Source organism: Mesobacillus thioparans (genome assembly GCF_965138835.1).
GTDB classification, from domain to species: domain Bacteria; phylum Bacillota; class Bacilli; order Bacillales; family Cytobacillaceae; genus Mesobacillus; species Mesobacillus thioparans.
In genome coordinates this window covers 1-57,671 of the sequence record NZ_CBCSFH010000003.1, presented here as the reverse complement: position 1 = coordinate 57,671, position 57,671 = coordinate 1, and the positions used below count along the sequence as shown (strand labels likewise).

General features: G+C 40.8%; 51 protein-coding genes and 3 pseudogenes (1 of these 54 running past the window's edge). 39 read left to right on the top strand and 15 right to left on the bottom strand.

Features of this window, described 5'->3' with window-relative positions:
• The 3 genes from ACNAZ4_RS07390 to ACNAZ4_RS07380 form a co-directional block, all read right to left on the bottom strand.
• Positions 1-88, bottom strand: partial view of a hypothetical protein gene (locus ACNAZ4_RS07390; protein ID WP_415813586.1) — the beginning only. The gene continues 695 nt to the left of window position 1, outside the view; only the first 88 of its 783 coding nucleotides appear in the window; its start codon is at positions 86-88; its stop codon lies off the left edge, out of view.
• Positions 89-228: 140 nt separating this feature from the next.
• Positions 229-3,054, bottom strand: a complete 2,826-nt coding sequence (locus ACNAZ4_RS07385) for a DEAD/DEAH box helicase (RefSeq protein ID WP_415813585.1) — start codon at positions 3,052-3,054, stop codon at positions 229-231.
• 81 nt (positions 3,055-3,135) lie between these two features.
• The gene (locus ACNAZ4_RS07380; protein ID WP_415813584.1) at positions 3,136-4,818 is read right to left on the bottom strand and encodes an SWIM zinc finger family protein; all 1,683 of its coding nucleotides are present in this window, start codon (positions 4,816-4,818) and stop codon (positions 3,136-3,138) included.
• A gap of 228 nt (positions 4,819-5,046) precedes the next feature.
• On the opposite strand from ACNAZ4_RS07380, the gene ACNAZ4_RS07375 reads away from it, so the two are divergent.
• From ACNAZ4_RS07375 to ACNAZ4_RS07365, 3 genes are all read left to right on the top strand, one after another.
• Positions 5,047-5,709 (top strand): hypothetical protein, encoded by a 663-nt coding sequence (locus tag ACNAZ4_RS07375; protein WP_415813583.1) that lies wholly within the window; start codon positions 5,047-5,049, stop codon positions 5,707-5,709.
• 15 nt (positions 5,710-5,724) lie between these two features.
• Positions 5,725-6,954, top strand: a complete 1,230-nt coding sequence (locus tag ACNAZ4_RS07370; RefSeq protein ID WP_415813582.1) for an efflux RND transporter periplasmic adaptor subunit — start codon at positions 5,725-5,727, stop codon at positions 6,952-6,954.
• A gap of 405 nt (positions 6,955-7,359) precedes the next feature.
• Positions 7,360-7,497 (top strand): hypothetical protein, encoded by a 138-nt coding sequence (locus tag ACNAZ4_RS07365; RefSeq protein ID WP_415813581.1) that lies wholly within the window; start codon positions 7,360-7,362, stop codon positions 7,495-7,497.
• Between the two features lie 74 nt (positions 7,498-7,571).
• Here ACNAZ4_RS07365 and ACNAZ4_RS07360 read toward each other — a convergent pair whose 3' ends face one another.
• A complete protein-coding gene (locus ACNAZ4_RS07360; protein ID WP_415813580.1) occupies positions 7,572-8,639 on the bottom strand; it encodes a C40 family peptidase in 1,068 nt (355 codons plus the stop codon).
• A gap of 193 nt (positions 8,640-8,832) precedes the next feature.
• Here ACNAZ4_RS07360 and ACNAZ4_RS07355 point away from each other — a divergent pair, with 193 nt between their 5' ends.
• Positions 8,833-8,985: a hypothetical protein gene (locus ACNAZ4_RS07355; protein WP_415813579.1), complete on the top strand. Its 153-nt coding sequence runs from the start codon at positions 8,833-8,835 to the stop codon at positions 8,983-8,985.
• 119 nt (positions 8,986-9,104) lie between these two features.
• Positions 9,105-9,980, top strand: a complete 876-nt coding sequence (gene galU, locus ACNAZ4_RS07350; protein WP_415813578.1) for a UTP--glucose-1-phosphate uridylyltransferase GalU — start codon at positions 9,105-9,107, stop codon at positions 9,978-9,980.
• A gap of 33 nt (positions 9,981-10,013) precedes the next feature.
• Here galU and ACNAZ4_RS07345 read toward each other — a convergent pair whose 3' ends face one another.
• On the bottom strand, positions 10,014-10,796 hold the full coding sequence (locus tag ACNAZ4_RS07345; RefSeq protein ID WP_415813577.1) for an SGNH/GDSL hydrolase family protein: 783 nt from the start codon (positions 10,794-10,796) through the stop codon (positions 10,014-10,016).
• 210 nt (positions 10,797-11,006) lie between these two features.
• Here ACNAZ4_RS07345 and ACNAZ4_RS07340 point away from each other — a divergent pair, with 210 nt between their 5' ends.
• From ACNAZ4_RS07340 to ACNAZ4_RS07265, 16 genes and pseudogenes are all read left to right on the top strand, one after another.
• The gene (locus ACNAZ4_RS07340; protein WP_415813576.1) at positions 11,007-11,750 is read left to right on the top strand and encodes a YveK family protein; all 744 of its coding nucleotides are present in this window, start codon (positions 11,007-11,009) and stop codon (positions 11,748-11,750) included.
• Positions 11,740-12,441: a CpsD/CapB family tyrosine-protein kinase gene (locus ACNAZ4_RS07335; protein WP_415813575.1), complete on the top strand. Its 702-nt coding sequence runs from the start codon at positions 11,740-11,742 to the stop codon at positions 12,439-12,441. The genes ACNAZ4_RS07340 and ACNAZ4_RS07335 overlap by 11 nt, the downstream gene beginning before the upstream one ends.
• A gap of 113 nt (positions 12,442-12,554) precedes the next feature.
• Positions 12,555-13,319, top strand: a complete 765-nt coding sequence (locus ACNAZ4_RS07330) for a tyrosine-protein phosphatase (RefSeq protein ID WP_415813574.1) — start codon at positions 12,555-12,557, stop codon at positions 13,317-13,319.
• A gap of 304 nt (positions 13,320-13,623) precedes the next feature.
• Positions 13,624-15,444: a polysaccharide biosynthesis protein gene (locus tag ACNAZ4_RS07325; protein ID WP_415813573.1), complete on the top strand. Its 1,821-nt coding sequence runs from the start codon at positions 13,624-13,626 to the stop codon at positions 15,442-15,444.
• Positions 15,445-15,760: 316 nt separating this feature from the next.
• Positions 15,761-16,876 (top strand): DegT/DnrJ/EryC1/StrS family aminotransferase, encoded by a 1,116-nt coding sequence (locus tag ACNAZ4_RS07320; protein ID WP_415813822.1) that lies wholly within the window; start codon positions 15,761-15,763, stop codon positions 16,874-16,876.
• Positions 16,876-17,514 carry a sugar transferase gene (locus ACNAZ4_RS07315; RefSeq protein WP_415813572.1) on the top strand — a complete coding sequence of 213 codons (639 nt, stop codon included), beginning with the start codon at positions 16,876-16,878 and terminating at the stop codon, positions 17,512-17,514. The genes ACNAZ4_RS07320 and ACNAZ4_RS07315 overlap by 1 nt, the downstream gene beginning before the upstream one ends.
• 3 nt (positions 17,515-17,517) lie before the next feature.
• Positions 17,518-18,162: an acetyltransferase gene (locus ACNAZ4_RS07310; protein WP_415813571.1), complete on the top strand. Its 645-nt coding sequence runs from the start codon at positions 17,518-17,520 to the stop codon at positions 18,160-18,162.
• A gap of 60 nt (positions 18,163-18,222) precedes the next feature.
• A complete protein-coding gene (locus ACNAZ4_RS07305; protein WP_415813570.1) occupies positions 18,223-19,320 on the top strand; it encodes a glycosyltransferase family 4 protein in 1,098 nt (365 codons plus the stop codon).
• Positions 19,321-19,323: 3 nt separating this feature from the next.
• Positions 19,324-20,709 (top strand): nucleotide sugar dehydrogenase, encoded by a 1,386-nt coding sequence (locus ACNAZ4_RS07300; protein WP_415813569.1) that lies wholly within the window; start codon positions 19,324-19,326, stop codon positions 20,707-20,709.
• Between the two features lie 4 nt (positions 20,710-20,713).
• Positions 20,714-21,688 carry an SDR family oxidoreductase gene (locus ACNAZ4_RS07295; protein ID WP_415813568.1) on the top strand — a complete coding sequence of 325 codons (975 nt, stop codon included), beginning with the start codon at positions 20,714-20,716 and terminating at the stop codon, positions 21,686-21,688.
• Between the two features lie 19 nt (positions 21,689-21,707).
• On the top strand, positions 21,708-22,814 hold the full coding sequence (locus tag ACNAZ4_RS07290; protein WP_415813567.1) for a glycosyltransferase: 1,107 nt from the start codon (positions 21,708-21,710) through the stop codon (positions 22,812-22,814).
• 140 nt (positions 22,815-22,954) lie between these two features.
• The gene (locus ACNAZ4_RS07285) at positions 22,955-23,968 is read left to right on the top strand and encodes an EpsG family protein (protein ID WP_415813566.1); all 1,014 of its coding nucleotides are present in this window, start codon (positions 22,955-22,957) and stop codon (positions 23,966-23,968) included.
• Positions 23,969-24,027: 59 nt separating this feature from the next.
• Positions 24,028-24,906, top strand: a complete 879-nt coding sequence (locus ACNAZ4_RS07280) for a glycosyltransferase family 2 protein (protein ID WP_415813564.1) — start codon at positions 24,028-24,030, stop codon at positions 24,904-24,906.
• Positions 24,907-24,967: 61 nt separating this feature from the next.
• Positions 24,968-25,410, top strand: a pseudogene (locus ACNAZ4_RS07275) (hypothetical protein); the annotation flags it as partial.
• A 1-nt stretch (position 25,411) separates the two neighbouring features.
• A partial coding sequence (locus ACNAZ4_RS07270) for a hypothetical protein (protein ID WP_415813562.1) occupies positions 25,412-26,260 on the top strand: 849 nt, incomplete at its 5' end.
• A gap of 824 nt (positions 26,261-27,084) precedes the next feature.
• Positions 27,085-27,840 carry an IS3 family transposase gene (locus ACNAZ4_RS07265; protein ID WP_415813561.1) on the top strand — a complete coding sequence of 252 codons (756 nt, stop codon included), beginning with the start codon at positions 27,085-27,087 and terminating at the stop codon, positions 27,838-27,840.
• 369 nt (positions 27,841-28,209) lie between these two features.
• On the opposite strand, the gene ACNAZ4_RS07260 is transcribed toward ACNAZ4_RS07265, so the two are convergent.
• Both ACNAZ4_RS07260 and ACNAZ4_RS07255 read right to left on the bottom strand, forming a co-directional pair.
• Complete coding sequence (locus tag ACNAZ4_RS07260; protein WP_415813560.1) at positions 28,210-28,848, bottom strand: RloB family protein; 639 nt, start codon at positions 28,846-28,848, stop codon at positions 28,210-28,212.
• Positions 28,838-30,136: an AAA family ATPase gene (locus ACNAZ4_RS07255; RefSeq protein WP_415813559.1), complete on the bottom strand. Its 1,299-nt coding sequence runs from the start codon at positions 30,134-30,136 to the stop codon at positions 28,838-28,840. The genes ACNAZ4_RS07260 and ACNAZ4_RS07255 overlap by 11 nt, the downstream gene beginning before the upstream one ends.
• 250 nt (positions 30,137-30,386) lie before the next feature.
• Between ACNAZ4_RS07255 and ACNAZ4_RS07250 the strand changes: the two genes are divergently transcribed.
• Positions 30,387-30,806: a hypothetical protein gene (locus tag ACNAZ4_RS07250; RefSeq protein WP_415813558.1), complete on the top strand. Its 420-nt coding sequence runs from the start codon at positions 30,387-30,389 to the stop codon at positions 30,804-30,806.
• 582 nt (positions 30,807-31,388) lie between these two features.
• Positions 31,389-33,329, top strand: coding sequence for a TcaA NTF2-like domain-containing protein (locus ACNAZ4_RS07245; RefSeq protein WP_415813557.1), 1,941 nt, complete (start codon positions 31,389-31,391; stop codon positions 33,327-33,329).
• Between the two features lie 374 nt (positions 33,330-33,703).
• Here the strand turns inward: ACNAZ4_RS07245 and ACNAZ4_RS07240 are convergent.
• Positions 33,704-34,394: pseudogene (locus ACNAZ4_RS07240) on the bottom strand (IS3 family transposase).
• A 116-nt stretch (positions 34,395-34,510) separates the two neighbouring features.
• Complete coding sequence (locus tag ACNAZ4_RS07235) at positions 34,511-34,780, bottom strand: excalibur calcium-binding domain-containing protein (RefSeq protein WP_415813556.1); 270 nt, start codon at positions 34,778-34,780, stop codon at positions 34,511-34,513.
• A gap of 412 nt (positions 34,781-35,192) precedes the next feature.
• Between ACNAZ4_RS07235 and ACNAZ4_RS07230 the strand changes: the two genes are divergently transcribed.
• Together ACNAZ4_RS07230 and ACNAZ4_RS07225 are read left to right on the top strand one after the other, a co-directional pair.
• Positions 35,193-35,774: a hypothetical protein gene (locus tag ACNAZ4_RS07230; protein WP_415813555.1), complete on the top strand. Its 582-nt coding sequence runs from the start codon at positions 35,193-35,195 to the stop codon at positions 35,772-35,774.
• A 377-nt stretch (positions 35,775-36,151) separates the two neighbouring features.
• Positions 36,152-37,249: a M20 family metallopeptidase gene (locus ACNAZ4_RS07225; protein ID WP_462937934.1), complete on the top strand. Its 1,098-nt coding sequence runs from the start codon at positions 36,152-36,154 to the stop codon at positions 37,247-37,249.
• 96 nt (positions 37,250-37,345) lie between these two features.
• On the opposite strand, the gene ACNAZ4_RS07220 is transcribed toward ACNAZ4_RS07225, so the two are convergent.
• The 3 genes from ACNAZ4_RS07220 to ACNAZ4_RS07210 all read right to left on the bottom strand — a co-directional run bounded on the left by ACNAZ4_RS07220 (position 37,346) and on the right by ACNAZ4_RS07210 (position 39,571).
• Positions 37,346-38,074, bottom strand: a complete 729-nt coding sequence (locus ACNAZ4_RS07220; protein ID WP_415813553.1) for an amino acid ABC transporter ATP-binding protein — start codon at positions 38,072-38,074, stop codon at positions 37,346-37,348.
• Positions 38,071-38,715: an amino acid ABC transporter permease gene (locus ACNAZ4_RS07215; RefSeq protein ID WP_415813552.1), complete on the bottom strand. Its 645-nt coding sequence runs from the start codon at positions 38,713-38,715 to the stop codon at positions 38,071-38,073. The genes ACNAZ4_RS07220 and ACNAZ4_RS07215 overlap by 4 nt, the downstream gene beginning before the upstream one ends.
• A gap of 64 nt (positions 38,716-38,779) precedes the next feature.
• Positions 38,780-39,571, bottom strand: coding sequence for a transporter substrate-binding domain-containing protein (locus tag ACNAZ4_RS07210; RefSeq protein ID WP_415813551.1), 792 nt, complete (start codon positions 39,569-39,571; stop codon positions 38,780-38,782).
• Between the two features lie 241 nt (positions 39,572-39,812).
• Between ACNAZ4_RS07210 and ACNAZ4_RS07205 the strand changes: the two are divergent.
• The 12 genes and pseudogenes from ACNAZ4_RS07205 to ACNAZ4_RS07150 all read left to right on the top strand — a co-directional run bounded on the left by ACNAZ4_RS07205 (position 39,813) and on the right by ACNAZ4_RS07150 (position 51,854).
• A pseudogene (locus ACNAZ4_RS07205) lies at positions 39,813-40,537 on the top strand (MOSC domain-containing protein).
• 364 nt (positions 40,538-40,901) lie between these two features.
• A complete protein-coding gene (locus ACNAZ4_RS07200) occupies positions 40,902-41,882 on the top strand; it encodes a LacI family DNA-binding transcriptional regulator (RefSeq protein ID WP_415813550.1) in 981 nt (326 codons plus the stop codon).
• 15 nt (positions 41,883-41,897) lie between these two features.
• The gene (gene rbsK / locus ACNAZ4_RS07195; protein ID WP_415813549.1) at positions 41,898-42,794 is read left to right on the top strand and encodes a ribokinase; all 897 of its coding nucleotides are present in this window, start codon (positions 41,898-41,900) and stop codon (positions 42,792-42,794) included.
• Entirely contained in the window at positions 42,791-43,186 is a 396-nt protein-coding gene (gene rbsD / locus ACNAZ4_RS07190) for a D-ribose pyranase (protein WP_415813548.1), read from the top strand. Before rbsK ends, rbsD begins: the two co-directional genes overlap by 4 nt.
• Entirely contained in the window at positions 43,186-44,688 is a 1,503-nt protein-coding gene (locus ACNAZ4_RS07185) for a sugar ABC transporter ATP-binding protein (RefSeq protein WP_415813547.1), read from the top strand. The genes rbsD and ACNAZ4_RS07185 overlap by 1 nt, the downstream gene beginning before the upstream one ends.
• Entirely contained in the window at positions 44,675-45,607 is a 933-nt protein-coding gene (locus tag ACNAZ4_RS07180; protein WP_415813545.1) for an ABC transporter permease subunit, read from the top strand. Before ACNAZ4_RS07185 ends, ACNAZ4_RS07180 begins: the two co-directional genes overlap by 14 nt.
• A gap of 30 nt (positions 45,608-45,637) precedes the next feature.
• Positions 45,638-46,579, top strand: coding sequence for a ribose ABC transporter substrate-binding protein RbsB (gene rbsB / locus ACNAZ4_RS07175; RefSeq protein WP_415813544.1), 942 nt, complete (start codon positions 45,638-45,640; stop codon positions 46,577-46,579).
• Positions 46,580-47,112: 533 nt separating this feature from the next.
• Entirely contained in the window at positions 47,113-48,387 is a 1,275-nt protein-coding gene (locus tag ACNAZ4_RS07170; protein WP_415813543.1) for an ABC transporter substrate-binding protein, read from the top strand.
• 94 nt (positions 48,388-48,481) lie between these two features.
• Positions 48,482-49,372, top strand: coding sequence for a carbohydrate ABC transporter permease (locus ACNAZ4_RS07165; RefSeq protein ID WP_415813541.1), 891 nt, complete (start codon positions 48,482-48,484; stop codon positions 49,370-49,372).
• A gap of 15 nt (positions 49,373-49,387) precedes the next feature.
• Positions 49,388-50,197, top strand: coding sequence for a carbohydrate ABC transporter permease (locus tag ACNAZ4_RS07160; RefSeq protein WP_415813539.1), 810 nt, complete (start codon positions 49,388-49,390; stop codon positions 50,195-50,197).
• A gap of 11 nt (positions 50,198-50,208) precedes the next feature.
• Positions 50,209-50,949, top strand: a complete 741-nt coding sequence (locus tag ACNAZ4_RS07155; protein ID WP_415813538.1) for an MBL fold metallo-hydrolase — start codon at positions 50,209-50,211, stop codon at positions 50,947-50,949.
• A gap of 113 nt (positions 50,950-51,062) precedes the next feature.
• Positions 51,063-51,854 carry an HAD-IIA family hydrolase gene (locus tag ACNAZ4_RS07150; protein WP_415813536.1) on the top strand — a complete coding sequence of 264 codons (792 nt, stop codon included), beginning with the start codon at positions 51,063-51,065 and terminating at the stop codon, positions 51,852-51,854.
• 234 nt (positions 51,855-52,088) lie between these two features.
• On the opposite strand, the gene ACNAZ4_RS07145 is transcribed toward ACNAZ4_RS07150, so the two are convergent.
• The gene (locus tag ACNAZ4_RS07145) at positions 52,089-55,073 is read right to left on the bottom strand and encodes a lamin tail domain-containing protein (RefSeq protein ID WP_415813535.1); all 2,985 of its coding nucleotides are present in this window, start codon (positions 55,071-55,073) and stop codon (positions 52,089-52,091) included.
• Between the two features lie 366 nt (positions 55,074-55,439).
• Between ACNAZ4_RS07145 and ACNAZ4_RS07140 the strand changes: the two genes are divergently transcribed.
• The gene (locus ACNAZ4_RS07140) at positions 55,440-55,970 is read left to right on the top strand and encodes an MgtC/SapB family protein (RefSeq protein WP_415813534.1); all 531 of its coding nucleotides are present in this window, start codon (positions 55,440-55,442) and stop codon (positions 55,968-55,970) included.
• A gap of 44 nt (positions 55,971-56,014) precedes the next feature.
• Here ACNAZ4_RS07140 and ACNAZ4_RS07135 read toward each other — a convergent pair whose 3' ends face one another.
• The gene (locus ACNAZ4_RS07135; RefSeq protein WP_415813532.1) at positions 56,015-56,584 is read right to left on the bottom strand and encodes a glycerol-3-phosphate responsive antiterminator; all 570 of its coding nucleotides are present in this window, start codon (positions 56,582-56,584) and stop codon (positions 56,015-56,017) included.
• Positions 56,585-56,984: 400 nt separating this feature from the next.
• Between ACNAZ4_RS07135 and ACNAZ4_RS07130 the strand changes: the two genes are divergently transcribed.
• Complete coding sequence (locus ACNAZ4_RS07130; protein WP_415813530.1) at positions 56,985-57,536, top strand: DUF6241 domain-containing protein; 552 nt, start codon at positions 56,985-56,987, stop codon at positions 57,534-57,536.
• Between the two features lie 59 nt (positions 57,537-57,595).
• On the opposite strand, the gene ACNAZ4_RS07125 is transcribed toward ACNAZ4_RS07130, so the two are convergent.
• Positions 57,596-57,671: IS3 family transposase (locus tag ACNAZ4_RS07125; RefSeq protein ID WP_415813528.1), on the bottom strand; the 76-nt coding region annotated here is incomplete at its 5' end.

Here is a 57,671-nt window from a genome sequence, read left to right as displayed (position 1 = left end):
CGAAAGATGTGAGCGTTATGTCCGACCTAAGATAAAAATAAAATAAAGCTCCTGTTAGTACAAGAAGTGACAATATTATTTTTCTCAATTTTAGTATTCCCCCGGAACTTAATTGGTTAAATCTATCCAATATAAATATAACATGGGGAAAAGTAACAAAATTAAAATAATATTCGACAAAAAATATGGGGACGTATCCTTGTTCTTAAGGAACGTCCCCTTCTTAATTTATGACAAAAACACCAACTCATGCAATTCATCGGTCGACAGCTCTGTAATCCAGCTGTCGCTCTGGATGATCTGATCGTTTAATGACTGCTTCTTCTCAAGCATCGCATCGATTTTCTCCTCAAGCGTGCCGGTGCTGATCAGCTTGTGCACATGCACGAAGCGGCTCTGGCCGATGCGGTAGGCGCGGTCGGTTGCCTGGTTTTCGACGGCCGGGTTCCACCAGCGGTCATAATGGACAACATGGTTCGCTGCGGTCAGGTTGAGTCCGGTGCCACCGGCCTTCAGGGACAGCAGGAACACTGGGAACTCGCGGTTCTGGAATTTCGTGATCAGCTCATCACGCTTCGTCTTCGGCAGGCTGCCGTTCAGGAATGGTACATCAATGCCGAATTTCTTTTTCAGCGCAGTCTGGATCATCTCGCCCATGCCGATATACTGGGTAAAAATGATGCAGCTTTCCTCCTGTTCGAGGACGGCGCTCACGAGATCGATCATCTTCTCCATCTTCGCGGAACGATCGATCAGCTGCTTTGGATTTTCTTCCTTCAAGTACAAAGCAGGGTGGTTACAAAGTTGCTTTAGCCTGCTCAACAGCTGCAGGATGAGGCCCTTGCGCTCGAAGCTGGACAATGTTTCGATCTGCGCGAACGTGTCCTTCACAAGCTGTTCATATAAGGATGCCTGCTCTGCAGTCAGCGGGCAGTATTCCTTCTGCTCCACTTTATCTGGCAGGTTCAGCGCAACGTCTTCATCCTTCTTCGTCCGTCTCAGCAGGAACGGCTTGATCAATGACTGCAGCTTGGTGATTTTTTCTTTTTTATCTTCCTTTTCAATCGGCAAAATGAACTCTTTCTGGAATTGCCCCGCACTGCCAAGGTAGCTCCGGTTCGTGAAGTCGAAGATCGACCACAGCTCTGACAACCGGTTTTCCATTGGCGTCCCGGTCAAGGCGATATGATGCTTGCCCTTCAGCTTTCGTACTGCACGCGACTGCTTCGTATCGGCGTTCTTGATATTCTGCGCCTCGTCAATCGCGATGCTGCTCCATTCCACGCTCTCGAGATCTTCAAAATCAAGATGCGTTAATCCATAAGAAGTCAGCACAATATCCGATGCCATTGCTTCTTCGTTAAAAAGAGTGCCCTTCAGGCGGTTAGGTCCGTAATGAAGATGGACGCGCAAATCCGGGGCGAATCGCTCGATTTCTTTTTGCCAGTTGCCAAGCACGGAAGTAGGGCAGATGATCAATGACGGATGGTCGTCGTTTTCCTGTTCTTTTACCGAGAGGATATAAGAAATCAGCTGGATCGTCTTCCCGAGGCCCATATCATCGGCAAGCAGAGCGCCGAATCCATATTTCCTCAGGAACAGCAGCCAGTTCATGCCGAGCTTCTGGTACGGGCGCAGCTCACCGTGCAAACCAGCCGGAACCGGTGTATCCGGGATTTCCTTCGTTTCCGACAACTGCTTCATCATCTGTTTCCAGTGGCGGTTCAGCTCAATCTGGATTTTCGCGAACGCCCGCGGATCATCGAGTGCTTCACCATCTTCTTCCTCATCGGACAGCTCCTGCTGCAGCAGGTCGCGGATGTGCAAGCCTTCTTTATCTGCCTTTTTCATCATTTCCTGGATCTGGCGGATGAAGCCATGGTCAAGCTTGATCCAGCGGCCCTTCAGGTAGACGAGCCGGCGCTTTTCATTCACCAGGCGCTGGAAGTCATCCTCGCTCAGGTCCACTCCATTCATCGAGAAACGCCAGTCATAGTCGAGCATCGCGTTCAGGCCGACAAACGAACGGCGGTAGCCTGTCTGGCCCTTCAATCTCGCCTTCACCTTCAGGTTCGCGTTCTTGATCGCTTCCCACCATGAAGGGAGGAGGATTTCGATGCCGAGCGCAATCAGCGTCTCGCTCGCCTCGGTTAAAAACATCCAGGCTTCATCCTCGGAAAGGGTCGACTTCAAACGGCCATCTTCCTCAATCCATGGGAAAATCGCAGCCAGTCTTTTTTCTTCATCCTCAATCTTATCGCTATAAGAATCCCAGCCAGCAGGATAGCTTTCATAATCACGGGCTTCAATCAGCATTGGCTCTTCTTTTCCGCGCAAAAATAATCCCAGTTTCCAATCACCAAGATCATCAACCGGTTCCTCCAGACGCATCCCGATTGAAAACGGCGCCGGATTTTCCTTGAGGCCAATCCACTCAAGCCAGCGATCCTCATCAAAATACGCTGCCAGCTGCGAGGCTGAAAGCTGCTTGTTCCGCAGCACATCGAGCTTATCGCCAAGCAGGTATTTCATCGTCTCATTTTCATGGAAGTACGACTCTAAACCATGATGGAACAGCTCCGCCACGAAATCACGCACGAGAAGCTTCTCGTCACCGATCGTCAGCTCTTCCTCCCAGAACGGTTCATGGAACTCATCAAGCACGCTCTCCGGAAGCTTCCAGCGGAAATCCTCGCCATCAAGCTGGGTGAAATCAGGATGCCATTCCTTCGCAAGGATCGCATCATAAATCGCGTGGGCAGTGGACAGGCAGATATCGCCAACATCATCCCATTCCCACTCAACAAGCCGGTTGAAGCTCTCCTCGCCGAACAAGGTCACAAGCTGCCACGCGCTAAGGGCCACACCCTCGGTCACGCCCCACTTGTCAGAATCCAGCATCGTCCCGTAATAACTCTCCTTATGACGGAAAAACAGCAGCTTCTTCCATTCAGCGGTCTTAAGCTCAAAGCCATCAAAATCCTCGGCACTCAAAAAATAACGCCCGCCCGCAACCGGCAACACATCTATATGAATCTGCTTGATCTCAAGCATCAAAAACACCTCCGAGACATGGGGACGGTTCTTCTGTCTCTTTCGTTTTGCTGACTAAACAAGAGTTGTCCCCCGTTTCCATCACTCAACCTCAATCAACTTGCTCCGTGTCAATTCTTCATGGAAAGCCCGCAGTCTCTTTGTCTTCACGAGCAGCTTCGCGAAAAATTCTTCCCACTCGGGCATGCGCTTCAGTTTTTTATACACTGTCCGCAGTTTTTTCAGCAATCGTGCAGCCTGCTTGTAGCTGCTGCGGTTTTTCATGTCGACCAAGTCCCCGACCATCTGGTGGTATAAGGGAATCAACACTTCAGGCGCCACCTTTTGTAATTCTTTAAGGCGCTCGTTCGATATCGAATTATATTCAAAGCCAAAGTACGATTGGAGCTCGCCCCATTGTTCGTATTGGCCTTTTTCAAACAAAGAATCTTCATATTCGTAAAAACTGTATGGCATCGCCTGTGCCAGCGCGCGGTCATACAGTTCGCCGCGTCCGATTTCGCGAGTGTATGCCCCGACAAGCTTCAGCGCATAGCGTGTGAATTTCTTGCAAGTATAATACTCGCCCAGATGCTTCAGGTAATTCCGCAGCTGCTGGACGAGGTAATCGATGAACGGTCCCATCCGGTTCCACTCGCGCTGCACGCGAAAGCCGTCCAGCCAATAAAACATATAAGGAATGGCGCTGACAGGAAGAGCAGTGAACCTTTTCAATGCGTCCCCGTCCTGCTTCGCTAAAATAAGCTGGTGGATCAAGGCAACTTCCTCGACCTGATCCCGCTTGCCCTCTCCAAATGCTTCAAGACGGGCCAGTTCAGCCTCACGCCACCCTGTATTTTTAAAAAGCTTTTCCCACAGCAGGCGGTATAAATCAATCCGGTCATAGCCGCCAGTAGCGTCAGGCTCTGTCAATCTGACAGCATCATCCTTCAAGCGCTCCAAAAAGGTATCAAACGAAAATGGCATCGTCCCGTAGGCGAGCCGCTCGATGTATTCCTCGGCGTCATGGAACAAATCCTCAAACAGCGGCCGGTAATACCGGTCCATCGTCGCTTCCTCATCATGGCCTTGATCAATGGCAAGGTCAGTCAGCAAATTGAAGGAATGCACCGACGCCGCAATCAGATAGAGGTTTTTCCAGACAGCCTCAAGCGGTGCGGAAACCTCTACGCGGCGGATATATGAGCGGAACAGACCGGGCACAACATACGCCCGCGGTTCACCATGGCCCTTGATGATTTCCTCAAAGCTCTCACGGAAGGAAGAAGCCCAGCCATCGTAATCGTGTCCAGACCGAGAATCATTCTTCACCAGATCCTTCGCGCGCTGCAGCCCCCATTTTTCAGCATTCAGCTGTTCCTTTGCAGGCTTCCGCCAGGCCTCGACCCAGTCGGATACGCTTGCGACATCGCTGTAGGCCTGGAAAAACGCAGCCAGCCGGTGTCGGCAAAACGAGTCGGCAGGGCAGGTGCAGCTGCTCTCTTCAGGATCGGAAACATTTATGTACACACGCACCGGCGTTACGTCCTGGACCGTTGCCCAAATTGACTTCACCATGTATTTCAAGTGGTGGACCGTCCCCTGGCGGTAGAGCATCAGCCCTTTCTGCACAAGGCGCGCATCCTCCTCGACCTCTGATTTAAGGATAGTATTCAGTTTTGCGGCAGCTTCTTTAAAAATCGGTGCCTGGTTATCAGGTATGACAGCCACAGCGATTCCCCCGTTCACGCAGCATACTTCGTTCTTTTTCCAAATGTATCGCATAATTCGACAAGCTCATAAGACAAGCTTTGTTAAAATCAAAATAAGAAAAAAACATATTCTTCTATTATACCCAAAAAAGAGCCATTAGAGGAGTGGGGAAGTAAGATGAAACAAATTCTTGGGACTAATCGTCTAACTTTCACGGAGGCATTGGTTAATATTTCAATAATGGAAACCCTTCATATAAAATAGAAGGTAGACAAGCAACTACAATCTGGGGGCCTGGAGATGGAGAACAGAATAGAAGTATTCCGCGGACTTTTTAACTATAACTACTATACATATAAGCTAAGAGATACAGAACGGTTTCCTGGAGTCTGGAAAAAAACAATCCTGTTCATTTTGCTAAGCGGATTGATTTTCGGGGTTAGTGCCTATTTAGGAGTCGATTCAGAATACTTATCAAAAAAGCTGACTTCCATCACTAGGGCAGAATATGAAATGAATAAATCCCTGTTCCTTGCGGGGCAGATCATCCAGGGGCTGTTTTTCGGCGCCATCCTGCTTTTCCTGCCAGCACTGTTTTTCTGGACGGTGACAGACCTGGAGTTCAAGAGACTCCTTACCATCCAGCTGTTCGTCATGCCAATCTTGCTCATGGAAAAGTTATTGATCGTGCCGATGGCAATATATCTAGGTCTGACAAAAATATCTTCGCCGTTTTCATTAGGTGTCATCGCGCAATACATAACAGGTAATGATTTCTTGATCCATTTTCTTGCCTACATATCGATTTTCAAGATTTGGGCTATTTTCATAGAATACAAGTATTTAAAAGCAATGACAGACAGGAATCCGAAGATCACTCTTCTGTTCGTGATCGCCATTCATCTTGTCATCTGGCTTTTTGCAGCACTTATTTCATTCGTTCGAATGGAGAATATCCTTTAAGGGAGGGGAACAACCATGAAAAAGCAGAATGCCATCCTGCTGTCCGCCGGAATTCTATTTGTATCAGGCAATCTCTACCTGGCCCTCAAGGATGACGGTAAGGCGGTTCGCTCCTCCTATATCAATAGCTGGGGAAAAATCGGGAAGGAGACGCTGACAGAAACGCTCCATGCAGAGGGCGTAGTCACTCCGGATGAAGAGCATCATGTTTACTATGATCCCAATTCCAGTGAGTTCAAAAGCTTCCTTGTAAAAGAAGGCGACGAGGTGGATGAAGGAACTCCGCTTTTTGAATATTCCTCCGATAACATCGACAAGGAACTCGCCAGGCTCGAGGCTGAGAAAAGCCAGCTGGAAACAGAGGCGACATTGCTTGAGGAGCAAATCAAGCAGCTTTCCTATCTGCAGACCGTTTCGGCCTCCACCACTGACAACAGTCTGCCTGTTGCCGGCAACGGAACGGCATCCGATTCGTCAAACGATCTGATGTCGGTATCAATCGAGAAAGAAATCTACGATAAAGAATTGGAAAAAAGCCGTGTGGAAGCAGAAATCGACAAGTACGATGATCAGATCGATTCCTACGACGGCAGTGACGAGCTTGAAATCAGCAGCGAAGTCGCAGGTTCGGTAAAAAAAATTAATTATGAACTGAACAATCCAATCGTGACAATCATATCAGACACGCCAAAAGTTGAAGGGACTTTTTCCGAAAGAGATCTGAAAAATGTCCAGGAAGGCATGGAGGTATACGTTAAATCCGATATGTTTGGAGGCGCGATTGGCGGTACGCTCACCAAAATCGCTAAACATCCAGAATCCGACCCTTCTGTAAGAGAAGAAAGCCAATTCCCGTTTGAAATCGAACTTGAACTCGAAGATGAGGAAGTCGTCCACGGAACACATGTCGACGTCTCTGTCGTCACCAACCAGGTGGTCAATGCCGCGGTCGTTCCACAACAATCAATAGATAAAGGCAAGAAAAATAGTTATATCTATGTCCTGAACGAAACAGGAAAAGTCGAAAAACGCAAAATCAAAAAAGGGCTAGAAGTCGGCGAAAAGACTGAAGTGAAAAAAGGAGTCAAACCCGGTGAACTCTTCGTCCGTAAACCGGAAAACGTCCAAAAAGCAGACAGCCCATTTTTCAGTAAATTGAAACCAGGCTCACTGGCCAAAAAGACGTTCAAGGAAGAAGGCAAGCGGAGTCTGTTCAAACAGGTTATGGTCGGATTTTTTAAATAGGCTATGTTTTCACTAGATGTTGATTTCATAGAGCTTGAAAAATAAACGGAAGAATTCCGCTTAAATTGTGAACTACCCTTATTTTTATGAAATTAAGGGTAGTTTTTCCGTTTATTTAATTAAATTCGTTGGATTTTGTCTTATTTAGAGAATTTAACCGGAATATATCCGCTTATTTCTACTTCACAAGCGCCTCAAGATACAATAGCAGGAAATTTTCCGCTTATAAACTCTTATCCCTACACGAAAAGCAGCAATGAAGGATAATAGAGAATACATAGAGAAAGTTCACCTTAGCTTATTTATGGAAAACGGGTTTTTTTGTCGAACAAAAAACTGAAACGAGACAAGCTTCCATATCGACTAAGAGTGTGAATACTTTTCAGGTAGTGTGGGGGAATCGAGATGACAGGTGTTTCTAAGAGGTTTTTTATTGGCATGGCTATTTTTGCGGTCGCGGCCATTGTATATGCAGGTACGGTATTTTTAGGATCACATGAGAAAACAGAATTAAGAGCTGAAAGAACCGAAGCAGCAAATTAAAACGAAAACATGGAGCAGGAAAATTTCCTGCTCCATGTTTTATTGCTCTATGACTGTGGTAAATACAAAGGGACCTAGTAAAATCTTTTAAATCCTTCAAAATGTTTAGCATAGTATGTTTCACTCAAGCTGGAAATCATGACACCGCCTGAAGTGCCGGCGTGGATGAATTCGTTGTTCCCGAGATAGATTCCCATATGGGAGATGCCCTTCTTATAGGTATTTTCGAAGAATACAAGATCTCCGGGCTGCGGCTCGTTCACATAGAAAGAGCGGTTGTAATATCCTTCGGAAGAATAGCGGCCCATTTGCTTGCCTGCTTTATTGTAGGCGTAATAGATGAACCCGCTGCAGTCAAATCCATCTGGCGTGCTTCCTGCCCAGACATATGGAACGCCCATGTATTCCTTGGCGATAGAAATGATATCTGGCTCTGAAGTCTGTACTGGCTTTTGTGCAGTTGTGTCGGTTGTTACTTTATCTTTAGTTTCAGCCTGATTGCTGACCTTCAGCTTCTGGCCGACAAAGATCAGGTCAGAAGAAAGCTTGTTAAGCTCCTTCAGCTGCTTGACGGTCATATTATACTGCAAGGCAATCTTGCTTAATGTATCGCCGGACTTAATAATGTAATTTGATTGTGCGGTCTTTGCCGGTGTTTGTACAGGTGAAGCCGGTTTCGCCGGTTCCTTCTTTGCTGGAACGGTCTGTACTGCTTCTTTCACAGCTGTTCCGCCGGAAACTTTCAGCTTCTGGCCAGGATAGATGAGATGTCCATCGATTCCGTTCCAGCTCATCAGATCAGCCAGCTTAATTTTGTTACTGGCAGCAATCTTACTAAGAGTGTCACCGCTCTTTACGGTATACAGCTCAGCTTTTTTAACGGAAGCTAGCTTGACAGCAACTGGAGAAGAGGCTGTTGTTTTCTGGGCGAATGGAGGAACCGTCAGCGTCTGGTTTGCATAAATTAAATCTGAAGACAGTTTATTTGTCTTTTTTAATTCTGTAACACTAGTTTTATATGTAGAAGCAATGTGGGATAAGGTATCCCCTTTTTTAACAGTATATGTATCGGCAGAGGCAATTCCGGCAAAAGTGGAAGACAGAAGGGCAGCGGTCATTACGGAAACGGCTTGTTTCTTCATTTTTTTTGTCAGCACTCCAATTCTTGTATTATTTACTCATATTTTAGCACAGAAAAAGGTACAATTGGTACGATTTTCTGACAATTAATAGCAGGATGTTCCAGAATTAACAATTTGTTTATGGAAATCTATTTACAATTTTCTATTAATTTAATAGAATGATGTCATTGCAGACGGGTCGGGAGGATATAAAATGGATACTCAGGAAAAATCAGCAGAATGGAATCAGGAGCTCTTTTTCGATGTAATGAAAAGGACGTTTGAAAAAGGGACGAATAGCGAGGAAATGACGATCAAAAAGTTGATGGAAGACTTAATTTTCGATCTGAAGACAATTAATGAATAAACACTGGTCCATGAATATGATGGCGCCAGTATTTTTTTTGCCTTTTTATGTGGTATGCTGCCGTGTTCTTCGCAATAATATGGTATATAAGCAACGTTCTTATGAGGAGGAACCAGCAGATGAAAAAAATCAGGAAGGCCATCATCCCTGCAGCGGGGCTTGGCACCCGTTTCCTTCCCGCAACGAAGGCGATGCCGAAGGAAATGCTGCCGATTGTCGATAAGCCGACGATTCAATATATAGTGGAAGAAGCGATTGCGTCAGGCATAGAGGATATTATCATTGTGACAGGAAAAGGAAAGCGGGCGATTGAAGACCACTTTGATTATGCCCCGGAACTTGAGCGGAATCTTGAGGAAAAAGGGAAGCAGGATTTGCTGGATAAGGTGCGTTATTCGACCAATCTGGCTGATATCCACTATATTCGGCAAAAGGAGCCGAAGGGATTGGGCCATGCTGTCTGGTGTGCCCGTCATTTTATCGGGGATGAACCGTTTGCTGTGCTGCTTGGTGATGATATTGTCCAGAGTGAGACGCCATGCCTGAAGCAGCTGCTTGATCAGTACGAGGAGACGAGGTCTTCCGTGATAGGTGTCCAGAAAGTCCCAGCTGAGGAAACGCATCGATATGGCATCATCCGGCCCTCGAGTCAGGATGGCCGAAGATACCATGTCGAGGACCTGATTGAAAAACCGGAGCCGGGTACTGCACCATCCAATCTGGCAATCATGGGCAGATACATCCTTACACCGGAAATCTTCCTGTATCTTGACCAGATGGAAACGGGAGCAGGCGGAGAGATCCAATTGACAGACGCCATCCAGAAGCTGAATCAGATTCAGCGCGTCTTTGCCTATGATTTTGAAGGGAAACGGTACGATGTCGGCGAGAAGATCGGTTTTGTCAAAACAACCATTGAATTTGCGCTCCAGGATCCTGAGCTAAGGGGCGCTGTCCTCGATTTTATTGATCAAATCGTGCATAGGGAACGTTAAAAAATGGCGACTCAGCTTCGAGTCACCATTTTTTTATTTTGCAATGAAGTAATCAATCAGATAATCAGCCCAGAGCTTATGGCCTTCTTCATTCGGAAAATTCGGGTCTCCTCCAGACAGGAGTTCAAGTCTTTCAACTTCTGTTTCTGGCCAGGCCTGCCAGTGGTCAAGATAGTCCAGTCCGTTCGTCTCGGCATACTCTTTAAGTGCCTCTACCTGCAGCGGGTAGAACCTTGCTTTTGACAGTGGGTTCGCCGGCTGGAGAATGACCACTGTGTCAGGTTTTGCTGACAGGATGGCGTCAATGATGACTGAATAATGTTCAACAGCCTGGTCATTGCCTACTTTGCCGTTATTCATCAGGATGAATGGCTCCAGCAAAACGAGATCAGCCTGTTCGGCAGCCAGTTCGTTTTGCGTTTCTGCATCGATGAATTCCCGGGAGGTCATCTCATAGCTTTTCGCGGTAACTTCTATAGCATCACCATATGTATTTTGCAGTTGATCTGTTAAAAGTTCAGCCCAGCCGGTTTCTGCATTCCCCATTGCTGGAGAGCCTGCCAGCAGGATTTTAAATGGACGTCCTTCTTCAAGTGCAGTCTCGAATATCGTCCTGGCCTTCTCTGGCCAATTTTTTGTATAGTCCGTCAGGTTGTCAGGATGTTCATCATCAGGTTTGTTTGCTTGATTCTCCTCTGTCGAAAAAGTATTTGTCGCGCTGCTTCTTACTTGGACCTTTTCCTTCCACTGTTGATTTCCGAGAAACAGGAGAGTGGCACAAGCTATGGAAAGAAATATAATTATGAAATTCTTCATAATGTCAAATATTCACCTCTCAATGATTATATGTAATTTATACCAATCGGGAAAAGATACAAAAAAATAAAGATAAATACAGTTAAAGGTGTTAAAATAGGTAAAGATTTCAAGTATGTTAAAATTATGACAAGAAACAACAGTTTTTACAAGGTGCTATGCTATAATACCTAAGGATTTTCATTTTTTTACATTTTCAGGAGGAGTAAAATGGAAGAGACTATTAGTTTGAAAGAGTTATTTGGAACATTGAAGAAGCGAATTCTCCTAATCCTGGCAATAACATTAACCGCTGTAATGGTAAGTGGGATTGTCAGTTTTTTTGTTTTAACACCGATTTATCAGGCATCGACACAAATACTCATTAATAAATCAAATTCTGATCAGGGAAATTATAACCCGGCTGATGTTCAGACGAGCCTTCAGTTGATCAACACATATACCGTAATCCTCAAAAGTCCGGCGATCCTGGATTTAGTCATTGAGGAAATGGATTTAAATATGACTTCGGGGCAGCTAAGCCAAAAGGTCACTGTGAGCAATGAGAATCAGTCACAGGTAATGAATATTTCTGTCCAGGATGAGAATCCAAACCAAGCTGCAGAACTGGCAAACATGATTGCGAAAGTCTTTAAAGAGGAAAACATCATGAAAGCTGATAATATTAATATCCTGTCTAGAGCGGAAGTCCTGGACGGACAATCGCCGGTTAAACCTCAGCCAATTCTCAATATTGCCATAGCGCTGGTAGTAGGCCTAATGGCTGGCGTAGGACTGGCTTTCTTGCTTGAGTACCTTGATAACACCGTGAAAAATGAACAGGATGTTGAAAAGAACCTTGAACTTCCGATCCTCGGGGTCATTTCTGTTATTGAAGATTCAAAGTTTGAAGATATGAAACATAGACGTTCAGAAAGAAAACCAAGAACAAGAGGTGAGTCTATTGGCTCTTAAGAAAAAGAAACAGGCCGCTGGCAACAATAAACGAAAATTGGTTACGTTCTTTGCACCTAAATCACCGATCTCAGAGCAGTATCGGACAATCCGGACAAATATTGAATTCTCTTCAGTAGACGAGGATATCCAGACGATCATGATTACTTCTGCTGGTCCAGGAGCCGGGAAATCTACAACCGCTGCTAATCTGGCTGTCGTTTTCGCTCAGCAGGAAAAAAGGGTATTGCTAATCGATGCAGATTTAAGAAAACCGACTGTGCATTATACGTTTAATTTAACCAATACTTTCGGCCTGTCATCCGTACTATCAAAACAAATGCAATTGGTTGAAGCGGTGGATGAGTCGGAAATCGAGAATCTGGGAATTCTGACAAGCGGGCCGGTTCCGCCGAATCCGGCAGAGTTGCTTGGCTCAAAGGCGATGAATCAATTCCTGGCAGAGGCGAAACAGCATTTCGACGTCATCATTTTCGATACACCGCCAATGCTGGCAGTAACGGATGCCCAGGTTCTTGCCAACAAATGTGATGGATCGATTCTTGTTGTCTACAGTGGGAAGACAGAGATGGATGAAGCTGCAAAGGCGAAGGAACTCTTGACGAATACTAAAAGCAAGCTGCTTGGAGCGGTATTGAATCACAAAAAGCTGCAAAGCTCTGACTACTATTATTATTATGGAAACAAATAACAGCTATTCGACAAGGATTCGACAAAATCCCCCCATTTACCTATACGGGGTATAAATGGTAATATTAGAAAAGAACTATAAATGTGACAAATTTATGGAAATGAGGGTGCGCGATGATCGATATACATTGTCATATACTAGCGGGAATAGACGATGGCGCGCAAACGTTGGCAGATAGCATCGAAATGGCGCGTGCTGCAGTTAACGAAGGAATCGACACAATTATCGCTACCCCTCATCATAAAAATGGACGCTATGAAAATAGGAAACAAGCAATCATCCTAAAGACGGATGAATTGAATGAGGTATTGAAAGAGGAGAAGATTCCTTTGACCATCCTCCAGGGCCAGGAACCGGCCATTCATGGGGAGCTGCTGAAGGGGATTACATTGGGGGAAGTCAGTACCCTGAACAGTACAAAATACATATTCATCGAATTACCATCAGGACATGTGCCAAGGTATGCTGATAAATTATTATACGATTTGCAGTTGGAAGGGAAAATTCCGGTCATCGTCCATCCGGAACGGAACCAGGAAATCATCGAGCGTCCAGAGATTCTTTATCGATTGATCAAGAACGGGGCACTCTCGCAACTGACTGCGTCAAGCGTTTGCGGAATATTCGGAAAAAGGATTAGAGGCTTTTCCGAACAGCTGATTGAAGCAAATTTGGCCCATTTCATCGCCTCGGATGCGCATAACACAAACAAACGTGCCTTCCACCTTGCGCACACTTATGATACCGTCAATACCCGCTATGGTGTGGATATGGTCTATTTCTTCAAAGAAAACGCCGAGCTGCTGGTGCGGGACCAAAACGTCTACAAAGAAGTGCCGCATCGGATCAAAAAGAAAAAATTCCTTGGAATCTTTTAAACTACCTAGAATGAAAATACATCATTTGTCAGGAAGACCTGACCGGCGATGCCTCCTACCCGTTACCCATGGAGGCACTCGATCATGCTGTGGGATGCTGGGAAAGCAGTCCTTAGACACATGAGTTGTCGATAGCATGATGTGAGGGCGGGTTAGATGCCCATTAATTATTATTTTAAGACAATAAATATCTAATGAAAATACATGTCTTGACACCTGTGTTTTCATTAGATATTTATTTTTTGGAGCTAAAAAATTATATGGAAATAACAATGTGAAATCTTAATTTAATAGGGGGATATCGATGAGCTACCACAAACGTTTACTATTACTTGCCGGCTTGGATTCGCTAATTGTATTTGCTGCAGTCTATATCAGTTATATACCACTGCATCCTTCACTTGAAACCTTGAATTTCGAAAATGTTTTTATCAGTGCACTTGTCCTCCTGCTCTGCCATCATGTATTCGCATCGATGTTCTTGCTTTACAACAAAGCTTGGGAATACGCAAGTGTCGGAGAGTTGATAGGGATCACCAAATCGGTGACACTCTCAATATTAATGCTGACCTTATTCCAATACATAATGGACTACCATGTATACGGCCGCGTGCTCTTCAGCGCATGGACACTGCTGATCTTGATGATTGGCGGCAGCCGCTTCTGGTGGAGAATCACCAGGGATCGGTTCTTGAAGCCGGATAAAAGCATGACACAGGTACTGATCGTCGGTGCCGGACAAGCTGGCACACTGGTAGCGAGACAATTAAAGAACAACCGTGATTTAGGATTGATGCCGGCAGCGTTCATCGATGACGACACAAAAAAATATAAATTACAAATCCTTGGTATCCCGGTAGCAGGTACAAGCAAGGATATCGCCGCAGCTGTGGAAAAATACAAGATTGATAAAATCGTCATTGCGATTCCTTCATTGAAAAAGGAAGAATTGACAATGATTTTTGAAGAATGTACAAAGACAAAAATCAAGCCGCAGATCATGCCAAAGATCGAGGATATCATGATTGGCAAAGTAGCCGTCAGCAGCTTCCGCGATGTTGAGGTTGAGGATCTGCTGGGGCGTGATCCGATTAAGCTTGATATTGAGGGGATCTCAGAATATGTGTCTGGTAAAACGGTACTGGTAACCGGGGCTGGTGGATCGATTGGTTCTGAGATTTGCCGACAGATTTGCAAGTTCGAGCCGGAAAAGCTGGTTCTCGTTGGGCATGGAGAGAACAGTATTTATACCATTGATATGGAGCTTAGGAACAAATATGGACAGCAAATCGAGATTGTGCCTGTGATCGGGGATGTGCAGGACCGGGAGCGGATGTTTGAGGTTATTGAAGAGCATGTTCCGGATGTTGTTTATCATGCTGCGGCTCATAAGCATGTGCCGTTGATGGAGTATAACCCAAGGGAAGCTGTTAAGAATAATGTTTTTGGGACTAAGAATGTTGCGGAGGCGGCGGACACCTTCGGTGTTGGTACTTTCGTTCTGGTTTCTACTGATAAGGCTGTGAATCCTACTAATGTTATGGGGTCTACTAAGCGGGTTGCGGAGATGATTATACAAAAACTCGACCAAGAGAGTCAGACCAAGTTTGTCGCTGTGCGGTTTGGGAATGTGCTTGGTAGTCGGGGTAGTGTTATTCCTCTGTTTAAGAAGCAGATTCAGGCTGGTGGGCCTGTTACGGTTACTCATCCGGATATGACGCGGTATTTTATGACGATTCCGGAGGCTTCGAGGCTTGTGATTCAGGCTGGGTCGCTTGCTCGTGGTGGGGAGATTTTTGTGCTGGATATGGGGGAGCCGGTTAGGATTGTTGATTTGGCTAAAAATCTCATTACCCTTTCGGGTTATTCAACTGATGAGATTCCTGTTCGCTTTTCTGGGCTACGGCCTGGGGAGAAGATGTTTGAGGAGCTCTTAAACGAAAAAGAGATTCATCCTGAGCCGATTTATCCGAAAATCTTTATTGGTAGGGCTGTTTTGGAGCAGGAGGAGGAGATTGAATTCTTGTTAGAGCGGTTTGAGAGTTTTAATGGTATTCAGTTGAAAGAGTATGTGGTCAATTTGGCTAATCGGAAGAAGAACAAAGTTTTCTTGGTTGCGAAGTAGCTTGTTAAATTATAGACATTATATAGAAGGAACTTGCTTTTTGCTTGGTGAAGTAATGGACTTTTTAAAGAGATAATTAAAAATGATTCACCCGGGTTCTTATTAGTTTAAAAGGGACCCGGGATGTTTTTTAGAGTAATTTCGGATAATTTATTTTCTTAAAAGTGAATTCAGTAGGATTACGTAGATATTCTGGGTTAAATGAATTTAGTGGTTTAGTAGTTGGTTGGAAAGGGATGTAAGGATCCAATTAAGTCCTAATCTTCTAAAGTAGCAACCTAATTGAGGAGGAAGTATGAAGATGGAGACAACAAAAGTGAAAGAAAGAATATTTCTATCATCACCTCATATGAGTGATGAGGGTTATGAAATGCAATATGTAAAGGAAGCCTTTGAAACAAACTGGATTGCTCCTTTAGGGGAAAACGTAAATGGATTTGAAAAAGAACTAGCCGAAAAGGTTGGTTCTAAAGCTGCAGCGGCACTTTCCTCTGGAACGGCTGCTATCCACTTAGCTCTTAAGGCGGCAGGCGTTGGAGAGGGGGATAAAGTATTTTGTCCAACACTTACTTTCTCTGCTACTGCAAATCCAATCATCTATCAAAATGCTATTCCTGTATTCATCGATAGTGATTATGAAACTTGGAATATGAGCCCAAAAGCATTAGAAGAAGCATTTGAGAAGTATCCAGAAGTAAAGGCAGTCTTTGTTGTTCATTTATATGGCTTATCTGCAGATATGGATAAGATAATGGATATTTGTAAGAAACATAATGTAGCGGTTATAGAAGATGCTGCAGAGTCTCTGGGTACTTACTATAAAGGTAAGCATACTGGAACTTTTGGTGACTATGGCATTTTCTCTTTTAATGGAAACAAGATTATCACAACTTCTGGCGGTGGAATGCTTGTTTCTAATAATGAAGAGAGAATTGCTAAGGCAAGATTTTGGGCCACTCAATCCCGAGATCAAGCAAGGCATTATCAACATAGTGAATTAGGGTTTAATTACAGAATGAGCAATGTGGTTGCAGGGATTGGTAGAGGGCAGCTTAAAGTATTAGCTCAAAGAGTTGCCAAAAAGAACTACATTTTTGAATTGTATAAGAAAGAACTTGGTGAACTTGAGGGTGTTGAGTTCATGCCTAGTAATAAGTGGAATGAACCTAATTATTGGTTAAGCTCAATGGTTTTAACTGGACCGGTTAGACCTATTGATGTCATGGAAGCTCTTGAGAGAGAGAATATCGAGTCAAGACCTGTTTGGAAACCAATGCATATGCAGCCGTTCTTCGAGAAATATGATTATGTTGGTGAAAGAATATCGGAGAAATTGTTTGAAAATGGAGTTTGTTTGCCGTCAGATACAAAGATGATGAATGAGGACTTAGAAAGAGTTGTGGAGACTATTAAGGGGCTGTGGTTAAAGTAATGAATAATTCCAAAGGTGGTATTTATAGGAGATTCATAAAAAGACCGATGGATTTCATACTATCATTAGCCGCCATTATTGTTCTTAGTCCGATACTTTTAGTAGTTGCAATTCTTGTGAGAACAAAATTAGGTAGCCCTGTTCTTTTTAAGCAAAAGAGACCCGGGCTTAATGAAGAGATTTTTATGATGTATAAGTTTAGGACTATGACGGATGAAAGAAATAATAAAGGGGAGTTACTATCTGATAGCGTTAGATTGACGAAGTTTGGTAGATTACTCCGTTCTACATCTCTTGATGAACTACCGGAACTTTTTAATATTTTGAAGGGTGATATGTCTATTATCGGCCCAAGGCCATTATTGGTACAATATTTGCCGTTGTACAACAATAATCAAAAACGACGTCATGAAGTTAGACCAGGGCTATCTGGTTTGGCTCAGGTGAGTGGTAGAAATGCGATTAGTTGGGAAGAGAAATTTAATCTGGATGTGGATTACGTAGAAAATATTACTCTTGCTTTAGATGTAAAGATTATCTACCACACTTTTAAAAAGGTCTTTATACGTGAAGGAATAAACTCAGAGGCGGCTGCAACAATGGAATATTTTGAAGGCAGTAAGATAACGGAGGAATAAGAAATGAAAGACATCGTAATAATAGGGGCAGGCGGCTTTGGTAGAGAGGTTGCTTGGTTAATTGAAGAAATTAATAAGGTAAATACTGAATGGAATCTTATTGGTTTTGTTGATGATAATGAAGAAATACAAGGTAAAGAAGTTAACGGGTACAAAGTAATCGGCAACATTGAATGGTTAAAAAATCAAGAGCTCTTTGTGGTTAACGCTATTGGAGACCCTATAATTAAAAAGAAAATCATGGTAAGAATTCAAGAAAGCAAAAATCAATTCCCGGTTTTAGTTCATCCGAGTGTTATTTGCTCAGATAGAGTATCCATAGGAGAAGGTTCAATTATATGTGCGGGAAATATAATTACAGTGGATGTCACCATTGGAAAGCATGTCATTGTTAACTTGGATTGTACAGTTGGACATGATGCAGTTTTAGAAGATTATACAACCGTTCTTCCGAGTGTTAACATTTCCGGTTATGTAGTAGCGAAAGAATGTGCCAATATTGGCACGGGTTCGGCTATTATCCAAGGGGTAACCGTTGGAGAGAATACAATTATTGGAGCTGGATCGATTGTTGTGAAAGACTTGCCTGCAAACTGTACAGCTGTGGGAGCACCGGCAAAGCCAATAAAGTTTCATGTGACTCAATAAGTCGATTTCAGCTCATCAAGGTAAAAAAATGAAACTTGTAATGTGCTAGGGGTGTAGAAGTTGGCGAAAGTATTAATACTGGCGAATAATGATATCGGCTTATACAAATTCAGAAAAGAACTTATTGAAGGACTCGTAAAAGAACATGAGGTATTTTTGTCATTACCAAACGGGGATTATGTTTCAAAATTAGTTGAATTAGGAAGCAAATATATTAATACACCAATTAGCAGAAGGAGTACAAATCCCATTACAGATTTACTATTATTATATCGTTATAACAGCATCCTTAAGAGGATAAAACCTGATGTCGTTTTAACCTACACAATCAAACCCAATATATATGGAGGAATGATGTGCAGATTAAATAATATACCTTATATTACCAATGTGACTGGATTAGGTACTGCTATAGAAAACCCTGGGCTATTGCAAAAGGTAACATTAAATTTATACAGATTGGGTTTAAAAAATGCACGAACTGTTTTTTTTCAAAACAAACCAAATCTACAATTCTTTATTTTTAACAATATTGTTAAGAAAAAGGTAAAGGTTATACCAGGATCTGGAGTTAACCTAAAACAACACAATTTTGAAAATTATCCTGAAGAAGATAAAGTTATAAGATTTCTTTTCATAGGACGCATTATGAAAGCAAAAGGAATAGAAGAACTATTTGAATCTGCTAAAAGGATAAAAAAAGAATATAAGAATGTTCAGTTTGATTTAATTGGTGGGAGCGAAGAGAATTATGCTCAGCAACTAAATGAATTAAGTGATTTAGGAATCATAAATTATCATGGTCACCAGCATGATGTACATTCATATATAAAAAAATCACATGCTACCATTCTTCCTTCTTATCATGAAGGAACATCAAATGTTCTTTTAGAATCAGCTTCATCTGGACGTCCGGTGTTAGCTTCAAATGTTCCAGGGTGTATTGAAACTTTTGATGATGGGATAAGTGGTATAGGGTTTGAAGCAAAAAGTGTTGAGAGTTTATTTGATGCAATCAAAGAATTTATTATTCTGCCATATGAGAAGAAGAAACTCATGGGAATTGCAGGGCGTCGCAAAATGGAAAAAGAATTTAATCGAAAATTAGTGGTTGATATCTATATGGATGAAATCAATAAAATAATTGAGGAGAAATAAAAAATGAACTTATATGAAAAGATTGTTATGAAGGAAGAAAAGATCTCTTTAGTTGGGCTTGGGTATGTAGGAATGCCGATTGCTGTAGCATTTGCAAAAAAAATTGATGTGATTGGATTCGATGTTAACAAACAAAAAATAGATCTCTACAAAAGTGGAATTGATCCGACTAAAGAAGTTGGGAATGAAGTTATCAAGAATACAACAGTGGAATTTACTTCAGATGAAGCAAAATTAAAAGAGGCAAAGTTTCATATTGTTGCAGTTCCTACTCCTGTTCGAGATGACCATACCCCAGACTTAACACCGGTAGAATCCGCTAGTCGAACTTTAGGAAGAAACCTAACAAAAGGTGCTATTGTAGTATTTGAGTCCACAGTATATCCAGGAGTAACTGAAGAAATCTGTGTGCCAATTTTAGAAAAAGAATCCGGATTAAAATGTGGTGTAGATTTTAAAGTTGGATATTCACCAGAAAGAATTAATCCTGGTGACCATGAGCACCGCCTAGAAACTATTGTAAAAGTTGTATCCGGTATGGATGAAGAGACGCTTGATATTGTTGCAAAAGTTTACGAGTTGGTTGTAGATGCAGGTGTATATAGAGCCGAAAGTATAAAAGTAGCTGAAGCCGCGAAGGTTATCGAAAATGCTCAGAGAGATATCAATATTGCGTTCATGAATGAATTATCAATTATCTTTAATAAGATGGACATTGATACAAACGCAGTTCTAAACGCTGCAGGTACAAAGTGGAATTTTCTAAAGTTTTCACCTGGATTGGTGGGAGGTCACTGCATTGGTGTGGATCCATACTACCTAACTTATAAAGCGGAGCAAATGGGTTATCATTCACAAATTATATTATCTGGTCGGAAAATAAATGATGATATGGGTAAGTATGTAGCTGAAAGTACTGTTAAGAAAATGATTAAAGCAAATAAACAAGTGAATGGAGCGATTGTTGCAGTCTTTGGTGTTACCTTTAAAGAAAACTGTCCTGATGTAAGAAATACAAAAGTTGTAGATGTTATCAGAGAATTAGAAGAGTACGGAGTTGAAGTAAAAGTAGTAGATCCCATAGCGGATAAAAATGATTTGAAACATGAATATGGAATATTACTATCTGAAATGGATGAAATAAACAACGTTGATGCAGTAATCTTTGCAGTACCCCATGAAGAGTTTAAAGAATTGAAGTTAGAGAATCTCATGAAAATATTCAGCTATTCATCTGCTTTCGATGTGGCAGGGGCCATGGCTGAAGTAGCTGCAACATATGAAGATGATGCCGAATTAAAAGTAAATGATTGTGTGATTATGGATATTAAAGGAATATTTAATAGAAAAGATGCAGAAAAGCAAGGATTTTCATATTGGAGGCTTTAAAATAATGGGATATCAAAATATAACTTTTCCAGAAGGATCAACATTTTTAGTTACTGGTTCAGCTGGATTCATAGGATCTAATTTAGTGGAAGCGATCCTTAAGCTTGGTTTTAAGGTAAGAGGACTTGATAATTTTTCAACTGGGAAAAAGGAAAATGTAGAAGAGTTTTTAAACAATCCTAATTACGAATTTATCGAAGGAGATATTCGTGATCTTAATACTTGTATGAAAGCTTGTGAAGGAATTGATTATGTTTTGAATCAAGCTGCATGGGGGAGTGTTCCGAGAAGTATTGAGATGCCTTTGTTTTATGAAGATGTTAATATAAAAGGTACTTTAAATATGATGGAGGCAGCGAGGCAAAATGGTGTAAAGAAATTTGTCTATGCTTCTAGTTCATCAGTTTATGGTGATGAACCTAATCTTCCAAAAAAGGAGGGAAGAGAGGGTAATGTATTATCACCTTATGCACTTACCAAAAAAGTAGATGAGGAATATGCCAAACTCTATACTAAAATGTATGGTCTTGATACTTATGGTATGCGTTATTTTAATGTTTTTGGTAGAAGACAAGATCCTAATGGTGCCTATGCAGCAGTAATTCCAAAATTCATTAAACAATTATTGAATAATGAGCAACCAACTATTAATGGTGATGGAAAGCAAAGTAGAGATTTTACCTACATCGAGAATGTAATTGAGGCCAACTTAAAAGCTTGTATTGCATCCCATGAAGCAGCAGGACAGGCCTACAATATTGCTTATGGTGGAAGAGAATTTTTAATTGATATCTATACTTATTTATTGAAGGCGTTAGGAAAAGATGTTCAGCCAATTTTTGGACCGGATCGTAAAGGTGATATTAAGCACAGCAATGCAGATATTGGGAAGGCAGAAAAAATGTTGGGATATGACCCAAGTTGGAGTTTTGAAAGAGGAATTATTGAAGCAATTGAATGGTATAAGGAAAACTTGTAGAAATGGATGCAGATTCTCTATGAAGAAAATTGTTCACATAATAACAGGATTAGGTAGTGGTGGGGCTGAAAATATGCTCTATAAGTTACTAAAAAATACTGATAAAGATAAATATTATCATGAGGTTATAACTTTAATAGATGAGGGGGTTATGGGAGAAAAGATTAAAGCTGAAGGTATAAGAATACATTCTTTAAATTTAACAGTCAATAATTTCTTTGGCTCTTTAATAATGGCTCGAAATATTTGTAAAGATTTTGATATTGTAAACACATGGCTTTACCATGCTGATATTTTTGGGTTTATAATAGCGAAGGTATTATTAAGAAAAAGACTTATTTGGAATATTAGACATAGTAATTTGGATAAGGAAGCGAACAAATCACGCACACTAAAAATTATTAAAGTTAACTCGATACTATCTAGGTTTGTTAATGCTATATCCTATAATTCAATAAGGGCTTTTGAAAATCATAAGAATATTGGTTATGTTAATAAGAAATCCATAAACATATCTAATGGATTTGATTTAGATAGATTTAAATTCGAACCAAAAGATAGAATAAGAATACGTAAAGAGTTATCGTTACTAGAGGAAGATAATGTCCTCTTAACTGTTGGTAGATGGAATATACAAAAAGATTATTACACTTTAGTAAAAGCATTAAATGAATTGAAGGCAGAACGTGTTAATTTTAAGATGATTATGGTTGGTAATGGATTAAACTATTCTAATAAAGACTTATTGACACTAATAGATCAATTTGATCTGAGTAAATATGTAATTTTACTCGGGCAAAGGACTGATATTCCTGCTGTATTATCAGCAGCTGATGTTTATGTTTCTTCATCTTTAGGAGAGAGTTTTTCAAATGCTATAGCAGAAGCTATGGCATGTCAGGTACCATGTGTGGTTACTGATGTAGGAGATTCTAAGTTAATTGTAGACGATAGTGGTTTTGTAGTTAAACCAAAAGATTATTTGAATTTAGCGAAAAAAATATTAGAATTAATTAATGGGTCAGATTATAGAAATATCGGGTTAAAAGCTCGTGCAAGAGTTGTTCAAAAATATGATATAAAAGAAATAACTAAAATATACGAAAAAACTATATTCGATGGTTGAAGTAAGTGTTTAGTACTGTGCGAGGTGTAACATAGTTGGTTTTAATATTTTATAGTTTTTTAGTGATAGTAATTGTATTTTTAGCGTATGTTTCCGAATCTATATTTAATAGGAGGACCCTTCTCGAGGAAAGCATTAACTTGGGAATTCCATTTGGTTATAAGAGCAGGGCTCCTATATATAATATATTATTATTATCAAGCATACTTAGCTTATTCTCAGCTTATCTAGGTAAATCTGGTTATATGATTGATACTGTAAGATATGCATGGAGTTTTTTATATAGGTACCCAATGTATTATGACTCGGTTAATACCATGATTAGTGCAAGAACAGAAGTAGGATTTTTGTTAATTAATATGTTAATTGGGCGAATTACCCATGAATCTTTTTGGCTATTTTTGTTTATTGCTTTTGTTACTACATTTATAAATTTATATACAGCTTCTAAAATAAGTAGAAAATATACACTAATTGTTTTTTTATATTTAATAAGTTTATATTTTTTTCAGACAACATATATATTAAGGCAGAACTTGGCGGTTTCGTTTGCAAACCTAGCATTTTTATCTTATACAAACGATTTGAGAATTAGATATATTATGTTTTCTTTAGTGGCAATTACATTTCATGCTACAGCTTTAATACTACTTCCTCTATATTTTGTATTAAAGGGAATTAAGTCTAAAAAAAATTATTATTACATCTTGATGATATTCAGTGTCAGTTTCTTTTTATTTGAGCCAATATTTAATTTATACTTACCAAAAATACCATATTTCGGTCAATTATTTAATACTGAAGAGGCAAATTTGACTTTTGGAGGAGGATCATCAAGTGTAATTTTTAAAGGGGTACCATTTTATATTATTACAGTTATTGCATTAGTAAGAAGAAACCGTCTTAAACAAATCATGTATAAAGCAGATGCTTTTATTGCATGCTCTTTTTTTTATTCGATGTCCTGGCTTTTATCATATAATATGTACTGGTTTTTCAGGATTGGATGGTACTTTTTATTACCAACTTTAGCTCTCGTACCTAGTTTATTTAGTACATTTAAAAATCCAAGGGAAAGGGTTATTTATTATACTATTTTTATATTTGTTTTAATTTTTATAACTTATAGGCAAATAGTTATAGTATTTAATTAAAAGCTTTATCACCATTATGTTTAGTAATGGTGATTTTTAAAAGATGAAGGTGAATTTTAATGTTTATTTCTATTTTGACGCCCTCATACAATAGGGTGCACACACTAAAAAAACTTTATGATAGTCTTGAAAACCAAAGCAATAAGGGTTTTGAGTGGATTATAGTTGATGACGGTAGTACTGATGATACACGTAGCTATATTATGGAAGTTATTAATAAAGCTTCTTTTACTGTTAGATATATATATATAAATAATGGTGGTAAGCATTCGGCAATTAATGAGGGAGTCAAAGTTATTGGAAATGCACTTACATTTATTGTGGATAGTGATGATTACTTAACAAGAGATGCAGTAGATGTTATTTTTAAGATTTGGCAAGAGTATAAAAGCAATTCCAGTATTGCTTCATTTTGGTTTTTACAAAGTGACCCTAATGGTAATTTAGTTGGTGAAAAATTCCCGATTGATAATAGTATTTCAACCTATACTGATATTATGATAAATTCCGGTATTAAAGGAGATAAAAAATCGGTGTATGTAACAGAAGTACGTAAAAAATTCCCTTTTCCAATTTTTTTAGAAGAAAAGTTTATAGGCGAAAGTACGGTGCACAAAAGAATTGGAGATAAATACAATAGTGTTTTCGTTAATAAGGTAATCTATATATCTGAATACTTATCAGACGGGCTAACTTCCGCTGGGACAAATATGAGAATAAAAAATCCACTAGGTGGAATGACAAATTCAAAAGAATTCCTAAGTAATAATGTTATCTTTAAAATAAGGATAAAAAAATTGATACTATTTATAATGTATGGATTTTTTGCTAAAAAAGACTATAAAAAGATAATTCTTAATAGCGGCTCTCCCATTTTGGCTATAATATGCACCCCTGTTTCATACTTGCTATTTAAAAAATGGGGTAAATTAAAATAAATATCTAACACTGAACACAAAAAAATAAGTATATTCGCGTAAACGTTAAAGAAGGTATCAAATGATAAAAAAAATTGTTTCTGTATATAGTAGCAACTTAATTTTAGGCTTATTAGGTATTCTTACTGTACCGATTTTATTAGGTCAAATTGGGGAAGAAGGCTATGGAATTTACGCGCTTTATTTAACAATTGGTTCTTACTTCACTATTTTTGAACTAGGTGTGCTAAAACATTTTACGAGATTGATATCGCAAGGTTCAAAAAAAATTGATGGGCTAATTAGCACTTTTTACTTTTTCACAATGACCATGATTATAATAATAATAATTATAATTATTATTATTATAAATTTATTTTTTCAAGATGAGTGGCGGATAGGAATTTTTATTGCAAGTATTGCAACAGTTGAATATTTATTTTTTTTACCAACAAAGATAAATATAACCTATGCTAAAGCACACAAAAACTTTGAGAGAATAAGTTTATTTAACTTTATATCTGGNTTAATTAGATATTTAATACTAATTCTAAGCGCAATACTCACTCATAATGTTTATTTTGTCATAATTCTCATTGTTTTTAGAAGGGTCTTTGACATTAGATTATCAAAGGTAATTCTAAAAGAAAACATTGCGATTTTTTATTTGAGAAATATTAGTATATCTAACGTTAGAGAAGTAGTCTATTTTTATAAAGAATCCATTTTTTTATCAGGTGCTCAAGCTTTACAAATAAACATAAATGGTATGATAGTATTAATAATATCAAAAGTATTTGGTCTTCAAGAATTAGGTATATTTAGAAGTACATTTGATTTCTTATCAAAAATATGGTTTTTTTCAAATGGTTTAGGAATGGTTGTCTTTCCATATTTCGCTAGTAGTGGATCAGGAGTAAACAAGAATAAAAAATATATAAGTATTAGTTGGATGTTTTATTCCGTAATTTTTATGATATCTATAGCTTTGTTTCCTATTATTAACACATATATACTTAACGATATATTAAGTAGTGAAGGTGATTTGTTATTGTATTTATTTCTGTTAGTAGGGGTATTATTATTAGCCCAAGGGAATTTAAGTTATGAATATTTACAAGCACAAGGTAGTTATAAGTCAATAATGACTACTTCTTTCTTTACTAATATAGTATTTCTTGTATTAACATACTTACTTTATATGTTCTTCCCAAATTTATATATAGTAGTCCTTAGTTGGATGATAAGTATCGTAATTCAGACTATTATATTTGAAAGAAAAGCTACAAATTCAAAGAGTTTATTACTTGTTTTTTCAGTATCTGTGATTTTTATTTGGATAGCATTAGGTGGGCTTATCTTGATAAACTTTTAGAACGAACATGGGGACGGTTCTTGCGTTTCATTCGGGAGTCGAAATAGCTTGCTGACGGTCAGGGTGTCCGGGGTATTGAAGGTTTTACTTGTCCTGAACTTTGAACGATCATATCCATAATCTAAAACCAGGTCAGAAGGGGTTCTGACCTGGTTTTTTGATATTTGTGTGGCGAATTTGATTTTGTTTAAGCATAGTTGGCTGGGTTAACTTCTCTTGCATAGATGCATGAGACATGGAGACGGTTCTTAAAGCGGACAATCGGAAGTTTTGCGCGAAAAAAGGCACGATGAGCAGTGTTAACTGCTCATCGTGCCTTTTGATTTTAGGTTCTTCCCCCAACCGCAAAATTTTTGATTGCCGGAGTGGAAACACAGGGACGGTGATGTGCACCCCTTAAAGTAGAGGTTGAAAAACAACTAGTTTGGAAACCATTTTAAGGGGTGATCATTATGCCGGATAAAGGCCAAATCTATAAGAATTATGATATGGAAGTTAAAATTAGAGCGATTGAACTAAAAAAGGATGGACGTTCCTATTCTTAGATTGCCAATGAATTAAATATTAATACCAGTACGGTGAAGACTTGGTGGAGTAGATATCAAGAGAATGGAAATACATTTTTCCTTGATAAGAGAGGACAAAAAAATCAAAAATCGGATCAGGAAAAATACATCAGGAAGCTGGAGTTGGAAAATGCCGTACTAAAAAAGTTAGAGGAAATCTTGATCAAGGAGGGAAGAAAATAAAATTCAAAGTTATTGAAGCATTAAGGGAACAATTCACTGTTGAAGAGCTTTGTCACTACCTAGTTGTGTCTGTAAGTGGTTACTACAAATTTAAGAAACTTAGCCTTCAATAAGGATTCAGATTTGAAGGAACTGGTCATAGAACTCTATGAGGCATCAGACAAACAGTGGGGCTACCGAAGGATCCACATGGAGCTTCAGGAAGAATATAAGATGGAGATCAATCACAAACGAGTTTACCGTCTCTGTCGAGACCTAAATATTCAATCCATTATTCGAAGAAAGCGAAAGTCACAGAATATTAATCTTCATAAACAGACAGAGACTGAAGTAATCGCAGAAAACCTTTTAAACAGGGACTTTACTGCCACAAAACCAAATAAAAAATGGGTCACAGACATCACCACTTTTAAAGTGGGAAGCAACAGTTTATACCTCTCTGCCCTGATGGATCTATTTGGAAATGAAATCTTAGCGTATGAGATGGGAAGTAAAGCAGGGTCATCGTTAGTCATAAAGACGGTATATAGCGCAGTCCAAAAAGAAAAGGACGTGCAGGATGTCCTTCTCCATAGCGACCGGGGAGGACAATACACATCCAAGATATATCAGGACACGCTTGAAGCCTATGAGATAAAGGCAAGCATGTCCCGCCCTGGGAATCCTATCGATAATGCATGTATCGAAAGTTTCTTTTCCCATTTGAAGAGCGAAGCTATTCATCCCTATTCTGTACAAAATATAGAGGATTTAAAAGCCAAAATACACGATTATATTTACCGTTATAATCACAAGAAGACAAAAACGTTTGGACCGGCAGTCTCCTGTTAACTTTCGTAAGCAGTTTTCCGCCGCATAAATGGGAAGGAAACGACTCCCTTTGAATGAATGGGCTGATTTTTTGTAATCCAGCACTTGAAATGGAGTGAACGCATGATACCTTTTTTCGGGGAGCCAGCTGATATCCTCCAGCTGCTTCCTGGCTCGAAATCCATGCGAGAAGAGGCTCCATGTCAAGTGTTTAAGCGGAACGATCAAGTTTCAATGATTAGATCAGGGAGTGATTCCCTTCAGTAATATCAATATGTTTCAATTAAGACTCTACTATTTTGGGGCTTGACCACCGTCCCCGCGTTTCCTTTGAAACCAGGTCGGCAAGGGTCCCTTACCTGGTTTTTTGTTATTTATTAATGAATGATATCACTTATACCATTTGTTTAAGATCTCAACAAGCGTATAGACAGTTGTTGATGGGTTATCATTATATGGGTCTCGTGGATTATAGCTATTTACTAAGCGGGCAGCATATCGGATTGCAAGATTTTGATCTCCGAATTGTTGTAATTTATCAAAGATATATGGGTCATTTTTTTGGTAATCTTCTTGGATATAATGTGATATTTTATCACCATAATCATTTCTGGAGATACCTGTATTTAAATATTCAAAATGAAGAACATACCATAATTCAAAAGCTTCATTTGAATAGGCAACCTTAAAATCTCTTGCCTCCGCCTTTTGAAGAGCTCCATTAAATCTATAGGCAGGAAAACTATCTCTGTCAAATACACACCAAACCTGGTCGAATATCTTGCCTTTAGCCTTTTCTGAAGTTTGAATGCTTATAGCTTTATCGACTACTGTTAATGGGTCTCCTCCGCACCCTTCAATTGTTAGGTTCGTTAATTTAAATCCATGGAAATAATTTGGTTCAGATTTTGTTCCTTCACAAACAATGAGAATTAAATCCCGATCTTCTCCCTTTTTTCCTGTTTTTCTTTTATAATCTGCAACCTTTCGAGCTGCTTTTCTTTTTTTAAAAAGGTCATCACTCCCCAATATCTACACCCTCTTTATCATTATTAATAAACTGGAAGGTGCCGATATACGGAATGGATCCATATTTGCCAAGTAAGTAGTCTTTTTCATAAGAGGCGTCATTTCGAACTTTGTAATCAACAAGAGAATATAAATCAGTAGCTCCATATTGGTCTTTTTCAGTAAACCAAATTTGATCTCTTCTAAACGTATCCTTACTTAGAAGGTTAGTATCATGAGAATTAAAAATTAATTGAGCGTTTTTGTTGTTATACTCATTTGAATTAAATAACTGAATAATAAACTTGGTTAAAAGAGGGTGTAACTTTGCATCTAGTTCATCAACAACCAAAACTTTCGAGTTCTTAAGAGAGTCAATGATGGGACCTAATAATGAGATTAGTTTTCTCGTGCCTTCGGATTCATGCTGAAATAACAGAAACTTCTCAAACCCAATAAATCTATTATCTTCATCAAATTTCTTATGCAGGGTATTTAAGCTTAATTTGTTTACCTTGATTTCTGAACTATCATGCATACTGGAAAGTTTTTTTAGTAATTCCTCAATAGGTTTGGGAAGTTCATTATCCTCATCTTCAATTTCAATATCTTCAATCCCCAAATTAGCAACTTTCATTAAATCAAGAAGTTCATCTTTGAAGGAAGCTTTTTTTAATTGTTGTCTAGTATAAGAGAAATGATCGTCTTGCAGACCAGAAATGACATTTAATTTTCCAAACCATTTCATAATGTGAGTGGAGATTTCACCTTTGAAATTTGCCACTACTGACAAGAAAAGAGCGTTATTTCTTGTCCTGATATCTAGACCCTCTCCTTCCTTGAATTTTTTATCAATGTCAAAATGCTCACCGTTCCTCTGAAATAGTTCATATTCTTTATCTTTCTTAGGGGTATAAAATAACCATTCACTTTTAACTTCTTTATAATCAAGCTCAAAGCCATACCTGTACATAACTTCATTATGAATAAAGACAACTTCAAAAAAACTTGGTTCATCAATTGATTTAGTGCTCAAACGAAAACTTTCAACACCAGCAATTTCTTCATCTACTTGACCTTCTTTTGAAGAGTTCCTAATAAACCGTGCCATGAACCGCAATGCTTGGAAAACATTACTCTTTCCGCTAGCGTTAGCACCGTAAATAACTGCACTTTTCAATAACCGTAAATTCTTGTTCGTTTGAAATACATTTGTCTCCTTATGCTCCCTAATAGTTGTTGCCACCATACTTAATGTAGCCACATCACGGATGGACAGGAAATTCCCGACACTAAATTGCACTAACATATTGAACACCTCCGTCTTTTTCTCATTATACAATTAATATTATATAATTTATCCATAAAAATGTTAATGTATTACGATTTTTTCTCAAAAAAACAAAAAAGCGACACAGGGACGGTTCTTGCGTCTCAAAAATCAGAAGTTTATTCCAAATTTTGATACAGGAGAACCGTCCCTGCGTCTAACCTGAACCTATAAATTCCAAAAATCATGCCGATATAATAATAGAAAATTTACAATAAAGGGGTTTGAAATGCGCAGCGAGAAAAGTGGCAACTCAGGATGTTTTTTGTCTTTAGTCATTATTGTAGGATTAATCATTGGGGTTCAGAATATTATTGATTATTTTTCTGATGACAAAGAAAAAAGTGAGACAGTATCTACTTATGAGTCTAAGCCACATGCTGTAGTAGAAGGTCAAAATGGTTATTTAGTGGGTCCTATTTTCATAGCTGCTGATAAGGATAGTTATGATGAAATGTGGGGTTATATTGTCGAGGAGAATAATGATGCTCTAGCAAGGATGATGGAAAATGGCAGGTTATTTGCCGGAGCTAAAGGAGGAAGAGTAACAGTAGTAGATTTCGGTCTAACTACATCACTTATTGAAGTTATTGATACTGGACTAAGAGGATATGTACCTACTGAAAAAGTAAAGAGCAGATTGGAATAAAAATTTTTGTGTAAATGAGAAGCAAGGACAGTTCTGCGTGTCCTATTCGAGAGTCGGAATACGGTATGAGGGAGGGAACTGTTGGTTTCTCTCTTTTTTGCATGGTTGGAGAAACAGGTACTGTTCTAGTTTCCCATTCCGGAGTCGAAGTAGTTTACTGATGTGATTTATTTGACTGGAAATTGATTATCTAAGTGTAGCGTAATACCACCAGTTTGTTTGCTTATAGATGAGATTTTGCTGATGTAGAATAAGGAGAAGTTGTTGAGCAATGAAATGCTTGCAGACGGATTGGCCACAATTGCAGCTTATTAGAAGAGGGTGGGGAGAAAGGGAAATTAGATTACAAAAATAATAGATTGTGCCGATAATAAACTTAGAGGTACTAGAAATAAATGGTTATTACGATAACTTGTTTGCACATAGGAATTCACTAGACCAATGAAGTAACATAGGAATTTTAAAGTAATCAAATATTATAAAAAAATGGCCTTAGTTATTTTTTCGGCGATTGATATAATCGTATTTTGGTTTTCAAAGAATTTAAATGCAAGCTATCAAAAAAATATTACGAGGTGCAGTATGAGTTTTATCAAGAGAAAGAGTCTTGCTTTCATTCTATTTATTTTAGTTATTATGGTAGTTTCAGGATGCAGTGAAAAAGAAGCTGTAGTTAAGGCGGAGCCTGAGGTAATCAATCATGATTTTCTTCTTTTTAAAGCAGAAGAAACAGATGATGAAGGCTCAAGTATTGGCAGTCTTTTTATCAAAAGCAATGAGAGAGATGCTGAAAAGATATCAACAGATGTGATGGATGGCCATTATACATACATTAATGACCATAAAAAGGTACTGTTCGTAAACAGTGATCAAGAATTGTATGAGTATACTTTAGGGAAGGAAAAATCAAAAGTCGCAGAAGATGTTATCACATTCCGTGGGGACTATGAAGAGGAGATTGTTACTTATATAACAAGTGATGACGATCTTTATTTGATCCAGGGGGAATCGGATAGGGAAAAAATCGCATCAAATGTCTATCAATATGATATTATGGGTGATTATCTCTATTATATTGATGAAGATGCAGATTTCTCCCTTTACAATTTGAAGGATAAGCAAGAAAAACAACTAGACAGTGACGTGAGCTCATTTACCAACCTGAACGGAAAAGATGAGGTAGCTTACTTGGATGAAGATGGTGCCCTTTTCTTTTATCAGCTTGGGGCAGAAGACAGCATCAAGATTACTGGCAATGAAGTGGCTTACTCACCAATCAAAAAAATCGGTGATGAGCTTGTTTATTTAAGTATTGAGGATGGGGATTCAGATTTATACGTTTCTGAGATCAAACAGGGTGGAGAGACCGAGAAAATTGCCTCTGATGTGATGAACTTCAAATACGAGAAGGGGTACTTTTACTACGTTAATAACGACGGGAATCTATATAAGAAGAAAGCCGGAGACGAGTCATCAACTAAATTGGCGAGTAATGTACTTAACTTTAAGATGAAGAAAGGAACCATATTCTATATTACGGAAGATAGTGACCTATATAAATTGAACGGTGAAAAGGCCCCTGAAAAACTGAATTCTTCCGTTATTTCTTATGAAACTTCTTCAGATGGTAAAGTCGTGTATGATACAGAGGATCATCAGTTATACATTGATCAGAAAAAGCTTACTTCTGATTTTAATGGATATAGCTTCTTCTACGGAAACCTGGCTTTTGTTACAAAGGATGATAAGCTATTTTTAATGAAAGATCTTAAAGAAAAGCAGTTAATTATGGATGATCTGGACAGCTACTCAAATGCTGAATATCAAAATGAACGCCTTTATATGAATCAATTAGAATTTGAGGATATCGCGGGAATCTGGGTGATTGATCAAAGTGAAGGCGGTTATTTTATCAAGATTGATAAGAATGGTGTTCTAGAAAATGTTTTCACTGGTGAAAAAGAAAAACTCGAAGTAACTAATGCAGATTATACTAGTATTTATGCGGGTGTAGATGAAGAATACTTCACCTTTACCCTTAAGGGTAAGGATCAAATAAGCCTCACGAATGATGAAGACATTATGTACTTTACTAAGTCCAGCCAGAAAGAGGCTGATGAATTTTATAAAAGAGTTCAGGAAGAAGAGGACCATCAAAGCATTTACACATTGATTGATGATTATCTTTCAGGATTCGTAGAAGCGATTTATTATGGAGAACCAGAATATGCAGTAGATTATATTGCCCCTAATTCTCCATTGTATAAGGAGCAGGAAAATTTCATTAACAGCACATATGAAAAAGACATTATTGAAAATTTGTTAGAACACAACATAAACAAAATCACAAGCGCAGGCCCTGACACCTACACAGTCCAAGTGTCAGAAACATTCGATATTTACCGAAACTACGACGACCATGAAACCATGAACTTCAAAAACACTTATACAGTAAAAAAATTCAATGGAAAATTCCTTATCACCGATTTAAAAGTTAAACAAGATTCGTCTGATTCACTATAGTAGGAAGAATCAATGCGACACAGGGACGGTTCTTGCGTCTCAAGGGTCGGAAGTTTATTACAAATTTTGATACAGGAGAACCGTCCCTGCGTCTCAGTTTGAAATTGGAAGTCAATATTGGTGATGAGGTAAATAAAGATTTTTTGCCTGTTAAATTAGGGCAGTACGAGGAAAATAAAGGATTTCCAAGATATAAGCAAGAAGGTCAGGGAGTTACACTTGATGGTGAACTGGGAAGATTCAGAAGCGAGTAGAATATGCAAAAAGCGTTAATGTTATCTTCTTGTAAAGACTGTTATGTTAATCCCAATTCTAAAAGTAAAACCGTAGAGCTTGTTAATCCGTACCCCTTGTAAAGGACATTTTAAAAAAAGCTAGGCTAATTTAAGAAGATGATCTCTGTATTGAACAGGGGTCATCTTTTTCAAATTCAATTGATATCTGTAGTGATTGTAGTAGTGGATGGCAGCTTTCACTTCTTGTTTAAGTTCGTCTAAAGTTTCACATGGTTTTATATCAGCCAGGTCCTTAAAATGACCAAAGAACGATTCCTGTGGAGCGTTGTCCCAACAGTTTCCTCTCCTGGACATGGATTGTCCTAATCTGAGTTTTTTTACCAGCTTTTGATAGTCAGGGCTGGTATAGTGACCTCCCTGATCAGAGTGGATATAAGCTCCTTTAGCCAGTTTGATTCTCCTGTTTTTCTTTAACGCCTTAAGTGTATCCGTAGCGATATCAAGAGTAACTCGGTCAGAGACCTGATGAGCTAGGACTTCATTGGTGGAAGCGTCAAGCCCTTGTGTAATGGAGTCCCAGAATCCCATGCTTGCGATAAGCTTCTCGCCACCTTTTGCCCGAAGACTCGATCCGTTGGATTCCTAATATCTCTGTATCGAACCCACAGTCTTCAAATATCTCTCTAGGAAACTTCCCCTGGTTATTTTGAGTTATAAAGTGCTCCTTAAACTCATCTGAATAGGTAATACCTTTAGGACTTACTGATTTTACATATGGATTTTTAGCTAGTCATTCAATCTCTTTATCCGTGAATAACTTTTTACTCATAATCTCTCTGCCGCACTATTTTTATCTATTGTACATAAAAAGACCCTGTGCAGCAGACTTTTTTTAATGTGTCTACTACACAGGGTACAGTTTACGGTTCGAATCGTCCCTGTTTTTTAACGTTCACAGGCAATCAGATCTTTATCTCGATCCCGTTTCTTATTTGCATCATACAGCTTTTTCGATACGAAAGGTTTGTACTTTGTTTTACCGCCCTTATTTTTAACCTTTGAATTCCGCGCTATTCCGCCTTTATAAACCTTATTCAGCTCTTTGCAGTTCTTAAAGGTCTTAACCTTTGCTGCTGCATCTGCATGTTCCATTGATCCATACGAAAAGCCAAACACCAGCAAAAGAGATAAAGTCAATAACACCACTTTTTTCATTTGATACCCTCATTTCCACTATTTTACTATATAAAAAAGATTCTAATAGAAGAAATGGAACTTAGCAAGAAAAAATTTACAGACAGGAGAACCTTATCTGCGTGAGACATAGGGACGGTTCTTGCGTCTCAAAAATTAGAAGTTTATTACAAATTTTCAGACGGGAGAACCGTCCCTGCGTCTACTCCTGCGTCTACTGCGTGGAATATTAAGACTGAGACAATCCGACAAATTTTAACCGTACCTGTCAATACCTGACAGATTCCAATTGAATAATGGCAACTTTTGGATTATTATGGAATAAATAATAGAAAAAATATCCAAAAAAGTAGGAAGTTTGGCATGGTCACTCCTGTTCAAAAGCATTTTAGGAAGGAAATGCAAAAGTTGAATCAGACTGGTAATAAGTTTGGTGCAGAAAATAGGCAGAGGAATAAGAGGCCATGGTGGGACCTATAGTATTGCCGGAATTCTCCTGTTTTTAGTAATGTTCTCCACCATTACTAATAAGTTGTATAACGATTACATAGTTTATAAGCATGACAGAGTATTAAATTACCTGCAAACACATGAGGATTACACTGAAAAAAGCGATTATATTTTAAATGGCTATATAACTCAGGTATCACAAAATTCACCATGGGACTTAGGTTCTTTACAAAAAGATAAAGCTGCAATGAATATGCTTTTGATTGAGTCCAAAAAACTGAAAGCTCCTTCTGCCTTTAAATCCCATCAGCAGGCATTCCTGGAGGTCATGGAGAAAAGGCTTTTGATTATCACTTATATAGAAGTGCTCGCTAAAACAAACAGTGGTTACACCGAAGAACTTGACCAACATATTAATGAATTAAATGTTAGCAGGAAATTAGAGCAAAACAGACTTATAAATGTCTTCGAAGCCGATGGGATTGACTATACAATTCTGCCCGATGGAAAAATAATGTACCGCGTACTAACCTATTATCCTAAAAACTCAAAAGAATTGAGTTGATATCGATAGATATATTTCTTCTAACCAGTAGGAGTAATTAACCTTGTGGAGACATGCTATACAGAAACCAGTCAATAGAAAGGGCACGATTAGCGAATTAAACTGCTAATCGTGCCTTTTACTATTGATGGAGAGCCGCGCTGTCCATATTCTATATGGTTAAAGTTCGTCTGGCCACTAGTGTTGATTGGGGTGCCATTTGGTGAGCTTATGATTGGGTTTTATTATGTAAGACTGCTACTAATATTGTAAATGATATAATAATAAAATAGTTATACTCTGAGGGCTGCACAAAGATCATGCAGCCTTTATCAAATACAAAATGAGAAAGCAGTGTGATATTAATGGATTCCATAAGGCAGTTTATGGAGGACCATTTGCAAGAGATTTTAAATGATATCAAGTTTCTGGTCGAATGTGATTCTCCATCATTGAATAAAAAACTCGTCGATCAATGTGGGGAGAGGATTCAGGAGCTTTTGTACCGCTACTTTGGTAAACGGACAGAAGTGATGGAAGAAGAGAAATACGGAAATCACCTGAAATTCGAATTCGGGGAAGGTGACGAAACAATCTTGATCCTTTCCCATTTTGATACAGTATGGGAGCCTGGGGAATTAGAGTTTAAAATCGAAGGCGATCATGCATACGGTCCTGGCATCCTCGATATGAAGGGCGGCCTGGTACAAGCGATTTGGGCAATAAGAGCCATTAAGGAATTGAATATCCCATTTCAAAAGAAAATTGTCTACCTTTTTACCAGTGATGAAGAGGTGAGCAGTCCGACATCACGCTATGTCATTGAAGAGATAGCGAAGGACTGCGATTACGCATTAGTCACGGAACCACCCGTTGTTCGGACGGGTGCCTTAAAAACGGCAAGAAAGGGTTCATCGCGTTATTATATTGATATTACAGGCAAGGCTGCCCACGCTGGCAACAACCATCATGAAGGAGCCAGTGCTATTCAAGAGGCTGCCAAGGCCATCGATTTTTTAGAATCCTTAACAGATTATGACGTTGGAACCACTGTCAATGTGGGATATGTTAAAGGCGGAGGCAAGCTAAATGTGGTGGCTGATCACGCAGAGATTGGCATCGATGTACGGGCGAAAACCAGTGAAGAACAGGAAAGAATTGATGAAATAATTAGTGAGCTGACACCTTTCACAGAGGGTACAAGTATCGAGGTCACAGGAGGCGTCTCTCGTCCACCGATGGAACGAAACGAAGATACGAAAAACCTATTCCTGACCGCTAAAGAAGCAGCAAAAGAAGAAGGCATCAAGTTAAAAGAAGCATCAGTTGGAGGAGGAAGTGATGGAAACCTCACAGCCAACATGGGAGTCCCAACCTTAGATGGTCTCGGTGCCATTGGAGACGGAATCCATGCTCGAAACGAACACATCATCATCAGCCAAATCCCTGAGCGAGCAGCATTTTTCTCTAACCTGCTGATAAATATCGGGACGTAGGGTAGGTTCTCATATCCCATTTGGTAGTTGAATAACTAATTGAAGCATGTAGATGAAGAACCATAGGGGAGTCCCTATGGTTCATTATCATCCCACCTACAACACTTTCCCAAGAAAAGCCTTAGTACGTTCATGCTTAGGATTACCAAACAACTCACCCGGTACATCCTCCTCAACAATATACCCGCCATCCATAAAAATGACGCGATCCCCAACTTCACGGGCAAATCCCATTTCATGTGTCACGACGACCATCGTCATGCCTTCCCGGGCGAGGTCTTTCATAACCTCGAGGACCTCTCCGATCATCTCGGGATCGAGGGCGGAGGTCGGTTCATCGAAGAGCATGACTTTTGGTTCCATGGCAAGTGCCCTGGCAATGGCTACACGCTGCTTTTGTCCGCCGGATAATTCTCCGGGATAGCTGTCTGCTTTTTCCTCGAGACCTACTTTCCTGAGAAGTCCGAGAGCTGTTTGTTTCGCGGCATCTTTGTCGATACCCTTGGCTTTTACCGGTGCCAGCGTAATGTTTTGCAGCACGGTTTTATGTGGGAATAGGTTGAAGTGTTGGAACACCATTCCCACTTCCTGGCGAATCTTGTTGATATTAATTTTAGGGTCGGTGATATCATGTCCGTTTACTATGACATGTCCATCTGTGATTTCCTCAAGTCGATTTAAGCATCGCAGGAAGGTGCTTTTTCCGGAGCCGGAAGGACCTACGACGCAGACCACTTCCTGTTCCTTCACATCTGTACTGATATCTTTTAACACTTCGAGTTTTCCGAAGGACTTTTTTAGATTATTGACCTGGATCACACTCATCGCAGTTCATACCTCCTTTCTATGAAATCACCGAGTTTGGTCAGCAAGTAAATCAGGATGAAGTACATGAGGGCGACCATGCCCCATATTTTAAAGGGTTCATAGGTTGCCGATACAACGACTTGGCCTCTTTGTGTCAGTTCGGCGATTCCGATGACGGACAGAAGGGAGGTGTCCTTCAGGCTGATAATCGCCTGGTTCACAAATGTCGGCAGCATCCTTCGTAATGCCTGGGGCAGGATGATATAACGCATCGTCTGCGCACTTGTCAGTCCAAGTGTCCGCGCGGCTTCCGTCTGTCCTTTATCAATGGACTGGATGCCGGCCCGGACAATTTCCGCTATATAGGCACCTGCATTGATGGCCACTCCGACGATACCGGCTGTTACGGGTTGTAGCGAAATGAAAGAGAGTGAATTCAATCCGAAGTATATGAAGAATAATTGGACGAGGAAAGGTGTTCCGCGTACAAAGTTAATGAACCAAATCGCGATCCACCGTAAAGGCGGAATTGGCGAAAGGCGGAAAAGTGCTGTAATTAAACCGATGATGAATCCAAACAGCAAGCCGATTAGGGTTATATATGCTGTCAGTTTTAACCCGGCCCATAAGACGGGAAGGGCTTCCTGAAAAATTTCCATGTTCTAGCTCCTTTCAATATTAGAAAAAGACAGCGCGCTTTTTGTGAGCGCGCTGAGAAAATTCTTACTCTTCAAGATAAGTGTTCAGGATCTCGTCGTACTTGCCGTTGTCCTTGATTTTTTTTAGGCCGCTGTTGATTTTCTCAAGCAGTTCCTGGTTCTCGCCCTTTTTTACAGCGATGCCATACTGGTCGCCATTCAGGCGGTCCCCGACGGTCTTCAGGTCAAGGTTGCTTTTTTTGATCGCATACGCGATAACCGGGTAGTCTTCAATCAGTACGTCAGCGTTCCCGTTTGCAACTTCCTGGAACATGGAGGGGCTGTCATTGAATTGGCGAACCTCTTTAATGCCAGCTTCCTCTTTAATTTTCTCGGCGTGTTCAGCACCTGTTGTACCATTCTTAACGGCGACAACTTTACCTTTCAAGTCATCAACGCTGGTAATGTCGTTGTTATCTTCTGACACAACAAGTGTTAATCCAGCATCAAAGTAGGCATCTGAAAAGTCTACTTTCTGTTTGCGTTCATCCGTGATACTCATGCCGGCAATGGCTACGTCGAGCTGATCGGCAAGGATCGCCGGGATGATGCCGCCAAAGTCCATTGGCTTCAATTCGATTTCAAAGCCTTCTTCTTCCGCAATGGCATTGATGATATCAATATCGATTCCTTTATAATCGCCGCCTTCTTCAAATTCGAATGGAGGATAAGTTGTATCCGTACCAACAGTGTACTTTTTGCCTCCGTCTCCAGAGCCACCTTCATCTCCATCGCCGTTTGCTTCATCGTTCGTTCCGCACGCAGCTAAAACGAGCATCATTGCCATTAAAAAGCTCAATATCTTTATTTTTTTCATCCAATCCCTCCAGATAATTTAGATAATTCAGTACATTTGTCATGTTAACAAACATTTTTAGGTCATTGCAAAGGATAAGGCTTATGGGACTTTCGAAGTCGCGTTGAATGCTTTCCCGGAATAGTTAATCACTAATGAGCATATTCTCACCCGACAAATGAATGATGCTGCTTAATTTAACAGGTTTGTGATTTTTAGAGATGAAGGGATAAAATAGGATTAAAAACTGGAGGGCGATGCAGTGTTAATCGGTCATATCAGAGAAATTGTTCGGCATCCTGTTAAATCCTTTTGTGGAGAGAGTGTTGAGAAGACAAGGGTAATGGAGTATGGATTGTACGGAGATCGCAGCCACGCCATCCAAGACCAAACAAGACCAGGAAAGTACTTAACAATCACACAATTCCAGGAGATGGTTCGATACAAGGCAAGATTTATTGGACACGAGGGAATGGATGAATACCCTAAAGTCGAAATTGTAACACCTGAGGGTAAGGTGCTTGAATGGAGTAAGAAAGAATTCAAAAAAGAGATCGAAGAAAGGTCGCAACGAGAAACCGAACTTGTTTCATATCTTCCTTCAAATGTACCCCTCGGGGCGATTGAAGAAGAGCATATTCAACTTGTTACGGACGCTTCACTAAAGGGATTAGAACAAATATGGGGTAAAGCAGTTGATCACAGGCGTTTTCGTGCCAATTTGTTTATTTTATTGATAAATCAAACTCCTTTTGTAGAAGAACAATGGTTTGGCAGACGAATCAAAATCGGCAGTGAAGTGGTACTGGAAGTGAAAAGGCATTGTGAAAGATGTATGATCATCACCGTTGATCCAGATAGTGCAGAAAGAGATTCATCATTGCTAAAAACGGTCGCAAACGAAAGAAATAATCACTTTGGAGTTTATGCATCAGTTATACTACTGGTGAAATCAATGTTGGGGATGAAGTTCATTTTGAAAAGTAAATCTTCCTCCGGTAAGACTTTCCAGCATAGGGGAAGACCGTGAGCATTCCTCAATATAAAATAGTCAATTTCACAAAATGGTTTGTAGAAGAAAATGATGTTAAAGAACGAGGAAGGGTTTTGAATTCGTGCCTTTTCTACATGAAGAGGGCGGCAATAATAAGAAGGTTAAGAACAACCAGTATTCTTGTATATGATTGCAGAATTTGTTAATTGGTATGGGTCGAATATTGATTCTTTTTGTTCCCTAATTTCTGTCCGAATTTAAAATAAAAAAGTTTACTTGACCAAACGAACCTATGACATTTATACTGAATGTAACCGGTTACAGAAAATACGATCGAGAGAAACGGAGAGAAAAACATTGGTTACGATGAGAGATGTGGCTAAGAGAGCTGGGGTCTCAGTGGCAACTGTGTCCAGGGTTTTGAATGACAGTGGATACGTCAATGAAGACACGCGAAAAACTGTATTAGCCGCAATCGAGGAAATGAAATTTAAACCAAACTCCGTTGCGCGCAGTTTATTTAAAAAACAATCGAAGACAATTGGACTTATTGTCCCGGATATCAATAACCCATTCTTTCCCCAGCTGGCAAGAGCTGTAGAGGATGTGACGAGTGAGTCGGATTTCACTGTCTTTCTTTGCAATAGTGATGGCAAGATTGATAAGGAAATTCGCTATTTTGATATGCTGCAGCAGAAATATGTTGATGGAGTCCTGGTTGTTTCCAATACTCTTAAACCTGAGCATATTTCACATTATAATTTTCCGATTATTGCCCTTGATAGACCTTTGGATTCGACCATACCCTATGTTACCTGCAACAATTACGAAGGTGCCCGAAAGGCGACACAGCATCTTATAGAATGTGGGTGTGTGAGGGTTGCCCATATCAGCGGACCTGAGAATATTGCGAACGCGAAAGATCGGCTAAAAGGGTATGAAGATGCTGTCAGCGAAGTGGGATTGTACGATGAAAATCTAATTTTTCCTGCGGAGTATCAAATAGAGTCGGCAAAGCAGGCAGCTTTTAAGTTGTTAACAAAGTATCCTGACATCGATGGGGTCTTTGCGGGCAATGACGTTATGGCCATTGGTGTTATTAAGGCAGCTGAACTGCTCGGCTATAAAGTTCCGGAGCAGCTTAAGGTAGTAGGATTTGACGGGATTGAATTCGGGGAGATCATATCACCAGAATTGACAACGGTTTCACAGCCGATTTATCAGATGGGATCGACCGCAGCTTCCATGCTGCTGGATTTAATCGAAGGAAGGCCCATTCATCAAAAGGAAACTACGTTTCAAGTTGAACTATTAGTGAAACGCTCCACACAAACATAGAAAGGGGCATGTTTAATGGCAAAAAAAATCACTGTCATCGGCAGTATTAATATGGATCTAGTCACCCAGACAGATCTTGTTCCAAACAGGGGAGAAACGGTTCTTGGGAATCAATTTTTCACCATTCCCGGGGGCAAAGGAGCTAACCAGGCTGTAGCCGCTGCAAAAATGGGAGCGGAAGTCAGCATGATTGGCTTAGTGGGTGATGACGCTTTTGGACATGAATACATTGATTATTTGCGAAACCAGCAAATAGATGTGAGCAATGTGAAACCGGTTACACATAGAAAAACGGGAGTGGCTACTATCGTTTTATCACAGGGTGATAACTCAATTATTGTTGTTCCAGGTGCGAATAACATGGTCACACCTGAACTGGTTGAGAGCCTGGAAAAGGAAATAACAGCATGTGACCTTTTGTTGCTGCAGCTGGAAATCCCGATAGAGTCTGTGGAAATCGCTGCTAAAATTGCAAAAAAACACGGGAAGCAGGTAATCCTTAACCCGGCACCCTTCCAGCACCTCCCGGAAGCACTAATTGAAAATGCTGACTTTATAACACCGAATGAATATGAAGCCGAGCTTCTGCTTGCATCCATAACGGATCCCGCCCCATTGAGGAAAAAGCTGATTATAACGAAAGGCTCAGAGGGAGTAACTTTTTACGAGGGTGAACATGAACGCCACCAGGACAGCCTCAAAGTTGAGACGGTCGATACGACAGGAGCTGGCGATACGTTCAATGGGGCATTTGCAGTCGCAATCCTCGAGGGGAAACCTATTAGAGAAGCTTGCGAAATAGCTGCTGCTGCAGGTGCGATATCTGTTACAAAGCTTGGCGCACAATCAGGAATGCCGACAAGGGCTGAAGTAGAAGAATTTTTGAGTGACAGGAAGGGGGACTGGGCATGAAAAAGCAAGGAATCTTGAACAGCCATATAGCTGAGGTTCTCGCTCATTTGGGACATACAGATACCATCGTAATCGCGGATTGCGGGTTGCCTATTCCTGACGGAGTTAAGAAAATTGACCTCTCCCTTAAAATTGGGACACCAGGGTTTATCGAAACGCTTGAAGCAATACTTGAGGACATGGAGGTTGAACAAGCCACCATTGCCGATGAAATCTATGAGAACAATCCTAAAATGATGTCTTTCATTGATGAGAAATTTAGTAAAGGCCAGATTCAGTCGGTAACTCATGAAGAATTCAAGAAGAAAACGGAACAAGCAAAAGCAGTGATACGAACGGGAGAAGCAACACCATATGCAAACATCATTTTGCATGCAGGGGTGATATTCTAATGGAATTCATTAAAATGAAAGGGATTTCAAAATCGTTTGGCCCTGTCCAGGTACTGAATAAGGTCGATTTTGAGCTTGAGACTGGAGAAATTCATGCACTAATGGGAGAGAATGGTGCAGGAAAATCCACGCTCATGAAAATCCTGACTGGAATTTACCAAAAAGATGAAGGTGCCATTGAAGTTAAAGGTAAACAAGTCAGCTTCAAATCGGCTAAGGAAGCTGAGTTATCCGGCATAACCGTCATCCACCAGGAGCTTAACATTATTCCTTATCTGACAGTTGCGGAGAATATGTTCCTCGGCAAGGAATTGACCCATGGAAAGACAGGGATGATGAAAACGAAGGAAATGAAGCGTAAAACGAAGGAGTATCTTGAAAGGCTTGGCGTACAGCTCGATCCTGATCAAGAAGCGGGGAGTCTATCCGTGGGCCAGCAGCAGATGATTGAAATCGCAAGGGCTGTTGCCACCAACTCTGAAGTACTGATCATGGACGAGCCGACTGCGGCATTGACTGACCGGGAGATTGAAGTTCTTTTCAAGGTAATTGACAATCTTAGGGAACAGGGAGTAGGCATTGTCTATATCTCCCACAGGATGGAAGAAATATTCCGGATGTGTGACAGAATCACGGTCTTGCGTGATGGCCAGTCAGTCGGAACAAAGCGGATTAAAGAAACAAATTTTGAAGAAATCGTCAAAATGATGGTTGGCCGGGAACTTGGTGAACGCTTTCCAGCAAGAACCGGCAAGCCTGGTGAAGAGAGAATCCGAGTCGAGAATTTTACGGCAGAAAATGCTTTTAACGATATCTCCTTTTCTGTAAAGAGTGGCGAAATCCTGGGAGTAGCGGGTCTTATGGGTGCCGGCAGGACGGAAATCATGGAAGCGATTTTCGGAAAAAGACCGATTAAATCTGGAACAATTTTTCTGAATGGGAAAGAAGCCAAAATCAAACGGCCATATGATGCGATAAAAGCAGGCATCGGGTTCATAACGGAGGACCGGAAAGATGAAGGTCTGGTCCTTGGTCTGAGTGTCCGTGAGAATCTGGTTTTGACCAATTTGCGGAGGTTTTCCAACAGAGGCTTTATGGCTAATAAAAAAGAAGCCGATTATGTCAAAGCGATGATTGAAAAGCTTAAGGTCAAGACATCTGGCGGAGAGCAGGCTGTCAAATCGCTGAGCGGGGGAAACCAGCAGAAGGTCGTCATCGGCAAATGGCTGGGCATCGACCCCAAGGTCCTGATCCTGGATGAACCGACACGCGGAGTGGATGTAGGGGCCAAAAAGGAAATTTACACAATCATGAATGAACTTACAGAAAAAGGCGTTGCCATCATCATGGTATCTTCTGAACTGCCTGAAATCCTCGGTATGAGTGACAGGATCATGGTGATCCATGAAGGGAAATTGACAGGGATGCTCGACAGGGAAAACGCTGACCAGGAAAAAATCATGCAGGCTGCCACAGGAGGGAAAACCCATGAAAAAAATTAATGTTTTTCAAAAGCTTGGACCACTAATTGGACTTTTTCTAATCGCTATTATCCTATCAGTCATGAGCGCGGACTTTTTGACTGTAAACAATATATTCAATGTCCTGCGCCAGGTTTCTATCAATGCATTGATTGCATTTGGAATGACCTTTGTTATTTTGACTGGCGGAATTGACTTATCAGTTGGATCGATTCTCGCATTGTCCTCAGCTCTGACAGCAGGAATGCTGGCTGGCGGAACGGATCCAATTCTTGCTTTACTGATTGGCCTTATGGCCGGTGCGGCCATGGGTGCGGTAAACGGCCTGATTATCACAAAAGGGAAGGTTGCCCCGTTCATCGCAACACTGGCAACAATGACCATCTACCGCGGCTTCACACTTGTCTACACCGAGGGACGTCCGATTACTGGACTATCTGACGCTGTATCTTTCCAAATGCTTGGAAAGGGTTACTTTCTGGGAATACCATTTCCGGTCATCACGATGCTGATTACTTATGCCATTCTATATTTCTTGCTTAAAAAGACGACATTTGGCCGTGGTGTATACGCAATTGGAGGGAATGAAGAGGCTTCCCTTTTATCTGGTTTAAGAGTTGATCGTATTAAAATTGGTGTCTATGCCCTTACTGGATTACTGGCGGCTCTTGCTGGTACGACATTAACCTCAAGACTGAATTCAGCACAGCCAACTGCTGGTGTATCCTATGAACTCGATGCAATCGCTGCCGTTGTTTTAGGCGGGACAAGCCTTTCTGGAGGCAAAGGCTGGATAGTCGGAACGCTAGTCGGCGCATTGATCATTGGTGTATTGAATAACGGTTTGAATTTGCTGAATGTATCTTCTTTTTACCAGCAAGTTGTTAAGGGTGGAGTCATTCTGCTAGCAGTATTGTTAGACCGCAAAAAAGCGGCTTAATGATAATAAAAATTTAGGAGGAATAAGAAAATGAAAAGTGTTTTTAAAGGTATCTTACTTGCATTAATAGCTGCAGTATTCATGGCTGGCTGCTCACTAGACCAAAATAACAAGGGTTCTGATGAAGGCAGTAAAGACTCAGGCTCTAAAGATGAAAAGGTGAAAATTGGGCTTTCCATCTCAACACTGAACAACCCGTTCTTTGTTACGTTAAAAGAAGGCGCAGAAAAGAAAGCAAAAGAAGAAGGAATTGACATTACGACTGTCGATGCACAAAATGACCCGGCAAAACAAGTAAGTGATGTGGAAGACTTAATTCAAAAAGGCATTGATGTTCTTCTGATCAACCCAACAGATTCAGCGGCAATTACAGCAGCAATCGAGTCTGCAAACAATGCAGGGATCCCGGTCATCACGGTTGACAGAAGTGCAGAAGGCGGCGAGGTCGTTGCACATATTGCATCAGACAACGCAGCTGGCGGCAAGATGGCTGGAGATTTCATGGCTGAAGCGCTTGGCGGATCAGGAAAAGTGATTGAATTAGAAGGTATCCCAGGTTCATCCGCAGCACGTGAGCGCGGCAAAGGTTTCAACGAAGCAATCGCAGCAGCAAGCGGTATTGAAGTAGTGGCAAAACAACCAGCGAATTTCGACCGTTCACAAGGACTTTCTGTCATGGAAAACCTTCTACAAAGCAACAAGGACATCCAGGCTGTATTCGCTCACAATGATGAAATGGCTCTAGGTGCAGTAGAAGCATTGAAAGCTGCCGGTCTTGAAAATGTCATCGTTGTTGGATTCGATGCAACTGACGATGCAGTAAAAGCAGTCGAAGAAGGCACAATGGCCGCAACAGTTGCACAAAAGCCAGAAATGATCGGACAACAGGCAGTTGAAACTGCCATCCAGGTGAAGAATGGTGAAAAAGTTGAAGAATTCATCCCGGTTGAGCTTGAGTTAATCAAGAAATAAGGGAACATTGGTTAATAACTGACGGGGAGCGTAAAGCGTGTGCTTTACGCTCCTTTTTTTCTAGTCCCATAATTGGATCCAGCATTTTTGGTCTGGATTATGACTTCCAAACGATGAATCCACCTGATTCGTCGCTTGTTTCCTTCTTCATCTAACCCCCGGAAGTAAGATATTTCTCTGCATATCCCTATCATTCCATAATAAAGATGTATAGATAGAATGATGATTTGATAATCAATTCAGAAAGCCGCATAAGGAATTTTAGAAAACTAAACCCTTTAACCCAGTAGTATAACAATTTTTTGGTTGACTTTTTAAATCCTAAATAAAATTGAAATTTTTCATATTGCCAATAATTAGTCAGTGTTGTATTATTATGAATAATCAGATATTTAATTTAGACAGGTTATTGTCTAAGGGAAGAGATGAGGAGAATCCCTGTGACCAATAAATTGCATGACACTTTTTTGTGGTGCAGTTTGTTGTTCATGGGTTTTTTTATGAAAAAAAAGATATTAAGGGGAGGAAATGGCATGAAAGTCAAGCTTTTATCATTGATCTTTGTTTTGTTGGTTGGCATTGCTGGATGCAGCAGCAATGATGCTGGAACGAAAGAAAAGACTGAGATTGATTTCTGGTTCCCGGTTGCGGTTGGCGGGGATGTAGCGAAAATCGTGGATAAAATTGTAGCAGACTTTGAGAAAGAGAATCCTGACATCAAGGTTAATGCGAAATATGGTGGCAGTTATGCTGAAACAATGACACAGGTGATGGCTTCGTCGCAGGGAGGAAATCCACCTGAACTGGCTGTATTGTTCTCGATCGATCTTTTCACCTTGCTTGAAAATGACCTGATCGAAGAAGTGACTCCATTGTTTGATAAAGAGTATTTAGATGATTTCTATGATGGATTCATGGCCAATTCATCTATCGGCGATAAGGTGTACAGCTTGCCTTTCCAGCGCAGTACGATTGTCCTTTATTACAACAAGGATGCATTCAAAGAGGCCGGATTGGATCCGGAAGCTCCACCGGAAAACTGGGATCAGCTGGTTGAATACGGAAAGAAGCTGACGAAAAATGGCGGCAAGGACCAGTGGGGACTTGAAATTCCGAGTACAGGCTATCAGTACTGGATGTTCCAGGCTTTAGCACTTCAGACGGAAGACAACATTATGTCTGAAGATGGAAAGGAAGTTTATTTCAACAAGCCTTACGCGAAAGAAGCAATGGAGTACTGGCTGTCCCTTGGGAAAGAGCATAAGATCATGCCAGAAGGTGTGATTGAATGGGCGACCGTTCCTTCTGACTTCCTGAGTGGAAAAACAGCGATGATGTACCATACGACAGGTAACCTGACAAATGTGAAAAACAATGCGAACTTTGATTTTGGAGTATCCTTCCTGCCAGCAAACAATCAATATGGTTCTCCGACTGGCGGAGGAAACATCTACTTATTCAAGGATCTTCCAAAAGCGAACAAGGAAGCTGCAATCAAGTTCATGAAGTTCCTTACAGAACCTGAGCGCGTCGCACAGTGGTCAATCGATACAGGATATGTAGCCACAAGAGAATCTGCCTATGAAACTGACTTGTTGAAGAAATATGTTGAGGAATTCCCTCCTGCACTTGTTGCTCGTGAGCAATTGGAATATGCGGATAGTGAGTTGGCTACCTACCAAAATGGAGAGGTGCAGAAAATCTTTAATGACCATATTCAATCAATCTTGACTGGACAAAGCTCAGTAGACGAAGGGTTGGAAAAAGCGCAGAAGAAAGCAGAAGAAGTGCTGAAGCCTTTTCAGTAATACAGATGCAGCAGTGGACTGAATGGAGCAGAGCTCAAGTGGACATTTAGCTGACTTGGGCTCTCTTTATTCACTAGAAAGGTGGGCTGATTTGATGGATTCGAAGCGAAAAAAAATTAGTTCCGGAATGAAGCACAATCTGTTTGCCTACGGATTGCTATTTCCTTCTTTCATATTTTTAACTTTTTTTACGTTTTACCCAACACTCAAGTCGTTCCAGTTAAGCTTCTATAGTGGACCGATGACACGGTTGCAGTTTTCAGGACTGGATCAGTATAAAGAAGTTTTCGGTGATGAGATCTTCAGGAAGGTAATCCTGAATAACGTCATCTTTATGATAGGAACTGTTCCGACGAGTCTGTTCCTGGCGATGTATCTTGCCATTTGGTTGAATAAAAAAATGACCGGAAGTTCCCTGTTAAGGACAGCATTTTTTTACCCGACGATTGTTCCGTTGATTGCCGTAGCGAATATTTGGCTATTCATTTACACCCCTCAGTACGGGCTGCTCGATAACTTCCTGCATTTGTTTGGTGCAGGCGATACAAGCTGGTTGGGTAATCCCAATACAGTAATGATTGCGATGATTATCATGATCATATGGAAGGATGCCGGTTTCTATATGATATTTTATTTAGCTGGTTTGCAAAATTTGCCGAGAGATGTCTATGAAGCAGCAGAGATTGAGGGAGCGAAACCGTTCCAGATGTTCCGGCATATTACGTTCCCACTGTTGATGCCGACGACACTGTTCGTCATGATTGTGGCAATAACGAATTCATTCAAGAACGTTGACCACTTGTACATCATGACCAAGGGCGGGCCAGATAATGCCAGCAATCTATTACTCTATCATATATATGAAGCGGCCTTTACAAACTGGGATCTTGGAAAAGCTGCCGTTCTGACCGTCATTCTGATTGTCATCATGCTTGGAATCACAGCTTTCAACTATCTGTACCTTGACCGGAAAATCCATTATTAAGGAGGGGAAGAATACGTGAAAAAGTTAAACTATGGCATCATTATCATTTTAGGGATCATTTCCTTTATCCCGCTGCTTTGGGTTTTCATTACTTCTTTCTCTCCTGGGAATCAAGTAATCAATGGCGGTTTTCCCTTCTGGGTATCCAATCCGACGTTTGAAAACTATGTGCAAGCATGGGAGACTGCACCATTTTTACAATATTACTTTAATACGTTCGTGATCGTCTTCGGAGTCCTGATCGTCCAGTTAATCACGATTACCCTTGCGGCTTATGCTTTTGCGAGGCTGAACTTCAAGGGCAAGAATGTTCTGTTCATCCTGTTTTTGCTCCAGCTGATGATTCAGCCTGAAATCCTCCTGTTCCCAAACTACCAGGTAATTAGCCAGATGGGACTCGTCAATACAAAGCTGGCTGTCATGATGCCATATTGGGCATCAGCATTCGGGGTATTCCTGATGCGACAAACTTTCAAGCAAGTCCCATTCGACCTCGATGAAGCATCGAGAATAGATGGCTGTAAATGGTATCAGACCCTCTGGCATGTTTACATTCCGTCAGCGAAACCGACATATATTGCATTTGCGCTCGTTTCCGTCAGTCACCATTGGAGCAACTTCATGTGGCCTTTGATCATCACGGATTCTGTCGATTCCCGGCCTTTGACCGTAGGACTTGCGTTGTTTGCCCAATCATATGAAACGGGGGCGCAGTGGGGAATGGTCGCTGCTGGTACGGTAATGGTCATCATGCCTTTAGTAGTCGCCTTCTTCATTTTCCAAAAGCAGTTCGTATCAAGCTTCATGCATTCAGGAATAAAATAGGTGGTGATAAGGTGGATATTCATTTTTTAGGAACGGGAAGTGCCTATCCTGGTTCACAACGTGACAATACTTCAATTTGCTTTTCGAATGACGGTTATCATGTACTTGTCGATGTCAGCGGCAATCCCTGCAGGAAGCTGAAGCAGCTACAGGTGGATTTAGGGGAGCTTGATGCAGTAGTGTTCACTCATTTCCATATCGATCATATTTATGGATTGCCATCCTTGTTGTGGGGAATGTGGCTTGAAGACAGGAAAAAGCCATTGCGGATTCTTTGCGATGACCGTAATGAAAAAAAGCTTCATGAATGGCTCTCGACAATGGAAGCTGACAAGTGGCCGATTGCATTTCCTATTGAGGTTGATACATTTGATGGAGATCAGGAGGAACAGCTGTTATCAGGCGGTAAGATGACATTTTCCTGCTTCAAAGCGCTTCATTCAGTGCCTACTATCGGGTTGGAAGTGCAATGTGCTGATCGTTTAGTCGTTTATTCGAGCGATACGGAAATCAACGAACGTATCGGCGGGTATGACCATATTGATCTATTGATTCATGAGGCAACTTCAGCGCGTAAAGTAGCGGGCAACCACAGCAGTCTCGTTGAAGTAGTCGAGAAGTATGATATTGAAAAAATCGACGAGGTCGTATTAGTCCATTTATCTGACAAAGAACCATATGATGAAGAGGTAGCTAGAATAGGATTATCAAAGATTGTCATCGGTGAAGACCTGATGACCAAACGAGTATAAGTGAATAGAAACAAGGATAGAGATGAGGAGATTCCTTGGGTATGACGGCATCCAATTGATAAATTGGAGAAATCGTCATGCTCAGGGAATTTTTTATTGGATGGGGGAGACCGATGAAAGATTTAAAAGGATATATTTTTGACTTGGATGGTACTGTATATCTGGGCAAGCAATTGATTGAAGGAGCGGATATCGTGATCAACTCCCTGCTCAATCAAGGAAAGAAAGTGTTATTCCTGACAAATAAGACGATTGAGTCCCGCCAGCGTTATGTGGAAAAGCTGCGCAGTTTTAATATTCATGCATGCCTGGAGAACATTTTGAACCCGACGGTTACTTTAATTGACTATTTACAGGAACACCATCCTGATGCCACATTATATGTGATTGGTGAGCAGCCAATTAAGGATGAGCTGACACTTGCCGGGTTTCGGGAAGGAATGGCACCATCTGAGGTCGATGTGGTCGTGCTGTCATGGGATCGCGATTTTCACTATGATCATTTGAATTTTGCTTACCAGGCAGTGAAGCTTGGCGCAAAAATGATCGCGACCAATCCTGACAGAACCTGTCCTGTGGAGGTTGGCGATGTTCCTGATTGTGCAGGGATGGTCGGCGCTGTAGAAGCAGTTACCGGGAAAAAGATTGATGTCCAGATCGGAAAGCCGTCCGTTCTGACGATTGAAGCAGCACTGAAAATACTGCAGCTTAAGCCGGAGGAATGTGTGATGATCGGCGACCGCCTCGAAACGGATATCCGGATGGGCATCGAAGCAGGAATGAAGACAGCACTTGTGCTTAGCGGAATAACGACAGAGGATGATTTGAGGAGTTCAGCCTGGAAGCCAGACTATGTTTTGCCATCTGTAAGTGGATTGTTATCGGATAAAAGGGCAGGGTGCTAATCATATGGTTCAATAGGCAAAAAAGGAAGCGGTGATCGGACCCGCTTCCTTTTTCAACTTCGCCGGCAGAAGCAAAAAGCGCTTCTGCCGGCGGAGTCTCCAGTTTCTGCGTTTCTGGGCAGTCGGCTATACATTTCGATTTCGGTCCGCTCAGGTGAAGTCAAAGAACGACTTCATCGTTCGACCCTCCAGCGCTTGTCGGGGCTGAACGAGGCACTTGCGCTTTTTGTTCTGCTATTGTATTCCTTTATCGTCCTTCATCAATTTCTTCATATCGATTTTGAGCATCCGGTCCATCGGGTAGGTCGTTGTATAGCGGTATTTATCTGCTCCTGATTCAAACACGACATACAGTTCTTTTTGTACCTCCACAATTCCTTCAGGCATTGGAATGGCCTCAATACTTTGACGAGGTTTTACAGTATGCCCATCCAGGAACCACAGTGGTACTTCTTTTCCGTCGATATTAACAATGGAATGAGGATCTTCTTTTAAAGGGTATTCGTAGCGATACAGCACGCTGTCGTTAGCTCTTCCATATGAAGTACTTAGCGTGATGCCATTTCGTGCTTCCTTTTGTACAATCGCGCCCTGAACCTTTCCGGTCGTGGAAAGAACGTAATCTGGTACGGCATTGCGGTCAGGTGAGCCGTTCCAATGATCTTTAGCTAGCATGTCGTTATTCCGTTCCAAATTAAATCCAACCATCCAAGCGTAGTGCATCTCCCCATCCCTGTTCTCGATATGGTGCGATGGATCAGTCGGATAGGAACTTGCTTCATAGAATTCTCCGACCCAGAGAATGCCTTCATCATAAACGGTGTAAGCAGCTTCGACCGGTATTGGAATTTGTTTTGTGAACTGGATTTCACCGTTATTTTCAGCTTCCACCAGATCACTTAAATTGAAGCTGAACAAGGAATGCTCGGATGCAACCCAGCCATGGTCACGACTGACAGTAACGCCGCCCGCATGACCGGTGTAAGGTGTGCCGTCCGAATTGTAAAGGACAACGGACTTCACTAGTTTGCCTGTTGTGCGATTTGTTACGGTAATGGTTCCTGGCCGAATCCCATCATCGACGTAGCTGATCGTAAGCAGCCAGTCTTTTTTCTTATAATAGGTCAATCCTTGAGGGACGAGTCCCTGTGCAAGGCCAGCGATCACCGGACCGTCAGAACTGATATCCCATAGGCCCTGATAGGCAGGATCTTTTTCATGTTTCCACCGTTCCAGCTGGGTGATGATCTGGTGTTTTGGAATTACCTGTACAGGCTCTGATTTTTCCGATATATTTCCTGATGTATCCTCTGCGCTTACTTGTAAGGTATATGTTTGGTTGCCAATTAACGTATAGAGCGTAAAAGATGTCTGCTGTGGATCAACGGAGTATTCGAACTTACCATCTTTGTAAATGTGATAACGGTAAAGGTCGGTTTCAGTTGAGGCATCCCAGTTCAAAGTAGCCTCTCCGTTACCTGCGTTGGCTTCCAGATTAGCTGGTGCTGCCGGGGCATCCTCATCTATCACAGGACGATCTGGAACTTGGTCTTCTGCCAGCCATCCCGGCGTTGGCTGTTGATGTGCCGCCAACTTTTCCATTGTCCGTGTATTGTCTTTCGGGTAGGCGAACGTGACTGTTTGCTTCAGAGAAACGTCCTGACTTGCATAATCTGCTCTGACGACTTCACTGCCCTCGGGGTCATAGACAGTCACTGTATTGCCGCCGTTGACCAGCCCGCTGATATCACCAAGGATGATTGTGTTCTCCTCACTTAGATATTTACTTTTGTACGAATAGAAGTAGTTATAGTTGAATGCTTCAAGTGAAATGGGACTGATGGATGATGCTCTGGTCCAAATCACTGCTGTCTCCCAAGGCTTTAAAATGTAAGTTTCTTTGATCTCTTCATTCCAAGTGTGGGAGGCGAAACGATATCCCTTCAAATTGATTGGATCTGGACTATTATTATAAATCTCAAAGTACTCAAATGCATCGTATCCTGCGTAGTTATCGGTATTCGGAATTAATTCTGTAATAAGGAGCTCGGGTACCGGAACGTTTTCTGTTGGTGCTGAGACAAGTGGTGCTGTCGCTTCCGATGCATTCCCGACTTGATCAACAGCAGTTATCTTGAAAGTATACTCCCGGTTCAACTCCAGAGGGGAAACGACCATACTTGTTTTGTCGGCAGCTGCTGAGCCGTAAAGGGTTCCATTAATGTAGACGCGGTATTCGGAAAGGTCACTTTCTGTATTGGCGGCCCACTGAAGTTTTACATGATCCTTCCCAGGTTTTGCTTTAAGTCCTGTCGGAGCTGCAGGAGCTTCGTTGTCTACTACTTCCTGTGGCACAGCCCGGACTTCTTTTGTTGCCGGGGACTCGTTACCTTCCGAGTCGACAGCTGTCACGGTGAACGCGTATACTGGACCATTTTCTAATCCGTTGATTGTCGTTGAGGTCGTATCCGATGAAGTGATTGTTCCATCAAAATGGTAGATTTTATACGAAATTGCACCAGCTGATGCTTCCCATGAAAGAGTGATGGATTGATTGGTTGGCGTTGCAGTCAGATTGGCTGGTGTTGCTGGACCTGCAACTTGTTCTGTCAGTAGTAGAGCTGGCGTTGGTGTTTCTCCGTTGCGGAGCTTAGTCATTGCTGTTGAGCTGTTTGCCTGGTAAATAACGCTTTTGTTGGTGAGGCCATCGACTTCTCCGTCATTGATCAAAGCAGTACTGAGAATGTTGCCATTCGCATCTGCAATTCCTACTTGACGAAGGCTGGTGTCATGCAAGCCTTGACCAGAAGTAGTCAGCGTGACTTCATATATATCTTCGGCAGTGAGAAGCGTATCATAGTTGGAGTTGAAGTCCCATAGCGGCACATCAGGATAAGCGAATTTCTTCAGCCATAGGACCAGTGAATCCTTTGGCTGAATGATTTTGTCCTGGATGGGCCATGAGTTGGCAGGGCTTGAGAAGTTGCTTGTGAAGTATTGGAGCTGATAATCTTGCAGGTTGATTGCTTCTGAGGTGGTATTATAAATTTCTACATACTCATAGGGCTGACCGGAGCCGGCGGATTTCGTGACAATTTCCGTGATGATCAGAGGCGGACTTGCATCTTCCGCATTAACGTTCTGGTCTGGAAGGAACACTAGACCTAACCCAAAAGCGAAAGTCAAAGCAATTACCCAGCTAATTAATTTGTTTTTCAACACATCTTCCTCCTTTTATAAGACTTTTATTTATGTAAAAAATGAAAAGAACCCCATGCCAAAAGATTGTACGATTATCGTACAAACAATTTGCACAGGGTTCTCCACATCTCTACCCGTTATTAAAATACCTAGTTCAATCATACAATGAGAGCGCATGGGTGGCAAGTGAATTCAGAATTATTAGAAAATAATATTGAAAAGAAACATAAATTGGTTTATGATAAGAGTAATTAAAATACTTTGGCTTATAGGAAGAGTAGAAGAGATCACCTATGAAGCGAACACTTATCCCTCACTTTTAGTGTCGGGAATAAGCATTCGTTCATGGAGTGGTCTCTTTTTATTGTGAAGGGAGTTGGTTAGATGGACGTTTACATTGAATACGTGCATGGATTCTTTTGGCAGCATGAAACCTATTTCCGGATTTTGGTTAGTGCTGTTTTGGGGTTTTTAATCGGATGGGACCGGACCTCGAAAAATAAGCCGGCGGGATTAAAAACGTATACGTATGTGTCTGTGGCATGTACTCTTATAACCATCGTCTCAATAGAAAGTGCAGAGATTTTCAGTCAACATGATAGCGGGAAAGTGATGGATCCGATGCGTCTGGCAGCACAAATAGTTTCAGGACTGGGATTCCTCGGAGCTGGTGTTATTTTGAAAGATGGTTTACGGGTAAAAGGCCTGACTTCAGCAGCAATGATTTTTTATGTTGGGGGAATCGGTATTGGTATCGGAGCAGGATTTTACGGCATTGTCATCTTCGCGACATTTGTAACGTTCATCATTACGAAGATAGGAAACTTCTTTGAAGTACGGGAGATCAGGGTGCGTTTTCCATGGTTCAGGAAAAAAAGAAAGACAGACAAAAAACAAGAAGAGTTTGGAGCATGAATTGGCTCGAGCTCAACTCCTCTAGGTTGAGCTCTTTTTTCGGGTTACAAATCAAGATTCCAGAGCTTCGGATCACCAGAGGAAATAGCTAGGGCACCGGCGCTTAATCCGTTGAGAATGTCTTCCTTATTGCTGATTAGCCCGCCAGCGATGATTGGCAGCGCAGTCATGTTCGTCAGTTTGTCAATCACAGATGGCATCAGACCTGGAAGGATTTCAATTGCATCCGGCTTGCAATTATGTGCGATTTCAATCCCTTTGACGAGAGCATTGCGATCGATCAGAAAAAGGCGCTGAATCGTCATTAAGCCTTCTTCCTTTGCATATTTAATCAGGTTGCTTTTTGTCGTGATGATACCCGCGGGTTTCCAGATTTCCGCAATATATTTGATTGCGCTCTTCGTGTTCGACAAACCGTCGATAAAATCAATATGTATAAATGTAGTTTTTCCCGCGGCCTTTAATTTTTTCAAGTATCCATCCATCGTGATTAAATTCCCGGTAAGGATGAAAACAATGTTGGCGTTTGACCGAGCCGCCTTCTCCAGGTCAGCTTCTTCCTTGATTGACGCAATCACCTGTGACTGAACAATATCATTAATATTATTTCTCATCTACCCAACCCCTTAAAAGTCTGAATATTCTATTTGCATTATAACACAATGGACATAGGGCCGGTTCTCATGCCCCATTCGGGTGGCGAAATAAGTAGCATGATATCCTGCATCTTTTTCTGTTCTCATGAAAAGATACTTTTCAAATTTGGAAATATGGTACTAATGCATCATAGCATTAGAATTTTTATATATAATATAATACAATTATTGGAAACTGATAATAGCAAGATAGCTTGCCTGCATATCTTGTGAAAGGCTAACCCCTTCATGAGTCCTGAAAATATTCCTAATAATGTTAAACTATTAAATAAATGGAGTTTGCATTAGAATAATTGCCTATTAATATAGTTTTATGTCCCTGCTGAAGACTATCATCATGTAATGGAGGGAGATCCTATTGAAGAAAGTACTGACATTTATCGTGGTTGTCATTGGCTTGGCTTTGGCATTCGGGTACGGGACATATAAGATTTTAGGGAACGTTGAGCATTACGAGGAGAAAAGCTCTGCAAATGAATCTCGTTCAGTGGCAGCACCTGAAGAAAATGGAGATTCACCTTATGAGTCAGAAAAGGAAGAATATGAAGAGCAAACCAAAAACATCGGTGGCCAAATCTTTGAACTGGAATTGACGGATAGCACGACTGAAGGTGAGATTATTGAAACCATGCACAAGATGACTCATCAAAAAGTGAAAGCCGAAGATAAATGGGGAGCGATTCCAATGTCAGATGATACGGTATCACAGGTTTTGGAATTCCTGAAGAAATCTCAGTTCGCTTCAAAAGACGATCTTATCGAGATTGCAGAGAAGTGGAAAAAGGGTAATTTTCAAACGGTCGACCATGACCACAATTACTTCTGGAATTGGCAAGGCGGTACAGTCGGCAGAGCATACGGAGTCATGAGCACTGCGGAGGAAGAGGAATTTATTAAGAATAATTTTTAAAAGCACGGGAACTATGAACTGCTCCCCGTCAAGTAGACAGTGGAAATAATAAAAACAATCTAAGCGGCTTTAGCCCTGTATTCTAAAGGGCTAAGGCCGTTTAATCTTTTTTGGTAACGTTCATGATTATAAAAG

Bases quoted from the DNA above. Each gene is read 5' to 3' on its own strand.
- ACNAZ4_RS07385 (WP_415813585.1), bottom strand. From the start codon at position 3,054: ATGCTTGAGATCAAGCAGATTCATATAGATGTGTTGCCGGTTGCGGGC.
- ACNAZ4_RS07380 (WP_415813584.1), bottom strand. From the start codon at position 4,818: ATGCGATACATTTGGAAAAAGAACGAAGTATGCTGCGTGAACGGGGGA.
- ACNAZ4_RS07375 (WP_415813583.1), top strand. From the start codon at position 5,047: ATGGAGAACAGAATAGAAGTATTCCGCGGACTTTTTAACTATAACTAC.
- ACNAZ4_RS07370 (WP_415813582.1), top strand. From the start codon at position 5,725: ATGAAAAAGCAGAATGCCATCCTGCTGTCCGCCGGAATTCTATTTGTA.
- ACNAZ4_RS07365 (WP_415813581.1), top strand. From the start codon at position 7,360: ATGACAGGTGTTTCTAAGAGGTTTTTTATTGGCATGGCTATTTTTGCG.
- ACNAZ4_RS07360 (WP_415813580.1), bottom strand. From the start codon at position 8,639: ATGAAGAAACAAGCCGTTTCCGTAATGACCGCTGCCCTTCTGTCTTCC.
- ACNAZ4_RS07355 (WP_415813579.1), top strand. From the start codon at position 8,833: ATGGATACTCAGGAAAAATCAGCAGAATGGAATCAGGAGCTCTTTTTC.
- galU (WP_415813578.1), top strand. From the start codon at position 9,105: ATGAAAAAAATCAGGAAGGCCATCATCCCTGCAGCGGGGCTTGGCACC.
- ACNAZ4_RS07345 (WP_415813577.1), bottom strand. From the start codon at position 10,796: ATGAAGAATTTCATAATTATATTTCTTTCCATAGCTTGTGCCACTCTC.
- ACNAZ4_RS07340 (WP_415813576.1), top strand. From the start codon at position 11,007: ATGGAAGAGACTATTAGTTTGAAAGAGTTATTTGGAACATTGAAGAAG.
- ACNAZ4_RS07330 (WP_415813574.1), top strand. From the start codon at position 12,555: ATGATCGATATACATTGTCATATACTAGCGGGAATAGACGATGGCGCG.
- ACNAZ4_RS07325 (WP_415813573.1), top strand. From the start codon at position 13,624: ATGAGCTACCACAAACGTTTACTATTACTTGCCGGCTTGGATTCGCTA.
- ACNAZ4_RS07315 (WP_415813572.1), top strand. From the start codon at position 16,876: ATGAATAATTCCAAAGGTGGTATTTATAGGAGATTCATAAAAAGACCG.
- ACNAZ4_RS07310 (WP_415813571.1), top strand. From the start codon at position 17,518: ATGAAAGACATCGTAATAATAGGGGCAGGCGGCTTTGGTAGAGAGGTT.
- ACNAZ4_RS07300 (WP_415813569.1), top strand. From the start codon at position 19,324: ATGAACTTATATGAAAAGATTGTTATGAAGGAAGAAAAGATCTCTTTA.
- ACNAZ4_RS07295 (WP_415813568.1), top strand. From the start codon at position 20,714: ATGGGATATCAAAATATAACTTTTCCAGAAGGATCAACATTTTTAGTT.
- ACNAZ4_RS07290 (WP_415813567.1), top strand. From the start codon at position 21,708: ATGAAGAAAATTGTTCACATAATAACAGGATTAGGTAGTGGTGGGGCT.
- ACNAZ4_RS07280 (WP_415813564.1), top strand. From the start codon at position 24,028: ATGTTTATTTCTATTTTGACGCCCTCATACAATAGGGTGCACACACTA.
- ACNAZ4_RS07255 (WP_415813559.1), bottom strand. From the start codon at position 30,136: ATGTTAGTGCAATTTAGTGTCGGGAATTTCCTGTCCATCCGTGATGTG.
- ACNAZ4_RS07250 (WP_415813558.1), top strand. From the start codon at position 30,387: ATGCGCAGCGAGAAAAGTGGCAACTCAGGATGTTTTTTGTCTTTAGTC.
- ACNAZ4_RS07245 (WP_415813557.1), top strand. From the start codon at position 31,389: ATGAGTTTTATCAAGAGAAAGAGTCTTGCTTTCATTCTATTTATTTTA.
- ACNAZ4_RS07235 (WP_415813556.1), bottom strand. From the start codon at position 34,780: ATGAAAAAAGTGGTGTTATTGACTTTATCTCTTTTGCTGGTGTTTGGC.
- ACNAZ4_RS07220 (WP_415813553.1), bottom strand. From the start codon at position 38,074: ATGAGTGTGATCCAGGTCAATAATCTAAAAAAGTCCTTCGGAAAACTC.
- ACNAZ4_RS07215 (WP_415813552.1), bottom strand. From the start codon at position 38,715: ATGGAAATTTTTCAGGAAGCCCTTCCCGTCTTATGGGCCGGGTTAAAA.
- ACNAZ4_RS07210 (WP_415813551.1), bottom strand. From the start codon at position 39,571: ATGAAAAAAATAAAGATATTGAGCTTTTTAATGGCAATGATGCTCGTT.
- rbsK (WP_415813549.1), top strand. From the start codon at position 41,898: ATGGCAAAAAAAATCACTGTCATCGGCAGTATTAATATGGATCTAGTC.
- rbsD (WP_415813548.1), top strand. From the start codon at position 42,791: ATGAAAAAGCAAGGAATCTTGAACAGCCATATAGCTGAGGTTCTCGCT.
- ACNAZ4_RS07185 (WP_415813547.1), top strand. From the start codon at position 43,186: ATGGAATTCATTAAAATGAAAGGGATTTCAAAATCGTTTGGCCCTGTC.
- ACNAZ4_RS07180 (WP_415813545.1), top strand. From the start codon at position 44,675: ATGAAAAAAATTAATGTTTTTCAAAAGCTTGGACCACTAATTGGACTT.
- rbsB (WP_415813544.1), top strand. From the start codon at position 45,638: ATGAAAAGTGTTTTTAAAGGTATCTTACTTGCATTAATAGCTGCAGTA.
- ACNAZ4_RS07170 (WP_415813543.1), top strand. From the start codon at position 47,113: ATGAAAGTCAAGCTTTTATCATTGATCTTTGTTTTGTTGGTTGGCATT.
- ACNAZ4_RS07165 (WP_415813541.1), top strand. From the start codon at position 48,482: ATGGATTCGAAGCGAAAAAAAATTAGTTCCGGAATGAAGCACAATCTG.
- ACNAZ4_RS07150 (WP_415813536.1), top strand. From the start codon at position 51,063: ATGAAAGATTTAAAAGGATATATTTTTGACTTGGATGGTACTGTATAT.
- ACNAZ4_RS07140 (WP_415813534.1), top strand. From the start codon at position 55,440: ATGGACGTTTACATTGAATACGTGCATGGATTCTTTTGGCAGCATGAA.
- ACNAZ4_RS07135 (WP_415813532.1), bottom strand. From the start codon at position 56,584: ATGAGAAATAATATTAATGATATTGTTCAGTCACAGGTGATTGCGTCA.